The organism is Priestia sp. Y58, assembly GCF_029522095.1.
GTDB classification, from domain to species: Bacteria; Bacillota; Bacilli; order Bacillales; family Bacillaceae_H; genus Priestia; species Priestia megaterium_E.
Genome location: NZ_JAKWFL010000003.1, coordinates 115344 through 171434, shown reverse-complemented (window position 1 = coordinate 171434; position 56091 = coordinate 115344). Strand labels below are relative to the sequence as shown.

The 56091-nt window shown below is 38.1% G+C and carries 68 protein-coding genes and 1 riboswitch (2 of these 69 running past the window's edge); of the genes, 19 read left to right on the top strand and 49 right to left on the bottom strand.

From position 1 onward, the window contains the following. Both MMB68_RS10920 and MMB68_RS10915 read left to right on the top strand, forming a co-directional pair. Positions 1-156, top strand: the 3' portion of a protein-coding gene (locus MMB68_RS10920; RefSeq protein ID WP_277447892.1) for a M28 family peptidase. 1221 nt of this gene lie to the left of the window's left edge; 156 of the gene's 1377 nt are visible here — the last part of the coding sequence; the start codon falls outside the window, past its left edge; its stop codon occupies positions 154-156. Between the two features lie 165 nt (positions 157-321). Then, complete coding sequence (locus MMB68_RS10915) at positions 322-1800, top strand: potassium/proton antiporter (protein ID WP_277447893.1); 1479 nt, start codon at positions 322-324, stop codon at positions 1798-1800. A 39-nt stretch (positions 1801-1839) separates the two neighbouring features. Here MMB68_RS10915 and MMB68_RS10910 read toward each other — a convergent pair whose 3' ends face one another. Together MMB68_RS10910 and MMB68_RS10905 are read right to left on the bottom strand one after the other, a co-directional pair. Continuing rightward, positions 1840-2607 (bottom strand): polysaccharide deacetylase family protein, encoded by a 768-nt coding sequence (locus tag MMB68_RS10910; RefSeq protein ID WP_269872075.1) that lies wholly within the window; start codon positions 2605-2607, stop codon positions 1840-1842. Further along, on the bottom strand, positions 2608-2751 hold the full coding sequence (locus MMB68_RS10905) for a hypothetical protein (protein WP_013056734.1): 144 nt from the start codon (positions 2749-2751) through the stop codon (positions 2608-2610). A gap of 139 nt (positions 2752-2890) precedes the next feature. On the opposite strand from MMB68_RS10905, the gene MMB68_RS10900 reads away from it, so the two are divergent. Next, on the top strand, positions 2891-3400 hold the full coding sequence (locus tag MMB68_RS10900) for a hypothetical protein (protein ID WP_269872076.1): 510 nt from the start codon (positions 2891-2893) through the stop codon (positions 3398-3400). A 21-nt stretch (positions 3401-3421) separates the two neighbouring features. Beyond that, a complete protein-coding gene (locus MMB68_RS10895; protein ID WP_216890068.1) occupies positions 3422-3997 on the top strand; it encodes a hypothetical protein in 576 nt (191 codons plus the stop codon). Positions 3998-4043: 46 nt separating this feature from the next. Here the strand turns inward: MMB68_RS10895 and MMB68_RS10890 are convergent, their stop codons facing one another. The 3 genes from MMB68_RS10890 to ltaS form a co-directional block, all read right to left on the bottom strand. Next, entirely contained in the window at positions 4044-5189 is a 1146-nt protein-coding gene (locus MMB68_RS10890) for a toxic anion resistance protein (RefSeq protein ID WP_221782789.1), read from the bottom strand. A 24-nt stretch (positions 5190-5213) separates the two neighbouring features. Next, positions 5214-5858, bottom strand: a complete 645-nt coding sequence (locus MMB68_RS10885; RefSeq protein ID WP_221782787.1) for a 5-bromo-4-chloroindolyl phosphate hydrolysis family protein — start codon at positions 5856-5858, stop codon at positions 5214-5216. A 166-nt stretch (positions 5859-6024) separates the two neighbouring features. Further along, complete coding sequence (gene ltaS, locus MMB68_RS10880) at positions 6025-7962, bottom strand: lipoteichoic acid synthase (protein WP_277548846.1); 1938 nt, start codon at positions 7960-7962, stop codon at positions 6025-6027. Between the two features lie 669 nt (positions 7963-8631). Here ltaS and MMB68_RS10875 point away from each other — a divergent pair. After that, positions 8632-9084: a hypothetical protein gene (locus tag MMB68_RS10875; RefSeq protein ID WP_013082868.1), complete on the top strand. Its 453-nt coding sequence runs from the start codon at positions 8632-8634 to the stop codon at positions 9082-9084. On the opposite strand, the gene MMB68_RS10870 is transcribed toward MMB68_RS10875, so the two are convergent. Next, entirely contained in the window at positions 9081-9599 is a 519-nt protein-coding gene (locus MMB68_RS10870; RefSeq protein ID WP_277447894.1) for a glycosyl-4,4'-diaponeurosporenoate acyltransferase CrtO family protein, read from the bottom strand. The two genes, MMB68_RS10875 and MMB68_RS10870, sit on opposite strands and share 4 nt — an antisense overlap. Further along, entirely contained in the window at positions 9542-10645 is a 1104-nt protein-coding gene (locus MMB68_RS10865; RefSeq protein WP_277447895.1) for a glycosyltransferase family 2 protein, read from the bottom strand. The genes MMB68_RS10870 and MMB68_RS10865 overlap by 58 nt, the downstream gene beginning before the upstream one ends. A 136-nt stretch (positions 10646-10781) precedes the next feature. On the opposite strand from MMB68_RS10865, the gene MMB68_RS10860 reads away from it, so the two are divergent. Beyond that, positions 10782-12293 (top strand): phytoene desaturase family protein, encoded by a 1512-nt coding sequence (locus MMB68_RS10860; protein WP_277447896.1) that lies wholly within the window; start codon positions 10782-10784, stop codon positions 12291-12293. 31 nt (positions 12294-12324) lie between these two features. Here the strand turns inward: MMB68_RS10860 and MMB68_RS10855 are convergent, their stop codons facing one another. Next, the gene (locus MMB68_RS10855; protein WP_221782779.1) at positions 12325-13077 is read right to left on the bottom strand and encodes an SDR family NAD(P)-dependent oxidoreductase; all 753 of its coding nucleotides are present in this window, start codon (positions 13075-13077) and stop codon (positions 12325-12327) included. A 220-nt stretch (positions 13078-13297) separates the two neighbouring features. Between MMB68_RS10855 and MMB68_RS10850 the strand changes: the two genes are divergently transcribed. Beyond that, positions 13298-14671 carry an MATE family efflux transporter gene (locus MMB68_RS10850; protein WP_016763847.1) on the top strand — a complete coding sequence of 458 codons (1374 nt, stop codon included), beginning with the start codon at positions 13298-13300 and terminating at the stop codon, positions 14669-14671. An 86-nt stretch (positions 14672-14757) separates the two neighbouring features. Here the strand turns inward: MMB68_RS10850 and MMB68_RS10845 are convergent, their stop codons facing one another. Together MMB68_RS10845 and MMB68_RS10840 are read right to left on the bottom strand one after the other, a co-directional pair. Continuing rightward, positions 14758-15036 (bottom strand): AbrB/MazE/SpoVT family DNA-binding domain-containing protein, encoded by a 279-nt coding sequence (locus MMB68_RS10845; protein ID WP_025752053.1) that lies wholly within the window; start codon positions 15034-15036, stop codon positions 14758-14760. 374 nt (positions 15037-15410) lie between these two features. Continuing rightward, positions 15411-15791 carry a replication termination protein gene (locus MMB68_RS10840; RefSeq protein WP_013056721.1) on the bottom strand — a complete coding sequence of 127 codons (381 nt, stop codon included), beginning with the start codon at positions 15789-15791 and terminating at the stop codon, positions 15411-15413. Positions 15792-16020: 229 nt separating this feature from the next. On the opposite strand from MMB68_RS10840, the gene MMB68_RS10835 reads away from it, so the two are divergent. Then, entirely contained in the window at positions 16021-16455 is a 435-nt protein-coding gene (locus MMB68_RS10835; RefSeq protein ID WP_221782777.1) for an Hsp20/alpha crystallin family protein, read from the top strand. An 85-nt stretch (positions 16456-16540) separates the two neighbouring features. Here the strand turns inward: MMB68_RS10835 and MMB68_RS10830 are convergent, their stop codons facing one another. Continuing rightward, a complete protein-coding gene (locus MMB68_RS10830; protein WP_277447897.1) occupies positions 16541-17062 on the bottom strand; it encodes an anti-sigma factor in 522 nt (173 codons plus the stop codon). Positions 17063-17103: 41 nt separating this feature from the next. Between MMB68_RS10830 and MMB68_RS10825 the strand changes: the two genes are divergently transcribed. Then, positions 17104-17502 carry a thiol-disulfide oxidoreductase DCC family protein gene (locus tag MMB68_RS10825; protein WP_221782775.1) on the top strand — a complete coding sequence of 133 codons (399 nt, stop codon included), beginning with the start codon at positions 17104-17106 and terminating at the stop codon, positions 17500-17502. Between the two features lie 158 nt (positions 17503-17660). Here the strand turns inward: MMB68_RS10825 and proC are convergent, their stop codons facing one another. From proC to MMB68_RS10805, 4 genes are read right to left on the bottom strand one after another with little or no spacing between them, the layout of a single operon-like run. Further along, positions 17661-18464, bottom strand: a complete 804-nt coding sequence (proC, locus tag MMB68_RS10820; RefSeq protein WP_277447898.1) for a pyrroline-5-carboxylate reductase — start codon at positions 18462-18464, stop codon at positions 17661-17663. 3 nt (positions 18465-18467) lie between these two features. Next, on the bottom strand, positions 18468-19130 hold the full coding sequence (bshB2, locus tag MMB68_RS10815; RefSeq protein WP_013056715.1) for a bacillithiol biosynthesis deacetylase BshB2: 663 nt from the start codon (positions 19128-19130) through the stop codon (positions 18468-18470). Between the two features lie 23 nt (positions 19131-19153). Then, positions 19154-19501 (bottom strand): YojF family protein, encoded by a 348-nt coding sequence (locus tag MMB68_RS10810; protein ID WP_013056714.1) that lies wholly within the window; start codon positions 19499-19501, stop codon positions 19154-19156. A gap of 46 nt (positions 19502-19547) precedes the next feature. Beyond that, the gene (locus tag MMB68_RS10805) at positions 19548-20435 is read right to left on the bottom strand and encodes a 5'-3' exonuclease (protein WP_277447900.1); all 888 of its coding nucleotides are present in this window, start codon (positions 20433-20435) and stop codon (positions 19548-19550) included. 243 nt (positions 20436-20678) lie between these two features. Here MMB68_RS10805 and MMB68_RS10800 point away from each other — a divergent pair, with 243 nt between their 5' ends. Next, positions 20679-20990, top strand: coding sequence for a hypothetical protein (locus tag MMB68_RS10800; protein ID WP_016763842.1), 312 nt, complete (start codon positions 20679-20681; stop codon positions 20988-20990). Positions 20991-21040: 50 nt separating this feature from the next. Here MMB68_RS10800 and MMB68_RS10795 read toward each other — a convergent pair whose 3' ends face one another. Both MMB68_RS10795 and panE read right to left on the bottom strand, forming a co-directional pair. After that, positions 21041-21841 (bottom strand): GIY-YIG nuclease family protein, encoded by an 801-nt coding sequence (locus MMB68_RS10795; RefSeq protein WP_277447901.1) that lies wholly within the window; start codon positions 21839-21841, stop codon positions 21041-21043. After that, positions 21841-22770 (bottom strand): 2-dehydropantoate 2-reductase, encoded by a 930-nt coding sequence (gene panE / locus MMB68_RS10790; protein WP_221782765.1) that lies wholly within the window; start codon positions 22768-22770, stop codon positions 21841-21843. The genes MMB68_RS10795 and panE overlap by 1 nt, the downstream gene beginning before the upstream one ends. Positions 22771-23023: 253 nt before the next feature. On the opposite strand from panE, the gene MMB68_RS10785 reads away from it, so the two are divergent. Beyond that, positions 23024-23944 carry a CobW family GTP-binding protein gene (locus MMB68_RS10785; RefSeq protein ID WP_269871579.1) on the top strand — a complete coding sequence of 307 codons (921 nt, stop codon included), beginning with the start codon at positions 23024-23026 and terminating at the stop codon, positions 23942-23944. A 32-nt stretch (positions 23945-23976) separates the two neighbouring features. Here MMB68_RS10785 and MMB68_RS10780 read toward each other — a convergent pair whose 3' ends face one another. Then, a complete protein-coding gene (locus MMB68_RS10780; RefSeq protein ID WP_013056708.1) occupies positions 23977-24135 on the bottom strand; it encodes a hypothetical protein in 159 nt (52 codons plus the stop codon). 294 nt (positions 24136-24429) lie between these two features. Here MMB68_RS10780 and MMB68_RS10775 point away from each other — a divergent pair, with 294 nt between their 5' ends. After that, a complete protein-coding gene (locus tag MMB68_RS10775) occupies positions 24430-24756 on the top strand; it encodes a MerR family transcriptional regulator (protein WP_013082852.1) in 327 nt (108 codons plus the stop codon). Between the two features lie 91 nt (positions 24757-24847). Here MMB68_RS10775 and rarD read toward each other — a convergent pair whose 3' ends face one another. From rarD to MMB68_RS10700, 15 genes are all read right to left on the bottom strand, one after another. Continuing rightward, positions 24848-25774 (bottom strand): EamA family transporter RarD, encoded by a 927-nt coding sequence (gene rarD / locus MMB68_RS10770; RefSeq protein ID WP_277447904.1) that lies wholly within the window; start codon positions 25772-25774, stop codon positions 24848-24850. A 135-nt stretch (positions 25775-25909) separates the two neighbouring features. Then, positions 25910-26479, bottom strand: coding sequence for a cob(I)yrinic acid a,c-diamide adenosyltransferase (locus MMB68_RS10765; protein ID WP_029714471.1), 570 nt, complete (start codon positions 26477-26479; stop codon positions 25910-25912). Beyond that, positions 26476-26901, bottom strand: coding sequence for a bifunctional adenosylcobinamide kinase/adenosylcobinamide-phosphate guanylyltransferase (locus MMB68_RS10760; protein WP_153252470.1), 426 nt, complete (start codon positions 26899-26901; stop codon positions 26476-26478). The genes MMB68_RS10765 and MMB68_RS10760 overlap by 4 nt, the downstream gene beginning before the upstream one ends. Beyond that, the gene (locus MMB68_RS10755; protein ID WP_221782758.1) at positions 26853-27467 is read right to left on the bottom strand and encodes a histidine phosphatase family protein; all 615 of its coding nucleotides are present in this window, start codon (positions 27465-27467) and stop codon (positions 26853-26855) included. Before MMB68_RS10755 ends, MMB68_RS10760 begins: the two co-directional genes overlap by 49 nt. Then, the gene (gene cobS / locus MMB68_RS10750) at positions 27425-28198 is read right to left on the bottom strand and encodes an adenosylcobinamide-GDP ribazoletransferase (protein WP_277447906.1); all 774 of its coding nucleotides are present in this window, start codon (positions 28196-28198) and stop codon (positions 27425-27427) included. The genes MMB68_RS10755 and cobS overlap by 43 nt, the downstream gene beginning before the upstream one ends. Next, entirely contained in the window at positions 28195-28755 is a 561-nt protein-coding gene (locus MMB68_RS10745; RefSeq protein ID WP_277447907.1) for a bifunctional adenosylcobinamide kinase/adenosylcobinamide-phosphate guanylyltransferase, read from the bottom strand. The genes cobS and MMB68_RS10745 overlap by 4 nt, the downstream gene beginning before the upstream one ends. Next, on the bottom strand, positions 28752-29831 hold the full coding sequence (cobD, locus tag MMB68_RS10740; RefSeq protein ID WP_277447908.1) for a threonine-phosphate decarboxylase CobD: 1080 nt from the start codon (positions 29829-29831) through the stop codon (positions 28752-28754). Before cobD ends, MMB68_RS10745 begins: the two co-directional genes overlap by 4 nt. Then, positions 29806-30792, bottom strand: coding sequence for an adenosylcobinamide-phosphate synthase CbiB (gene cbiB, locus MMB68_RS10735; RefSeq protein ID WP_277447909.1), 987 nt, complete (start codon positions 30790-30792; stop codon positions 29806-29808). The genes cobD and cbiB overlap by 26 nt, the downstream gene beginning before the upstream one ends. Positions 30793-30796: 4 nt before the next feature. Continuing rightward, positions 30797-31405, bottom strand: coding sequence for an adenosylcobinamide amidohydrolase (locus MMB68_RS10730; protein WP_153252464.1), 609 nt, complete (start codon positions 31403-31405; stop codon positions 30797-30799). Between the two features lie 88 nt (positions 31406-31493). Continuing rightward, positions 31494-32453, bottom strand: a complete 960-nt coding sequence (locus MMB68_RS10725; RefSeq protein WP_277447910.1) for an ABC transporter substrate-binding protein — start codon at positions 32451-32453, stop codon at positions 31494-31496. A 258-nt stretch (positions 32454-32711) separates the two neighbouring features. After that, positions 32712-32844, bottom strand: a riboswitch (cobalamin riboswitch). Positions 32845-32979: 135 nt separating this feature from the next. After that, a complete protein-coding gene (locus tag MMB68_RS10720; RefSeq protein WP_277447911.1) occupies positions 32980-33114 on the bottom strand; it encodes a hypothetical protein in 135 nt (44 codons plus the stop codon). A gap of 146 nt (positions 33115-33260) precedes the next feature. Then, on the bottom strand, positions 33261-33575 hold the full coding sequence (locus tag MMB68_RS10715; RefSeq protein WP_050690020.1) for a thioredoxin family protein: 315 nt from the start codon (positions 33573-33575) through the stop codon (positions 33261-33263). A gap of 188 nt (positions 33576-33763) precedes the next feature. Beyond that, positions 33764-34366, bottom strand: coding sequence for a YpjP family protein (locus tag MMB68_RS10710; protein ID WP_194273252.1), 603 nt, complete (start codon positions 34364-34366; stop codon positions 33764-33766). A gap of 380 nt (positions 34367-34746) precedes the next feature. Further along, positions 34747-35526, bottom strand: a complete 780-nt coding sequence (locus tag MMB68_RS10705; RefSeq protein WP_277548969.1) for a class I SAM-dependent methyltransferase — start codon at positions 35524-35526, stop codon at positions 34747-34749. A gap of 134 nt (positions 35527-35660) precedes the next feature. Further along, complete coding sequence (locus MMB68_RS10700; RefSeq protein ID WP_057243854.1) at positions 35661-36098, bottom strand: BrxA/BrxB family bacilliredoxin; 438 nt, start codon at positions 36096-36098, stop codon at positions 35661-35663. A 241-nt stretch (positions 36099-36339) separates the two neighbouring features. Between MMB68_RS10700 and MMB68_RS10695 the strand changes: the two genes are divergently transcribed. Further along, complete coding sequence (locus MMB68_RS10695) at positions 36340-37224, top strand: polysaccharide deacetylase family protein (protein ID WP_269871581.1); 885 nt, start codon at positions 36340-36342, stop codon at positions 37222-37224. Between the two features lie 32 nt (positions 37225-37256). Here the strand turns inward: MMB68_RS10695 and MMB68_RS10690 are convergent, their stop codons facing one another. The 6 genes from MMB68_RS10690 to MMB68_RS10665 all read right to left on the bottom strand — a co-directional run bounded on the left by MMB68_RS10690 (position 37257) and on the right by MMB68_RS10665 (position 44125). Beyond that, on the bottom strand, positions 37257-38381 hold the full coding sequence (locus MMB68_RS10690) for a conserved virulence factor C family protein (RefSeq protein ID WP_277548845.1): 1125 nt from the start codon (positions 38379-38381) through the stop codon (positions 37257-37259). Between the two features lie 63 nt (positions 38382-38444). Then, the gene (locus tag MMB68_RS10685; RefSeq protein WP_277447913.1) at positions 38445-40343 is read right to left on the bottom strand and encodes an ABC-F family ATP-binding cassette domain-containing protein; all 1899 of its coding nucleotides are present in this window, start codon (positions 40341-40343) and stop codon (positions 38445-38447) included. Continuing rightward, a complete protein-coding gene (locus tag MMB68_RS10680) occupies positions 40324-40977 on the bottom strand; it encodes an HD domain-containing protein (protein ID WP_277447914.1) in 654 nt (217 codons plus the stop codon). The genes MMB68_RS10685 and MMB68_RS10680 overlap by 20 nt, the downstream gene beginning before the upstream one ends. Before the next feature lie 124 nt (positions 40978-41101). Further along, the gene (locus MMB68_RS10675) at positions 41102-41578 is read right to left on the bottom strand and encodes a glutathione peroxidase (protein WP_221782742.1); all 477 of its coding nucleotides are present in this window, start codon (positions 41576-41578) and stop codon (positions 41102-41104) included. A gap of 61 nt (positions 41579-41639) precedes the next feature. Beyond that, positions 41640-42158: a hypothetical protein gene (locus tag MMB68_RS10670; protein ID WP_028408806.1), complete on the bottom strand. Its 519-nt coding sequence runs from the start codon at positions 42156-42158 to the stop codon at positions 41640-41642. Between the two features lie 278 nt (positions 42159-42436). After that, positions 42437-44125: a formate--tetrahydrofolate ligase gene (locus tag MMB68_RS10665; RefSeq protein ID WP_221782740.1), complete on the bottom strand. Its 1689-nt coding sequence runs from the start codon at positions 44123-44125 to the stop codon at positions 42437-42439. Between the two features lie 351 nt (positions 44126-44476). Between MMB68_RS10665 and metA the strand changes: the two genes are divergently transcribed. Next, complete coding sequence (gene metA / locus MMB68_RS10660; protein ID WP_013056685.1) at positions 44477-45388, top strand: homoserine O-acetyltransferase MetA; 912 nt, start codon at positions 44477-44479, stop codon at positions 45386-45388. 261 nt (positions 45389-45649) lie between these two features. Here the strand turns inward: metA and MMB68_RS10655 are convergent, their stop codons facing one another. Both MMB68_RS10655 and MMB68_RS10650 read right to left on the bottom strand, forming a co-directional pair. Then, complete coding sequence (locus MMB68_RS10655) at positions 45650-45838, bottom strand: hypothetical protein (RefSeq protein ID WP_014460480.1); 189 nt, start codon at positions 45836-45838, stop codon at positions 45650-45652. 84 nt (positions 45839-45922) lie between these two features. Then, positions 45923-46333 carry a hypothetical protein gene (locus MMB68_RS10650; protein ID WP_221782738.1) on the bottom strand — a complete coding sequence of 137 codons (411 nt, stop codon included), beginning with the start codon at positions 46331-46333 and terminating at the stop codon, positions 45923-45925. Positions 46334-46493: 160 nt separating this feature from the next. Between MMB68_RS10650 and MMB68_RS10645 the strand changes: the two genes are divergently transcribed. Continuing rightward, positions 46494-47225, top strand: a complete 732-nt coding sequence (locus MMB68_RS10645) for a polysaccharide deacetylase family protein (RefSeq protein ID WP_221782736.1) — start codon at positions 46494-46496, stop codon at positions 47223-47225. 463 nt (positions 47226-47688) lie between these two features. Then, complete coding sequence (locus MMB68_RS10640) at positions 47689-47853, top strand: hypothetical protein (protein WP_013056680.1); 165 nt, start codon at positions 47689-47691, stop codon at positions 47851-47853. 123 nt (positions 47854-47976) lie between these two features. On the opposite strand, the gene MMB68_RS10635 is transcribed toward MMB68_RS10640, so the two are convergent. Then, the gene (locus tag MMB68_RS10635; RefSeq protein ID WP_221782734.1) at positions 47977-48672 is read right to left on the bottom strand and encodes a peptidoglycan-binding protein; all 696 of its coding nucleotides are present in this window, start codon (positions 48670-48672) and stop codon (positions 47977-47979) included. Positions 48673-48794: 122 nt separating this feature from the next. Further along, positions 48795-49544, bottom strand: a complete 750-nt coding sequence (locus tag MMB68_RS10630; RefSeq protein WP_221782732.1) for a Cof-type HAD-IIB family hydrolase — start codon at positions 49542-49544, stop codon at positions 48795-48797. Between the two features lie 245 nt (positions 49545-49789). On the opposite strand from MMB68_RS10630, the gene MMB68_RS10625 reads away from it, so the two are divergent. After that, the gene (locus MMB68_RS10625) at positions 49790-50632 is read left to right on the top strand and encodes a sulfurtransferase (RefSeq protein ID WP_221782731.1); all 843 of its coding nucleotides are present in this window, start codon (positions 49790-49792) and stop codon (positions 50630-50632) included. 75 nt (positions 50633-50707) lie between these two features. Here MMB68_RS10625 and MMB68_RS10620 read toward each other — a convergent pair whose 3' ends face one another. From MMB68_RS10620 to MMB68_RS10605, 4 genes are all read right to left on the bottom strand, one after another. Next, positions 50708-51352, bottom strand: a complete 645-nt coding sequence (locus tag MMB68_RS10620) for a FusB/FusC family EF-G-binding protein (RefSeq protein WP_221782729.1) — start codon at positions 51350-51352, stop codon at positions 50708-50710. 135 nt (positions 51353-51487) lie between these two features. Continuing rightward, a complete protein-coding gene (locus tag MMB68_RS10615; RefSeq protein ID WP_308123221.1) occupies positions 51488-51766 on the bottom strand; it encodes a CD3324 family protein in 279 nt (92 codons plus the stop codon). Between the two features lie 366 nt (positions 51767-52132). Next, complete coding sequence (locus MMB68_RS10610) at positions 52133-52261, bottom strand: YuzL family protein (RefSeq protein ID WP_013056674.1); 129 nt, start codon at positions 52259-52261, stop codon at positions 52133-52135. 65 nt (positions 52262-52326) lie between these two features. After that, positions 52327-53007: a class I SAM-dependent methyltransferase gene (locus MMB68_RS10605; protein WP_221782727.1), complete on the bottom strand. Its 681-nt coding sequence runs from the start codon at positions 53005-53007 to the stop codon at positions 52327-52329. Positions 53008-53111: 104 nt separating this feature from the next. Here MMB68_RS10605 and MMB68_RS10600 point away from each other — a divergent pair, with 104 nt between their 5' ends. Both MMB68_RS10600 and MMB68_RS10595 read left to right on the top strand, forming a co-directional pair. Beyond that, positions 53112-53336, top strand: coding sequence for a DUF3892 domain-containing protein (locus MMB68_RS10600; protein ID WP_221782725.1), 225 nt, complete (start codon positions 53112-53114; stop codon positions 53334-53336). A 12-nt stretch (positions 53337-53348) separates the two neighbouring features. Next, positions 53349-53495 carry a hypothetical protein gene (locus MMB68_RS10595; RefSeq protein WP_013056671.1) on the top strand — a complete coding sequence of 49 codons (147 nt, stop codon included), beginning with the start codon at positions 53349-53351 and terminating at the stop codon, positions 53493-53495. A gap of 305 nt (positions 53496-53800) precedes the next feature. Here the strand turns inward: MMB68_RS10595 and MMB68_RS10590 are convergent, their stop codons facing one another. After that, positions 53801-54676, bottom strand: a complete 876-nt coding sequence (locus tag MMB68_RS10590; protein WP_014460489.1) for a helix-turn-helix domain-containing protein — start codon at positions 54674-54676, stop codon at positions 53801-53803. A gap of 427 nt (positions 54677-55103) precedes the next feature. Further along, positions 55104-56091, bottom strand: partial view of a bifunctional diaminohydroxyphosphoribosylaminopyrimidine deaminase/5-amino-6-(5-phosphoribosylamino)uracil reductase RibD gene (gene ribD / locus MMB68_RS10585; protein ID WP_277548843.1) — the 3' portion only. The gene runs 104 nt beyond the window's last position; 988 of the gene's 1092 nt are visible here — the last part of the coding sequence; its start codon lies off the right edge, out of view; the stop codon is at positions 55104-55106.

The following is a 56091-nucleotide window of genomic DNA, read 5'->3' as shown; positions in this document are numbered from 1 at the left end:
CTTGATAAAATAAGCAAAGAAAAACTTCAAGATGTGGCTGAGATTGTTGGAACAGCTATTTACGATCGTTCCCGTCCCGACCAACAAGGTTCTTCAGTTAAAAAGAAAGCAACATTTAAAGCTCCTCATCTTTATCACGAGCAAGATGTTAAATAAGAATCTGTCCCTGTTATTCATACATGATCAAAAAAAGAGATGTTTATGCATCTCTTTTTTTGATAAGCAGATTTCTCAAGGTTTTAAATCCATTATGCTACAATTGTTATAGAGGAGCCTCACTTATTGCTTGCATAAAAATTTTGAACAAAAGAGGTGTATTTTTTGGATTTTACGGTAGACCATTCAATTCTTTTATTATCTATTCTCCTTGTCATAGGGGTACTTACTGCAAAGTTCTCTACTCGCCTTGGAGTCCCTTCGCTTGTACTCTTTATTATTGTAGGAATGGTTGTTAGCCACTACATCTACTTTGACAATGCTCTTTTAACACAAGGATTCGGAATATTAGCGCTTATCATTATTCTTTTTGATGGAGGCGTGCAGACCAAATGGAAAGATGTTAAACGCGTTGTTCGCCCTTCCGTTTCATTAGCTACTTTCGGAGTCCTCATTACGACAGTTTTAACGGGTGTACTTGCCAAATATATTTTAGGTGTTACTTGGCTTGAAGGCTTTTTATTTGGGGCAATCGTTGGCTCTACAGATGCTGCAGCCGTGTTTTCTGTACTAGGGACACAGAATATCCGCCAAAAATTAAACTCCACGCTAGAAGCAGAATCTGGTTCCAATGATCCGATGGCCATCTTCTTAACCGTTTCTATTATTGAATTAATTCAACATCCGGACTCTCCTATTCTCTCATTAATCCTTAATTTCTTTTGGCAAATGGGAATCGGCCTGGTACTTGGTTTAATACTTGGAAAAGCATCCGTTTGGATTATTAATCGAATTAATTTGGATTCTTCAGGTCTTTACCCTGTGCTTACATTGTCATTGGCCGCCTTAACCTATGGAATTTCCACATTTGTAGAAGCAAGCGGTCTACTTGCTGTATATGTAATGGCAGTGGTAGTAGGAAATGCAGATCTGACTTATCGTCACACAATTGTCCGCTTTAACGAAGGTTTTGCATGGATGATGCAAATTTTAATGTTTATTTTACTCGGCCTTCTTGTCTTTCCTAATCAACTGCTAGATATCATTTGGCAGGGTATACTGTTATCTCTTTTACTTATGTTTGTCGCTCGTCCACTCGGCGTATTTCTTTCGATGATGTTTGCTAAATACTCATCCAAAGAAAAACTGTTTATTTCTTGGGCCGGTTTAAAAGGAGCTGTTCCAATTGTATTAGCTACTTACCCTATGATGGCAGGTTTGGAGAACAGCACGCTCATTTTTAACGTCGTTTTCTTTGTTGTCTTAACTTCCGCTCTTCTTCAAGGAGCAACAATCGCTCCTTTAGCCAAATTTCTAAACCTTTCTCAAGGTGAAAAAGAGACGGTTCCTCACAGTCTCGAGCTTGTTTCGATGGGCAAAACCAAAAATGAAATGATTGAGTTGAAGCTCGTGGAACATGCAGATATATCAGGAAAATCGCTTGAAGAACTTCACCTCCCTGAAGACATTTTAGTGACTGCTGTTATTCGAGATGACAAACTACTTACCCCTAGAGGAAATACACAAATTTTTGCAGGTGATACATTATATATTCTTATTTCGAAGAAAAAACGTGATAAAGTAAAAGCATTTTTCCAAAAAAATACGTCTGATGGGGACGAAAGAGAAGGAAAAACCAGTTAAAAAATTGGTTAAAGCCTTTACGAGAAAAACAGCACCCGATTATTGAACGGAGTGCTGTTTTTGCTGTTGCATCAAATAAAGAGATTTATAATTGGGGTGATGTTTTAAAAGTTCTGAGACCGTTACAAATTTATACCCCTCTTCCTTTAACTTCGGTAAAATTTGTTTTAATGCTTCAATGGTTTGGGTCCGATCTCCTCCCGTATCATGAAACAATACAATATCTCCTGACCTGGCATGGTTAAGCACTTGACTTACAATTTTACCTACGCCTGGATTTCTCCAATCAAATGTATCTTGATGCCAAGACCAAAGAATAATGGTATACTGCTGATTTTTAGCAGCTTTTACTACCCGATCGTCATAATAGCCAGTAGGTGGACGAAACAGGTAAGGTTTTATTCCTGTAATAGCTTGTATACGTTCATCCGCTTTTTCAATTTCTTGTTCAATTCTCTCTACTTCCTGGCCCCTTACTTTCAAATGGCTATATGTATGATTAGCAAGTTCATGCCCTTCACGAACTTCTCTTTGAGCAAGCTTGGGAAACGACGTTACTCGATCGCCGACTACAAAAAAAGTTGCTTTGGCACCGTACTCTTGCAATAAACTCAAAATGGTCGGCGTATATTTAGGATCTGGTCCATCATCAAATGTAAGCGCAATCAACTTCTCGTCTTTCATGGGAACTTCCCACACGATATCTCCTTTTTTTTCATAATAAAATCTGCTCTTCTTTGCAGCATCCGCCTGAATACCATAGAAATTAATGGAAACAATAATGATAATTGACAAGCACCATTTCACTCAATGACCTCCTTTTTTGTCTAGGTGTGATTCATGCGTATTGTCAATAAACGCTTTAATACCAACTGCAAATAATCGTTCATCCCCCAAACACACGCGCTGTTGACGGCGATTAGCTGCAGAAGTTGATTTACGGTTTTTCATAGTCTTCTCTCCATTACTAATTGATTGTGTTTTTAGCTTTACCAAAAAGTCAAAAATAAACCTACGGGTTCTAACATGGCGAAAACATTTTTTTATAGTAACTACACGCTGTCTAGCGTTTTGAATAGGAGATATATACATGCGAAAATTTTATTTAGCTTTTCTGTTAATGATAAGCGCAACCATGGTTATACTGCCTTCTGTTAAAGCAGTCAGTGAAAGCAATACGAAACATCAGCAGCTCACCGTAAGCGAACAAGGATATTCTCTTTCATTGCCCGGTGAATATACGCTTCAAAAAGAAGAGGATGGAAAAGATATTCTTTTTTCAACCAAGACTCCCTATACGTGGATGCGAATTGAAGTCCTTTCCGGGAAAGAAAGTGCAAGCAAATCATATCTAGATCGTTCAAAAGAATTGTTTGATGACCAGTTTGGAAAATCGTTAAAAATTTCTTCTACATCCCTATTTATTCAACCTGTTGTGTTTGCATCTACATCCCGGAGTAAAAAAGAAACGGCAAAGCTATATGTACTGAGAGAAACAAAGGGGCACCCTGCTTTAAAAATCACGATGGTTACAGCTAAAAATTCTGATGATGAAAAAAAATTAATTTCAATTGTTAACTCAGTAAAAACGCATGAATGAAAATAGATAAGGAAGCCAGCTATGAAAAAAAAGATATTTCTTGTTTGCTTTATATGTTTGATGAGTGGCTGCTCAACTGCTTTTCGTGAAGAGCTTATTAACACACAAGAAGAAATTCCAAAAGAACGCTTGCCACAGCAAAAGTTCACCTATCCTTACAAAGGAAGCAGTAGAACAGATGTAGGTTATCTTAAAAGAAGCACCAATCAAAACTATACGCTTTACGTACTAGAAGGATACGAGTTTACAGAAGAAGAGCCACGAAAAGATGTCATTTACAACAAAAAAAATGATGCTTTGTGGATGCGGATTGAAGTGTTTCCACCAAATAAAAGTGTAGAGGAGCTCAATAAAGAAACAAAAGAAATTTTAAGAGCTGGCTTTTCGGAAGTGGCTTCTCTTGATACACACCTCATTCATCATAACTTAGAGATAGAAGCTGCGTACAAAGCATCAGATGATAAAAGTAACGCATACGGTTTTCTCGTTCGAAAGCAAAATCAACACCCTACTTTCCGGTTAACGATCTTTGCTCCTAAATCCGAAAGAGATTTAACTCCTTTTTTAGAAATGGCGAGAACGCTTCAAAATGCATAAAACAAAGAAAAAGTCGGTTTACAAAGGGTGTAAACCGACTTTTTCTTTATTTCATATCTAATAGTTTAGTTTTTAAATCTTTTTCCATTTGATACAGCTCTGATTCTGCCTCGGTACGCTTCGTACGTCCTTCTTCTTGTATCTTTAGTACTTCTTCTAACGTGGTAATCAAATCGGACTGCGTTTTTTTCAATGTTTCGATATCGACAATCCCCGCCTCGTTTTCACGAGCTACTTCAATCGTATTCTGCTTGAGCAGCTCTGAATTTTTAGTAAGCAAGTCGTTTGTTGTCTTAGATACTTGCTTCTGGGCTTCCATTGCTTTCTTTTGGCGTAATAAAGTGGTTGCGATTACTACTTGATTTTTCCAAAGTGGAATAGCTGTTAAAATAGAGCTTTGAATTTTTTCCACAAGGGTCTGATTGACTTCTTGAATTAATCGAATCTGCGGTGCACTTTGAATGGCAATTTGACGGCTCAGTTTTAAATCATGCACTCGTTTTTCTAGCCTATTGATAAATTGATTTAAATCATTGACCTCCTGAGCCATCAAGTAGTCATTTTTTTGAGATGCTGTTTGCTGAAGCTGGGGCAGCGTTTCATTCTGCAGCGCCACTAACTTGTATTCTGCCGCTGCAATGTAGACGTTAAGCGCCTCGTAAAACTGTTTATTTTTATCATATAAGCTATCTAGCATCGTAATGTCTCGATACAGCATTTGTTTTGAACGCTCTAACTTATCTGCAATTTTATCAATTTCAACATTAATGCTTTGATATTTTGTTAATAAATTTTGAATAGGCCTAGAGACTCCTGAAAACAATCGACCGATGACTCCTTTTTTCTTTGCAGAAAAATCATCGGGATTCACTTGGCGAATCTTACTCATTAAATCTCCTATAACGTCTCCTACTGGTCCCGTATCTTTCGTTTGAACATGCTGTAGTACAGATTGAGAAAACTGAGATAGTTCTGACTGAGCTGCTACCCCGTACTGTAAGATAGCCTGCTGATTTTTATAATCAATTTGATTTGCGATTTTCTGCGCTTTTTCCTGATATTCCGGTGTCAAATCATCGTATGTGTTTCTTTTTGCAGCGCGAGAGTCCGATTGTATCTGCGGGGTAGGCGACGCAAAAGGATCATCAAGGAGCGCATCTAACGATTGATTTTGATCATATTCTTTCATCATAAAATCCCATCCTTTGCATTTACATTACTTTGTGCGATTAGTAGCTGTCGGTATATACGGCTGCTCCTCTTCAAATGCTTGTTTTAGCACTTTAAGCTCTACATCTAATGTCAGCTTATCTTGTGAAAGGGCATTTGTTAATAAATGCTCATACTTCCCTGATAACCCGCGCAGCATGTCTTCCGCTTCATGAAGACTTTCTTTTACTTCTATGCTTTTCGTTGGTTTTGATAATAAAAACATATACCTTTCAATGACGGTAACCGTTGATTGTAAGTAGTTCGTAAAAAAGGGCTGAACATCTTTATATCGTGCGGGCTCTTTTTCTACCATTTCAATGATGCTTTTACCTACTTTGTATAGTTTAGAAAGTTCTGTCCACATATGAACAGACCGAATTTTAAAACGATAGCTTCCAATGGTTCTTAATTGCTTTCTTGCCTCTTTTACTTGATGACGAACGTATGCAATTTCTTCTCTATACGGATTTTGATAATGACGTCGAACACTGCTCATAATAAAAAACAGGCTCATCACGACCATTACTCCTATACTAATGCCAAAGGACTGAATCATCGTGGTACTAAATCCAAAATAGCTGACCGGAACGGCTACTGCTCCTGTTACCCAAATGGCAAGAATCTTTTTTATGATTCGAACGACTTTCATCGCTTTCACTCCTATCTCAAATGTGACCGAACTTTTAAACGTATACATATTATACCATTGTCTTCCCGTCTCTTAAAACGATTACTGTTATAATTTATATACGGATAAAACCTTTAAAGGTTTCACAAAACAAAAAAACAGGCAGCTATTAAAAGCTGCCTGTTTTTTATTGATCTTCGCGCTTGTTGTAATCATACTTCGAGCGTTCAATTGGTTTGAACCCTTCTGGTGTATGAAAGCGGAGTAAATCTCCGTAAACAAGTTTATCTGATAGTTCTAGCTTTTTCTTAACTAGTTCATCATACTTATCATACTGTTTCGCTTCCTTATCTGAAAGCTGCTTGCCCGTTGCGTTGTCATACACTTTCTGATCAACTTTTGTTACCTTAGGTGTAACAAAGTCACCGTTACGGAAAGGTACAACTTGCTGATGTTCTTTTGATAATAAGTCTGTACCAAAGTCAATATAGTCTTTTGTATCAAGACCTAATAAATGCATCACTGTTGGACGAACATCTACATCTCCACCATACGTATGATTTACGCCGCCTTTAAGGCCTGGTGAAGTAATAAATAATGGTACGCGCTGCAGCTGAGCTTGTTCAAAATCATTGATGTTTTTACCCATTACTTTGCCCATTGCACGCTTATGGTTTTCAGAAATACCGTAGTGGTCACCGTACATCACGACCATCGTATTATCTGCTAAGCCAGAGGCCTGTAAATCCTCAAAGAATTGCTTGATTGATTCGTCTAAATAACGAGCCGTTTGGAAGTATTGGTCAACTGACTTATCTCCCGTATTGTGAGGTCCAATCGTTTGGTCTTCCTTATCTAGCGGATAAGGGAAGTGGTTTGATAACGTAATGAACTTCGCGCTAAATGGCTGCTTTAAGCCTTTTAGATACGGCATTGATTCTTTAAAGAATGGTTTATCTTTTAAACCATAGTTCAGCGTATCTTCGTCCGACATATTGTAATAAGCTGAATCAAAGAATTTTTCTACACCCATTGATTTATACATTTCGTCACGGTTCCAGAACGATTTTCCATTTCCGTGGAACACAGATGTTGTATAGCCTTGCTGATCTAGAATACCAGACAGCGACTGATAGGTGTTATTTGCTTTTGTTGTAAATACAGAACCTTGAGGTAAGCCGAATAATGAGTTCTCCATCATGAATTCAGCATCTGACGTTTTACCTTGCCCTGTTTGATGGAAGAAGTTATCGAAATACATTGTGTTCTGATCTTTTAATAGTGAATTTAAGAATGGCGTTACTTCTTCACCATTTAACTTATAACCAATCATAAATGACTGAAGTGACTCTAATGAAATATAGATAACGTTTTTGCCTTTTGCCTGACCGAAATATTCTTTGTTCGGCTCAGCATATGTTGCTTTTGCATAGTTCTCTACCTCAGCCACATCACTGCTATCTGCTAGCGCGCGCTGTGCTGAAGATTTCGAGCTCTGGATGATGTCATAGATCGTATAGTTATACGTTCCTAAATATTTTACTAAATAGTTGCGGTCAAATGTTCTCGTTAATAGTTGAGGACGATCCATTTCCGCTAGTGCGATGTTGGCACTTAAGAATAAAATCCCTGATAAAAATACACCTGTCACAGTACGTCGACTAATTGTTGCTGGTAAGTCAACTTTTTTCCATAGTACTAAAACTAAAAGAATAAAGAAATCTGTGAAGTATAAAATATCACTTGGGCTAATTAAAGCCATGGCACTGCCGCCTAATTGACCAAAGTTGTTTGACTGAGTCAATACAGGAACAGTAATAAAATCATTAAAGAAGCGATAGTATACTACATTTGCGTACAGGATGAATGAAAGTAAAAAATTCATTCCAAGCAGTGCTCGTACTTTTCCGCGCCCTTTAAATAGTAATGCAATGGCAAAAAAGAAAATTGCCGAACCAATTGGGTTTATGAAAAGTAAGAACTTTTGCATAAAATTATCTAGCCCTAAGTTAAATTCGATACGATAAACGGTATACGTTTTAATCCAAAACAACAAAACTGCAATTAGAAATAACGGCAGCTGTTTCGAAAAAATATTTTTACCGTTTGTCATGAGCTGTTTCATATTCCCACCTCTGTCTCTATTGAAATTTAAGCTCACTTTTATTTTTATAGTAAATGTAAAAAGAAATCTCTCTTACAAAAAATGTAAGAGAGCTAATCTGTTCTTTCACATTTTAACTCTTTAAAAAAAATTGTCAACACCGCTACGTATAATTTTCACCAAACGTGAGAAAATAACTACTTTCTTATTCCCAGCTCTATCGGCTTTTAAACACAAATGTATCCTGTGCTTTTTTCTTCTCACTATTTAATACGGACAGCTTCTCTTTAAGTTTCACTATTTTATATTTATTTTTTATTTTGTCCACTATACATATAAATTTAACACTTGCCTTAGTTTTCCTTCTACTTTACAAGAGAATGCATAAAAGCACTTGTGAATATTTGTTATATCAATACCTCTTATTTTCTTTTCTTTCTACAGTAAACCACATATTTTGAGTTATTTCTTTCTTTAAATATGAAAAAAATGTGTCAGTTTGCATCGAAAATTTTTATTTTTTTATCTTTTTGTTTATAATATAAATTATAAATATTATTTGAAATTTCAGATCTCTTTAACGTCTGATCTAGAAAGTGCATTTTTTATATAAAATTGGAATGAGTACGGGCTATGCATGCTTGTATGCCTGGCAGTTTAAACGTCTTACATTTTTATAAAGGAGAAAAAATGAAAGAATGTATTGTTTTCATTACAAATATTATTAATGTATTGCACGACGGATTAATTTATATTTTTTATTTACTAGGATTTTCTCTTTCAGATAAAGAACTTCACTTTTGGATTATTGGCATTATTGGACTGCTCACGTTTTTAAGCGTTTATATGATCTTTAAATTATTGTCAAAATGGAAATTTAGTATTACAGCTATTTCCTTTATCTATACCCTTACCGTTATGCTTGTCTTAGTTTTTGCCATTGAAATTCAGCAAGGAATTACTACCCGGGGCAATATGGAATTTGATGATGCCATAGCAGGTTTATGGGGGTTTTTAGTCTTTTTTAGTATTTATATCGCCTTTGCTTCTTTTTTTCTTTTATCCAAGAGGTTATTGTCTTCGAATAAAGAGAAAAAAATAAAAACCGAGGCCCCTACTCGGAGCCAAAGACACGTTAATTAATTTCGTTTGAGTTTCAAAACGACTTGATGAATCCGTATTCGATTATATCGTTGAACCAAAATAAACGGTACGTTTGCAACAATCGCATAAATAACCATCCAAACACCTATAGAAGGAGAGTTCCATATAAAAAAAAGAATAGAAGGAAGTATGCTGATCCAGTGAGTTAACTCTGCTCGATTTGTTTCAATTAAAAAAAGCTGTGCATATTCCTTCGTTCTACTCTCCCATTTCTTTTTATAAAATCCTCGTTTAAATAGCTTTCCTGCATCAGGAAGCCACATTTTCCATCGGTGCACCCCGAATTTTTTATATATCCCAACTGTTTCCCAGCTTTGAACCTTAAACAGCGCAAGTTCCTTTTTTAAATAAAAAGCAGAAATTTTTGTGCATCTGTAGGCGATGAACATGTGAATCACAAACCATGCCATGATATTAATTAAGAGCTGAGCACCTGTCATTTTATCACTTTCTTCTTTTTTTCTTCTTCTATAGATATGCTGCGTTCTTTCCATTTAACTTGCTTTCTCACCGCTGTTTGGATGAAAGACCATACGAATAGCCCCAGAAAAAATAGCACATGAATAGGAAATAAGCACAAAGAAAAAAAATTAAACGAACCTATTTTTCTTAAGCTATTAAATAAAAGACTTACATAGCAAACATAGCTGCTAATTGCCAAGCCTGCATGTTGATTCCATAGAGTAGGTAAAAAAAGGACATAATTAATCATGCTAGTAAGCCACAAGCTTACTAGAAATAAATAAATGGCTTCCGTTTTCCCCGCACCTGAAGCAAAACTTTTACTCCACCCTCTTATAAGGCTTTTCATACCATTTGGATACATGCGCATGGAAAGAGCTCCCTGTCCACTCATACACGTGATAAATTCACCTTGTTTGTTCATTTTTTCAACCAGCGCCATATTTTCCACCACTTCTTTTTTTATCCCTTCGTGGCCTCCGCTTTGAAAGTAGGAGGCTGCGCTGCAAAGCAAGCACTGCCCGAAACCGACAGAAGGACTTTTCCAATTTTTAAAGGGATGAAACGCGCCAATTGATGCAAACGTAACATAGTGAAATAAAGCAGAAAACATTTCATAAGGCCTCTTAACAAGGTGATAAGGATGAACTGACAGCACCCCCCCTTGCTGTTGATAGTAGAAAAAGACTTTTTCAATTCCGTCTTTCTCTACTGTAATATCAGCATCTAAAAACAAAAGCACCGAGCCTTTTGCTTCTCGTGCTCCATTCCAGCATGCCCATGACTTTCCTAGCCACCCAGCTGGAAGTGTTCCTGGGTGCACTACTTTTACGCCAAATGCTTTGGCTACCCTCTCAGTATTATCTGTTGAGTTGTCATCTACAACAATCACTTCAAAGTCAGCGTTCCCTAACTGGAGTGACTGCAATAAAAAGGTAAGGTTTCTTTCTTCATTTCTAGCTGGAATAATAATGGACAAACATGACATATCGTTTCTTACTATTTTTACACGTTTAAATGTAGGTATAGTGCTGACAAGCGTACCTGTCAAAACAAGAGCAACCAGTAAAAAAGACATCTCTTTCTCCTTTCCTTCACGTATGAAAATTAGCGAACTGGACAAAATAAAAAGTTGTAGACCTATTTTTATTTTGCGTGAAGTCATTTTATACACATTGTTGACAACTCGCTTTTGTTTTATAAGGAGGAAAAAGATGAAAAAGAAAGTAATTGTTGTAGGCGCAGGTTTAGGTGGTCTGTCAGCTGCTATTCGTCTGTCAGCTGATGGATATGATGTAACAGTCGTTGAAAAAAGCGAGCGAATTGGCGGTAAGTTAAATATTCGCAGCGGCAAAGGATTTTCTTTCGATACGGGACCTTCTATTTTAACAATGCCGTGGGTGCTAGAGCAGCTGTTTGAAAGTGCAGGCCGCAAGATCCACGACTACTTAACAATAGAACGAATTGAGCCTCAGTGGAGAACTTTTTTCCAAGATGGAACACAAATTGATTTGACCAGTGACCTTCCTCGCATGCTTCAGCAGCTTCAAGAACTTGCTCCAGAAGACGTTGAAGGTTTTTTTGACTATTTATCTTATGCAAATAAAATGTATGAATCGAACTTAAAAAGTTTTTATAAAAAAAGTTTATCTGGACTGCACGATTTACGAACGATGCATACGGTAAAAGAACTGCTTCAAATGGATCCAATGAGATCTATGGATGCTACTACACGCAAATATTTTTCAAACAAACATTTGCGTCAATTGTTTAATTTTTTAATTATGTACATCGGTTCTTCTCCTTATCATGCACCAGCTGTATTAACACAGCTTGCTCACGTTCAGCTAGGATTAGGTATTTATTACGTAAAAGGCGGAATGTACAAAATCGCTGAAGCGATGGATAAGCTCCTTCAAGAACTTGGCGTCACTGTGCATCTAAATACGCAAGTAAAAGAAATCACAACAAGCGGAGCAAAGGCAACTGGAATTACACTAAAAAATGGCGAGAATCTATCAGCAGATATTGTGGTATCTAATCTAGAAGCAATTCCAACTTACCGCTATTTATTAAAAGATCATACGCAAGCAGCTAAGCAAACTCAGCAGCTTGCTAAATTCGAACCTACCGTTTCTGGCCTTGTTCTTTTATTAGGGGTTAACAAACAGTACAAGCAGCTTCAACATCATAATTTCTTCTTCTCAAAGGATCAGAAAGAAGAGTTTGATACAATCTTTAACAAAGGGAAAATAGCCATGGATCCGACAATTTACGTTGGCGTATCGTCTAAATCAGACCCTACGCAAGCTCCTGAAGGAAAAGAAAACCTGTTCGTTCTTACTCATGTACCTCCTTTAAAGGAAGGCGACGACTGGGCTGCATTAAAAGACCGCTACCGTGATGTCGTATTGAAAAAGCTTGAGGCAATGGGATTAGAAGACTTGCGTTCAAGCATTGAGTTTGAATATACGTTTACTCCCAATGATATCCAAGAGCTTTACGGTGCTAACGGCGGGTCCATTTATGGCGTAGCAACTGACCGTAAGAAAAATGGAGGTTTTAAAATTCCGGCAAGAAGTCAGCTTCTTTCTAACCTTTATTTTGTGGGCGGCTCTACACACCCTGGAGGCGGCGTGCCAATGGTGACATTATCAGGTCAGCTTACAGCGGACGCAATTAATGAAGATTTTCAGATTCCTCGTATGCAAAAAGATATTGGATAATGAAAAAGTGCAGGAAATTCCTGCACTTTTTTTAAAAGTTCATTTTTGACTGTCCACCGTCTACGTTTAACGTCGCACCCACTATCCATGAAGCTTGAGAAGATGCTAAAAAAACAACGGCGTTTGCCACTTCTTCCGGCTCTCCAAAGCGTCCTGCTGGTATTTCATTTTCAACAAACTGCTTAATCTTCTCCGGATTTTCATCCATTCTTTTTTTCCAATTACCCGTTTCATGCAAAATACTTCCCGGCGCTACTCCATTTACACGAATTCCTTTAGAAATCATTTCATCTGCAAACGACTTTGTAAAGCTGATAAGCGCTGCTTTTGCGTTATTGTACGTGACTTTCCCTCCACTTTCTCTCCCGAAAATAGACGTCACATTAACGATTGCCCCATCTTTTGTCATACGAGCTGCTGCTAGCTTGCTCAAGTGGACAGCTGAAAAATAGTTAAGCTCCATCGCTTCTTTGAAAAGGGATAAATCTGTTTCCATGGCCTTGCTTCCATTACTTCCTCCAGCGTTATTAATTAAAATATCAATGCTTCCGAAATCTTTAATGAATTTCTCGATTAATGCAACTCTGTCTGATTCGTTTGTTAGGTCTGCTGTATATGTACGTACGTTTTCTAATTCTGACTGTGCATCCTGTAACGCTTCCTCTCCTCTTGCCGCAATTCCAACGTTTGCTCCTTCTTGAATAAACGAGGCAGCAATAGCCTTCCCAATTCCTTTTGACCCACCGGTAATAAGTACATTTTTATTTTGCAACTGTAAATCCACACGTATCCCTCCACGTTAAATGATAATTGCTATACTTTCTATCATAGCTCACTGCATGCCAAAATTAAAATCATATACTGTTTTACCTTTTTACTCCTTTTAAATCGCTGCGTTTTATGGATACGTTCTTTGAATTTATTGTCAGAACTCTTAGCAAAAACAAGCCACGGCGTGATATAATGCTTTTTGGTGTAAATGTTTTCAAATTGGGGGTTTTTTAATGCAACAAACGTTTTCAACGTCTCAAAAAGTTAAGCAGTTCGTTTTTATTTTATTTCCGATATTGGTCACCCAGTTTGGAATGTTTTCAATGACTTTTTTTGATACGATGATGTCAGGAAGAGTTAGCGCAGACGACTTGGCAGGGGTAGCGATTGGTTCAAGCTTATGGGTACCTGTTTTTACAGGGCTAAGCGGAATTTTAATGTCTATTACGCCAATTGTTGCACAGCTTGTCGGAGCTAATCAAAAGAAAAAAGTTCCGTTCTCCGTCATTCAAGGGCTTTATGTCTCCATTTTAATGGCCGTTGTTATTATTTTAATCGGCTTTTTTGTTGTTGATCCTATTTTAAAAGGGATGAATTTAGAAGCAAACGTAATGCGCATTGCCAAACAGTATTTAATTGCTTTATCTTTTGGTATTATTCCGCTTTTTATTTATACGGTTTTACGAAACTTTATTGATGCTTTAGGGCAAACTCGTACGTCTATGCTTATCACCATTTTAGGGCTTCCGGTTAATGTAGCTTTAAACTATGTATTAATCTTCGGTAAGCTAGGCTTCCCCCACTTGGGTGGAGTAGGCTCCGGTTATGCAACTGCCGTTACGTATTGGTGCATACTCATTGTATCCATTGTAATTATTCATAAAAAAGAACCTTTTTCTAACTTCGATTTATTTAAAAGATTTCACCGTATCTCTTTTTCTACTTGGAAAGAAATATTAAAAATAGGTTTACCTATCGGTTTTTCCGTATTTTTTGAAACAAGTATTTTTTCAGCCGTCACGCTGTTTATGAGCTCGTATAATACCATTACAATCGCTTCTCACCAAGCAGCTATTAATTTTGCCTCATTTCTCTATATGATTCCGCTGAGTATTTCTATGGCTTTAACGATTGTTGTGGGATTTGAAGCGGGTGCTAAGCGTCATCAAGATGCACGAAGCTATAGCAGGATTGGTGTAACTATCGCTGTTGGCATGGCTTTTGTTTGCGCAGGTCTTTTATTTACTCTTCGAGAATCAGTAGCTTCTTTGTATACAAAAGATGCAGAGGTACTCGCATTAACTTCTCATTTTTTGATTTATGCAATTTTCTTTCAGCTTTCTGATGCTCTTCAAGCTCCTATTCAAGGCGCTCTGCGAGGATATAAGGATGTAAATGTTACCTTTTTAATGTCCTTGGTATCTTATTGGGTAATTGGTCTACCTTTAGGCATTGTTTTAGCAAAATACACCGATTTGCAGGCGTTTGGCTATTGGATTGGACTAATTGCGGGGCTTGCTGCAGGAGCAACAGGACTTGCGTATCGTTTGATAAAAATACAAAAAAAGCAGCTGCTAGAGGAGAATAAATCTTCTCGAACGGCTTAATCAAAAAAAGAACGTTCTCAAAAGAACGTTCTTTTTTGGTTTAAAGATGGATTGATATTCTTCCTTATACTAAGACTTAAAACTTCTTATTTATTTAAGGTACGCTCTAACTCTTGTAAAAGCTGTTCCGCACCTTTTTTACTTAACACAACGTTTCCATTCCCAAAGGTTAAGTTTTCACGCGTAATTTCCCCAGTTACTAAGCAAGCACCGTACGGGCTATACTTTTGTAAAATAATAATATCTTCATCAACATATATTTCTACTGGATCACCTGTGTTGATATTTAAAATGCGGCGCAATTCAATAGGAATTACTACGCGACCCAATTCATCTACTTTTCTTACAATTCCTGTAGACTTCATAAAATCCATTCCTTTCATAGTAAACAAATAATATCTTCTCGATACAAATCTAGTCAAATTCGTCAGAGTTGCTAAAACCAAAATGCTTCAATGATGGTCTGATAACGGTTTATAAGTTCTTAAAATATGGCAAATAACGCATTAAATAGATTTATATACACTTTGTATCATATCAATTCGTACACTATTTATGAATAGTGCATAATCTTTAAAATCGAATTCATCCATATATGTTAAAAGTGTGTATTTTATCCATAATATAACTATATATCCATCTTTTACACTACTTTGTACCCATTTTATAACTTTTATTCCGACATAAGACGACAAAATCAGCTATAGAAAAAACGTGTCTTTTCTAACTAAAGACACGTTCATTTGGACCCGAAGTTGTCACGAATAGCTTTTTGAATCATAGCTTCACACCGCTCCAGCTCTACTTTTAATTGTTTTTTATATAATTTAGCTTTCTCTTCTCCCTCATTTGTAAATGTATAATAAACCACTTCTTGAAGCTTCATTCCTTCTTTTTTACGCTTCACCTGTTTGAGGACACCATCTTCAATCAAGTCATGAAGAGCTTTGTATACTTCAGAGTGATTAGGTTTGAACCCAAAAGGGCGAAATTCATCTCTCAACACATCTAATAACCGAAGGCCATACAGACGCTCTTGTTCTGTCATTGTAATCATATATAATTTTAAGAAAGCACGTTGTTTTAATAGAAAACCACTGGATGTACGCTTTTCTCTCATCTCAACTTCCTCCTTCACATACTTGCTTTCATTCAGGATAATAGAAAGCTCTATACGTAATTATACTTTTTTTATTCTACATAATCCTTCTTTTTCACTCAAAATCTCTTTTTTTTCTCACATTTTTTCACTTATTTACGCGTTTTTCTCATTCTTTGTAAGCAGTCATTGAATTTTCTTTTTTTCATATATATAGAAGGAATTTACGTGAATATAAGGAGGGGTTCCTTTGAGTAAAAAATATGAAGAGATTGATTGGGGTTCGATTCAGCATAAGGTAGAAGATATGCTTGGAAATCACTTTTGGAGCGATTTAAATCACATCTTACCAAAGCGATTTCCAAACGTCGACTTATATGAAACCGATAAAGAAGGCATTATCGTCGTTGAGGTTCCTGGACTGCATTCAACTAACGACATTCAAATCAAGTTGGACGCAAATATATTAACAGTTGAAGGGAACGTTCCTTATGCTTATGAAGCATCTAAACAAAAGTTAAAGCTCAACGAACGCCATACAGGCGTATTTTCTCGCACGGTCAAACTTCCTTTTCACTACACAGACGAACCAGTTCGCGCTAAGTACAAAAATGGATTATTGGAAATTCGACTGAATAAGATAGAAAATGACCAAACCATTGCCATACAATTTGAAGAGGATTAACTGCACGTAACAAAAACCCTTCTGTTAGCAGAAGGGTTTTTGTTAGAGCGCTGAACTTAACACAATGTTTCCTTCTGGCGTCTTATTATTCGCATTCGTCTAAAGTAATCGCCATAACATCCCACTTTTCAGTCTGTTCTTTTTGGCTCATCGTATAGACCACTGTCCCGTTTCCATTTTTATCTGTTACAAAAGCACCTGCCGGATGAGGCGTATCACCTTTTATGCCCCACACCTGATAAACTTCATTTCCCTTTACGTTTTTCAAGTTATTCGCTTGAATGACCACATTTAAATTTCCACCTTTTTTCGTAAGAGATGCTGTTGCTTCACCAGAAACGTTCGGCTCTGCCTGCAACTTCATTGTTTTTTCAGATGTAAGAGGTTCATTTTGAGGAGCAACCGAAACATTTGGTTCTTGTTTGCCTTTGTCTTCATCTTTCAACAGAAAGTAGCTGTTTCCTGCAAAGGATAAAAGAAGTGCCGCAGCTAATCCAATAATGATGGATATAGTAACCAATGAGTCCTTATTATATAATCGAATTACCTTTGAATTTGGATCACTTTCACATCTTTTAAACGTACCTTTATTTTTCAAAAATGACAAGTAATTATACTTTTTTTATGGAATAGGAGCGAAATTGTCCAATGAAACATTTGATTCTTTTTGATGGCATATGTAATTTATGTAATAGCAGTATTCAATATATTATTAAACATGATGAACAAGCTTTGTTTTCTTTCGCTTCTCTTCAATCAGATTTCGGAAAGCAGCAGCTAGCCTCTCACGGCTTACTTCCTGAGCAATTAGACAGCATTGTATATATTCATGGAAACCAAAGATATGTAAAATCAACGGCTGCTTTAAAAATAGCCAAGCGCTTAGATGGACCCGTTAAATTTTTATATGCTTTCATTATCATTCCTGCGCCTATTCGAGATATAGTATACAACTGGATCGCTCGCAACCGATATAAGTGGTTTGGCAAACAACAACACTGCATGCTCCCAACTTCTGATACGAAAAAGCGGTTTGTTGATAACTAAAAAGGCTTGGGATATAGAAAAAAACAGTTCTAAAGAGGAATATATTTATGTTAAGAAAATCTATTCATTAAAAAATCCGAACTGATTCAACATTTTAATGAAAGAATGCTGAACTATAGTTCGGATTTTTCAGCTAACATATGGTTGTACGAGTTTTTTTAACTTTCACCCATTGCTTTTTTATTCGTTGCTTCAATTGCCTGTTTCATTATTAAAGAGAAGTCTTGTTCTTTCATCACTTTTAACCCTTCGGCAGTAGCGCCGCCTGGAGTTGTTACTTGCTCTCTTAAAGACGCAGGATCTTTGGTTTCATGCAGCATCTGTACAGAGCCATACATCATTTGAATAACTAAATCTTTGGCTGTTTTTTCGTCCACACCGTAAGCGGTAGTTGCATCAATTAACGATTCTGCAAAATAATATAGAAACGCCGGTGCACTGCCAGTTACAGCCGTTAGCTCATGTACTTCTTTCTCTGAACACTCATGCGCTTCACCAATTCCTTTTAAAATCATTTGAAGCACTTCCTTATGCTCTTTTGTGGCAAAAGTTCCAAGTGTATACAGAGACATCGATTGTCCAATCATAGCAGCTGTATTTGGCATAATCCAAGCGACAGGCGTATTCTGCGGAAGGTGATTTTCTAAGTAACTCGGACCAATTCCTGCCGCTAACGTTACGACAAATTGTTGATTTAAATGAGTCGAAAGTTCCTTGAGCACGGAAGGATGGGCGTTGGGAGGCATCGCTAAAATAATAACATCCGAATTGTTAACTTCTTGACGCCAATTTTGCGTCGTTTGTACGGCGTACGTTTTTTCAACACGCTGTAACCGCTCAATATCTCCGTTGTTTGACATCACCACTGCCTCAATACTGTCAGCGCTGCTCGTAACCAAACCAGCCGCTACAGCTTCAGCCATTCGTCCTGCTCCAATAAATAAAATTCGCTGTTTTTTCATCTGTTACTCCCAGTTATATGTCCAGAATTCTTCTCTAGTTAATAAACGTTCCATTTGCGGATAGTCAGATAAGCGGTCGAAGTCAATTGCGTTCATCATTCCTTCTGTTTGAGAACGATGGGCTTTTAACGCTTCAATTTTTTTATCTTTCATCGCTGTTACATCAAAAATAACATCTGGTTCTCCAATATGTTCAATACGATCTTTTGAAAACGCATGACACCAAACAACCGGACGCTTTTCTTTCGGCATACGTTTTACCGCTTGAATCGTAGCTGCACCCGTAGCATTATGATCAGGGTGTACCGCAAAGCCAGGATAATGCGTTAAAATGTGAGTCGGCTTTACATCGTTAATGATTTCTTCAATTTTATCTGCAAAAACATCAATATCAAGAAATTCCAGCGTTTTATCACGAAGCCCTAGCATACGCAAATCTTGAATATCTAAAACGTTCGCTAAATCTAAAAGTTCTTTTTTTCGGATTTGAGGTAAAGTTTCACGGTTAGCAAACAGCGGCCTACCCATATTTCGTCCCATTTCACCTAGCGTAACACAGGCATATGTAACGGGCGTTCCTTTTTGTCTAGCTTGCGTGATCATTCCTGCCGCTCCATATGCTTCATCGTCAGGATGCGGAAATACAATTAATAATCTTTCTTCCATGTTCTATTCTCCTCTCTTTTCTGTTATGAAAACGGATGTTCACTTAATTGAAGGGCAACTGCTAAACGACCTTCAAAGTCATGCCCAGCTAGAAGAAGTCGGCCTTCTTCATCAATTTCCCAATCTGTTAATCCCTCTGCATAAATCCATCCTAAATCAATTTGAAGACCTACACGATAAGGACCTTCTCCAGTTATCTTTCCGTTTGAAATAGTGACTTTACCATTGCGAATAAAAGCCCCAACTGTCATTACTTTTTCATTTACGTGTGAAGCATATGCACCGTTTGTCGTTTCAAGGTGTACATATACGTCTTTATTTAAAAATGTTTGTATTTTTTTTTGGACTGTTTCTTTATGAATTGGTTGCACGCTTGTTACTCCTTTCTCATGTTCATAAATTGTATTGTACTAAAAATCATGAGCGAATCCTAATGTTTAGTTCTAGACTTTGAATTTCTTTATTCCATCTTTCATAATCATACATAAATGTTAATTCTCCCCAAGTTAACATACTGATTTCTTGAATGTCTATAATAATCTCAGCAAGTTCACGACTAAGCATACCTAGTTCTTTTCCTTCGACCAGCTTTTTTTTGTAACGATTAAAAGCTGGATCTAATTGTTCAATTTGTGCATAAATTTCATGGATAGAGCCATATTGTTGAATAAGAGGCAGTGCGGCTTTTTCTCCTACACCAGGAACGCCCGGAATATTGTCAGATTTGTCACCAAGCAATGCTTTTACGTCCACCCATTGACGAGGATGAATATTGTATTCTTCTTGAAAGTGCTTAAAGCCATAAACAAGATCGCCAACCTGCTTTTTGGCAATAATTTGCGAAATATGTTGATCTAGGAGCTGAAGCAAGTCTCGGTCATTGCTATAGATGTACCCTGGACTTTGCTTTTCCTTACTCCACTTGCTTACAAGTGCTCCAATTAAATCATCTGCTTCATAAGAAGACAATGACATTTGATAAATGCCTACTGTGTCAAAAAATTGTTTTAACGTTTCATACTGCTGAATCAGCGGCTCAGGAAGCTCTGCTCTTGTTTGCTTATATAGGGCGTATGTATCTTTACGTTTTGTATCCTCGCGCTTAACATCCCAAGCGACGAAAATATGGCTTGGCTCATATTGATGAATCAATGCATGCATTTTTTGAATCGTTACTCTCAGGGCATTCGTAAATTGGCCCTTACTGTTTCTTGTCAACGCTGCTTCATCTCTGCCATAAGAAGTAGCAAAATAACAGCGGCTTAATAAATTAAATCCATCAATTACTAATAGTGTTTCGTTCACATAGTCACGTCCTTTGAAAACTTTGCTCCTTTAGCTTTTAGAGCAAACATACTATAGCACTTGTTCTTTGCACGCGTCAATGAAGGGTACAAAGCTCAAAACACGCCCATTTTTTTCTCTCAATGTAAATGTAGTATAAAGATGTTAAATTGTTGTTATGATTTATTCGTTTGACTTTTAGAACTTTTGACTATCCTATAAAATGAGGATGAAAGATCAATCCTACAAATGAAGGTGAAAAAAGTGAATAAAAACACGATGATTAAAACATTAAAAGTTATATCTGTTGTGTCGCTTCTCGCTTTGTTATTTATCATTGCTTATGATCGTTCCATGTCTACATCCATGATTATTTTGTTCAGTTCGCTCATTTTCTTTGTATTTGTACTTAGCGACTTTTTTTTCGATCGCAAGCCGTGGGGATTAAAAGGCCTTCAATTATATATATCACTGATGTTATTCATCATTGCCATTTTTGAAATGCATCAAGTTGTCAGTTCACTTTGCGTTATTTCCATTATGGCTCTACCAAAAGTTATTGACGAATTAGCTTAAGTGTGAATGATAAATGATAAAATCCATGATCATTGTGATCATGGATTTTATTACGTTTTGAGTAATTTTTCAGAGATGCGAAGAGCTTCTTCTATGCCAAATTTACGCACTAAACTGATGGCTTCCTTTATTTCTCTCTTTTTCAAGTCATGAGTCGGATTTAAATTTAACAACACTTGAATAACAACTAAATCCCGCATCGTAAACATCATATTCTTTTTCATATCTCGCTGAAATGTATACTGCTCTTTTAAGAGCCGGTCGCTTATTGCTAACACTTTCGACTCCGGAAGATGTAGCTGCGCCCCTGCTTCTTGACAAGACCACAATTTTTTCACTCGATCTTCAGCATTCATATTTGCGACTCGTGCATATGTAATATCGCTGTTTTCTTGACAAATCTCTATCTCTTTTAACGTTGGCTTTAGCACCGTTTTTCGCTTGGAGACTTTTTTCTTATCAACTCTTGTATCCCTGAGGCTTCTGCCGTGAACGGTGTAAATGTCGTATTCATTTTCTCTTTTTACATCTTGTTTATTGTATTTTGGAAAATAACCATTTACAAGCATCGTTCTCAGCATATCCAATTCTTTTTTTAATCCATGAACTTCAATATATCCAACAGCATAAATTTCTTTGTGAAATTTTTTTGTGTTGCTAACGCCTTTTCCTGCAACGTGAGCTCTTACTCTTTCTGATAGAGAGCCCGTCGTTGTTCCGATATATAAAAGCCTGCCGGGTTTATCAAAGAAAAAATAAATGCCGGGAGCGGAAGGCAATTGTCCTATTTCTGCTGTACTTAGCAGCTTTTGCAATACTTGCATGACTGCTAAATCGATTTTTACTGTCATTATTTTTGATAACCTTTTAACATTTCTTCATACACTTTTAGATGCGTATACACAGTTTGAAGAAGCGGTACGTGTATAGACGATTTTTCAGCTAATGTCAGCAAATATCCTTGAAGGTGGTCTCCTTCAATTTGAGAACTTTTTTCCATATCACGCTGCATCGATGACTTCATGTCATACGTCATTTTATCCATCGTATTCATATGCTGTTCAATAATCCCTTCAGCTAATGGGGCATCGTATGCCATCATAATATTTTCAACTTCTTTAAAAAGCTCTTGTACAAACTGACGACCTCCTTTTGCTGCTAAGACTGGGCCAACAGGTGCGCGCATAAGAGTGGTCATGCCTGACATAACCGTAATAAATAAATACTTATGCCACATATCCTGTTCAATATATGAACTTTTTACAAACGAAGCCTTTGTACCACTGAACGCTTGCTCAATCAGTTGTGATCTTTCTGTTTCCTTCTGCTTAAATTCACCAAATACAAGTCTGTGAGCAGGACTCGTCTGGACGACATCTCCATCTTTGTTTAAAGTCGTCTCAATAAAGCACAGTCCCCCAATGACTTTTTCTTCCCCAAAAGCTTCTTGTAAAGGACCCACGTGAGCCATACCGTTTAACAAAGGTACGACAACTGTCTGATTCCCTACAAAAGGACGCACATCATCAATTGCTTGTTTAAGATGATAAGCCTTAGTTGTGAACAAAATAACATCATAAGGTTCTTTCACCTCAGATTTTGTAATAGCTTGTACAGGTGAAGTGAAGTCACCGTGTATGCTCTTAATAACAAGTCCATTTTGTTCCAGCTCTTTTTTTCTTCGTTCTCTGACAAGAAAAGTAACATCCTCTCCTTTTTCCACAAGCCTGCCTCCAAAGTAACCTCCAACGCCGCCTGCGCCTAAAACTAATATTCGCATAACTTTTGCTCCCCTTTTTCTTTTTCTTTTATTGTAGCACAGCTAGTTTGAAATTTTATAATATTCTTATTTCATTGTATTTTGAGTTTTTTACAAAAGATAGCCATAGCGCTTTTAAAGTTGTTATAATGAATACAAAAAAAGCATAAAAATTTATGCTTAGACATTTATCCCCTCTTGGATATACTATTTACCAATCCGTAATCGGAAAAATTTCGATTTAAACAATGTTATTTACATAGGAGAGACTGAAATGAAAACAGAAATCTACATTTTATCTGGATTTTTAGGCAGCGGAAAAACAACGTTGCTTAAACAGCTGCTTCAGCAAGAAAAAGATCGTAATCGCAATATTGCTGTTGTGATGAATGAGCTTGGCCAAGTTTCGATTGACTCAAATGAAGTAGAAGAAGACACGCCGTTAAAAGAATTGCTAAATGGCTGCGTGTGCTGTACTATTCAAGGTCAATTTGAAACGCAGCTTCATTCACTTTTACAGGAGAACACATTGGATGCTATCTATATAGAAACAACGGGAGTTGCCCATCCCATTGAAGTATTAGATGCTTGTATGTCTCCTCTTTTTGCGCATCAAGTTACGATTAAAAGTATTATCACCACACTGGATGCAACAAGGTGGAAAGAACGTGGTTCCTTAAGCATTCAACTTCAAAAACTTCTTCAAGAACAAGTAAGACATGGGGATGTAATTTTATTAAATAAAACGGACATGCTGTCTGAGTCAGAAAAGTCTTCCCTGCTTTTTGAGATTCAATCCATTAACGCTCGTGCAATAACATTATTAACGACATTTTCCCGCGTGAAGCTTGATGTGATTCAAAAAGCTCAGCTGTCTCAAAAACAGCCGCACCATAAGGCTCATGTTGAAGATCATCTTCATTTGAAAACATTTGTATATGAGTTTACAAAAAAAGTGGATCTTGAATTATTTGAAAATTGGCTGCGCCAAATGCCAGATACCATTTATCGCATTAAAGGCTATATGCGCTTCACTCATTCGAATGATACGTATTCGTTTCAATATTCATACGGCATGCCTCTATATATGAAAGAAATGATGAAGCTGCCCACCACTCTTGTCTTTATAGGGGAAAACCTCGATCACGCTATGATGAAACAAGAATTATTTAATCTTGAACAGCAATCTCATTAAAAATCCCGCTCTAGGCGGGATTTTTTTATTACTTATAAACAGGCATTTTGTACTCTGCGCAAAATTTCATATGCACGATTTCCGGCTAACTCTGTCAATTCTTCAAATTTTTCATCTCTTTTCAAATCGAGTTCAATAATTTCTTTTGCCAGCTCAATAATCTCTTCTTTTTTCAATTGTTGCACAGCCATGTAAAACGCCCTTCCCTTTTAGAATTTATGTATATTCTCACATTTATTTTCTATTCATCATTTTGAAAGCAAGTGATTAACCACAAGGCTTTATCCTGTATGGTTAACCACTTAGGATCGAGTTAATCATTAGTTTATAGGACTCTTTTCCCTATTTCATTATTTATGTTACTTTTTCTCACATAGTAATTCAAAAATATAACATATATATGTTAGAATGTATTACATGTTATAATTTTTTGTATTTTTTTCCTTTATAATAACATACTACTACGTACTCAGGGGTGAGGGAGATTGTCTACGAATGAAGCGTCATATCGAGATAAAAAAGTCATGTCTATTGGGATTGTAAAAGAATTAACCGGTTTATCAGAAAGGCAAATTCGCTACTATGAGAAAAGAAGCCTGCTCTTTCCGGACCGAACCAATACGGGTATCCGGAAATATTCGTTTTCAGACGTCGAACGATTAATGGATATTGCTGATCGTATAGAAGAAGGAGTTCAAACGAGTGAAATACGCACAGAACTGGCTAAAAAAGATGAAGCGAGAAAAATGAAAGAAGTAAAAAACCAAATGCTTCAAGGTCAGTTGAACGCTCATTTCAAGCGGAAGCTATAAAGTATACATACGGTGACTTTTCCGTCTCCGTTTTTATTTCTTTACGGCAGACAAAAAAGCGCATATCTAAAGATATCCGCTTTTTTGTCCGTTAAGCTGAACGCCCTTTAAAGAATTTCGGCTGATGAGAGCTCATGAACTTAGTTTTAGATAAAATGAACATAACCGATCCGCCCCAAATGAACAAAAAGGCAATCATCTCCACGCTAGAAAACGGTTCGTGATACACGAATACCCCTAATAAAAGCGTCATGGTAGGAGCAATGTACTGTAAAAAACCGACCATCGATAGCGGAATAAGCGGGGCCCCTTTAGCGAAATACAATAGTGGCATAGCTGTAGCAACACCGCCTCCAATTAAAAGAGCACTCACATCAAGCGACTGAAGGGAAAAACTTGAAGATCCTTTCACTAAAAGAAAAATAAAATAAATAACTGCAATAGGTGCAACCATCATCGTTTCAATCGTTAATCCTACTTTTGCTTCTAATTGAATAGTCTTTTTTACAAGACCGTACAAACCAAAGCTAAACGCTAAGCTTAATGATACCCATGGGATATGTCCGTATGTAACTGTCATAACGATAACACCTATAGCAGCCAATCCAACAGAAGCACCCTGCCAAAAATTAAGCTTCTCTTTTAAAACGACTATACCAAGCAAAATACTAACGAGCGGATTGATGTAGTAACCTAAACTTGTTTCAATAATATGATTATGGTTAACCGCCCAAATGTAAACGAACCAGTTGATACTGATCAGCACTGAAGCCACAAATAAAATGACCGCTTGTTTCGTATTACGAAATAATAAACCAAGCGTCTTCTTTAAAGAACTCATTTGCTTGGTCACAAGCAAAAGTAAAAGCATAAAAACAAATGACCATATAACGCGGTGAGCGAGTATTTCATTCGCATGCACTTCGCCAAGAAGCTTCCAGTAAAGCGGAAAAAGCCCCCACATAACGTAAGCGCTGGCTGTATAAACAATACCTGCTCGTTTAGAATCTTGATTCATTTCTCAACCTCTTTTCTTTATCTCTCTGTCTCTTATCATTATAGATGCATTTACCTCTTTTTTATAGCTTTATTTTGCCTATCGAAATAGCTCATAAAAAAAACGATCGCTTTTAGCTCGACCGTTTTTTATACGTTATTTTTTAGGCTGTTTAAATACTTTGGCACTGCGAATATACTCTACGTCTTGTACATTTTCTCGCGCGTTAGCGATTCGAGCCGCAGCAAAGAAATAATCGGATAAACGATTTAAATACTGAAGCACCGCCACATTAATTTTATGCTCACGCTGCACGCCAACAACAAGCCGTTCTGCGCGGCGTGTAATCGTCCGGCAAATATGAAGCGTTGTCGCTGCAGGTGTGCCTCCAGGTAAAATAAAACGCTCAATGGCCGGCGCTTCTGACATATAGACATCAATGCGTTTTTCAAGTACAGATATCATGTCGTTTGTTACTTTGTACGGATGATCATCTTTTGCAAATGCTAAATCACTTCCACAGTCAAAAAGCTCATGTTGAATCGTAATTAGCTCTTCTTTTACATCTTTTAATGTTGTTTCATCCAGCTGATAAATCGCTTGACCTACAAAGCCATTTAGCTCATCAATCGTACCGTATGCTTCCACTCGAATATCATCTTTATTTACTCTTCCTCCAATTAAGCTTGTCTGCCCTTTGTCCCCTGTTTTTGTGTAAATGTTCATTGTATTTCCTCCTTCAATCGATTAGCAATTCCGTACCAAATGTGATCTACTTTCCGGGCATGTGCTGCTAAATACTGATACGAATACCCGCATTCATCTCTCCACTGCCGCTCTGTTGCATCTAAAGGAACAATCCCTTTGCCGACTTCAGTTCCAATCACTATTAACTGTTCCCATACACCGCTGTCTCTCCACTTCTGTATTAACTTTTTAATAACAAGGTGCGGAGACTCCAGCTCGCTATGTATTAATTCCTTAACATAGTGCTCAAATCCTTCTAGCACAATGTAACTTTCTTCGAACTCAAACGCTGGTAAAACAGGGTCTTCATACAAACAATGCCATTTTATCGACTCACTGGCATAATGCTGCTTCACCCATTTTCTTTTGCCGGTAAATGCACCGCCGAATACGAAATGCATGCTCTTCTCTCCTTTGCCTGTTTGTATGTACACGCTACTGAAAAACCTTCTCCGTAAGAAAAAGAAACATCCCAAAGCGACGCTGTCTGTTTAAAATGGGATGCAAGTAAACGCAGTGGTCCGCCGTGTGAAACAATAGCAATGTGATGCAATTGCTGACTGGCCGCCAAATCCACCGCTTCTTCCCACGCTTCCCAAACTCGGTTTGAAAAGCCTGAGAAGCTTTCACCATTCGGAGGCGTATGTTCTGTCCAGTGGTTAATCCAATCTCTATACGCCCGTATGTTTTTTAAATCTTCATACGTCTTCTCTTCCCAATCTCCAAAATGCAGCTCACGCCAATTTTTACTTCTAACCACCTGAGATTTAGGAAAAACAACTGAACTTGTTTCTAGCGCTCTTTTTAAGTCACTGGAAATAACGAGCTGAGGTTCTAGAAAAAGCTCTTTTAATTCATTTTTCCCTTCTGTACTTAAAGGCGGATCACTCCACCCTATATATTTTTTTTGTTGATTTTCAAGCGTCATGCCGTGACGAATACATGTGATAACCAAAGAATTATCCATAAAAACGTTTCTCCTCCTTCAATGGTTGCCCCTATAACATCTCCTGTTACCCCACCAAACTGCGAACGATAAAACCGTATCCAAAGCCATAAAAAACCGGCAAAGAAAAGAATAATGAATTTATTGTCCATAAAAACAGCGAAAATAGCAACTAAGAATAGGCTCATGATGATAAATCCATAAATAGACCGTTTGGTGACTCCTTTTTGAAAATAAGCAGCCAGACCCGTATCTTTAGCGGGCTTATCTCTCATCAACAAAAAGGCTGTTCCAATTCTTGGAAGTGTAAAGACAACTAAGCATGCCCAAATTGATAAAGAAGAAAGAGACGCTAATTCATAGATCGCACTAAAACGCAGCAGCAGCAGAACCATAAGAGAAAGAATAGCAAAAGACCCAACGTGCGGATCACTTAAAATCTGCAGTTTTTTTTCCTTTGACTGATGAGAAAAATACGCATCGCTTACGTCCATCCAGCCGTCTAAATGAAGACCACCCGTTAAGATAAGCGGTAAAAGCAAAACTAAAATACTATCAACAATCGTAGTGATAGGTGAAGATTGAAGCAGCTGTAAAAAGCTATAAAACATCAAGCCTAGTAACATACCAATCCACGGCAGCACAAAAAGCGAGCGTGCCGTCCTTTTTTCAGTCCATTGAACGGTTTTAGCTAGCGGTAAAATTGTAAAAAACTGGAGAGAAATTCGTAGTATGGCTATCCATTCTTTCATTTATCTACACATTCCTTTCCTTTTTTAAAACGATAAATTCCCGCTTCTACACAAATAGCCACATCTGCTTTTTCTACAATATACTGATGTAATTTTCCTAACATCTTCATATAGCTATATGTGGGCTCCTCTAATACGCCCGCTTCAAACAGTTCATTAGATACTAGCACAACCGTCTGAGACCGCATAAACAGCTTATCGAGCGCTTTTATCATATGACGAAAAACCTCTTGTTTGCCCTCTTTTGTTTGCCACCTTTTTTCTGTTAAAAAAAGCTCATTGGCAAGCCAGTTCGTGACACAATCCAAAAGTATAGCATCATCACTTTGAAGATTTGGCAGAATTTGTTGTAAATCTACAGACTGTTCGATCGTTACCCAAGGCGTGTTCGCTGCTTGGCGTTCTGTTTGATGAAGCTGGATGCGTTTTTTCATTTCACTATCTGTTTGCCGGCTTGTGGCAATATAAACAGCGCGCTTTGTACAAAAGGTTTGAACCATGTTCTCCGCTGCACCTGATTTGCCGCTTCGAACGCCTCCGCTAATAAAGATGATCATATTTCATCGAGTCCTTGTTTGATTACGTTAAGTAAATAGTCATTTTCTTCTTTCGTTTTCACAGCCAAACGGATATAGCGTCCATTTAAAAATGGGAAGTTTTCAGTATGACGAGCTACCACGCCATGGCTTGCTAAATAGACCAGCCATTCGCGCGTTTTAATAGAAGACGGAACGCTGCAAAGATAATAGTTTGTTTGAGAAGGAGAAACCAAAAGCCCCCATTCCTTTAGTTGACTCAAGATCCGTTCCCGTTCTTGTTTAATATAATGTACGGTTTTTTTCACAAAATCTTTTTCATCCACACATATCATTCCTACTTGCTGCGACAATCCATTTACACTCCAAGGAGGCTGCTTTTTAGACATCTTGCTAATGATTTTTTCATTTGCCAAAATATAGCCAAGACGAAGCCCGGCAATATTAAACATCTTTGTCATGGAACGCACAACAATAATATGCTCATAATCCAGAACAAGAGAATCAAATGAAGGCTGATGTTCGACAAAATCAATAAATGCCTCATCAATCATTAAGTATGTACCATGATGAGCAGCAGCTTTTACTACTTTCATCCATTCCTCATGACTATACATAACGCCCGTTGGATTATTTGGATGGCAAATCCACAGTACTTTTATGTCCGGAAGAATGCTCATAATCAACTCTATATCCCAGCTCCAGCCATTTTCTTCAGCTAAAGGAACGTATGTCACTTCACATCCATAAGCTTTACTTGCCTGTTCATATTCAACGAAAGTCGGCTGTACAATCCCTGCTTTCTCTCCTGAAAATAACGAAGCAATAAGGAAAAACGCTTCAGCGGCGCCATTTGTAGGCAGCACTTGAGCAGCTGAAACATGATGATGAGCTGCAAGTTTATTTTTCAGGTCTGTTACTTGGGGATCAGGATAACTAAACGCTGCATCCTTGAATTTGTTCCACTTTTCGTGAAGCACAAGGGGAGCCCCTAAAGGATTTGTGTTCACGCTAAAGTCTTTTAGATGCGATAAATTCTTGGCCCCTATTGCTTTTAAAAAGACAGTAGGATTAGCTCCATGTGTAGGTAATAGCACTAATAACTCCTCCTAACAAAAGATATAATAACCACGTAGCATAGACCGTCCTTTTCATAATGAAAACAGCTTGTTCAATATGACCGGCTTGCAGGGGAATGAGTGGTTCACCCATTTTTGCACGATTAGATTCTATGCCTTTATATGTATTAAGCCCGCCTAGTTGAATACCTAAAAGAGCAGCCACTGCGCTTTCCCCGTATCCGCTATTTGGACTTGGATGCTTCTTAGCATCGCGCTTAATCAAACTCGTTACATGCCAAAGAGAATACTGGCTTTTTGCTACATTAACAGCGGTCATCACCACTGCAGTTAACCGACTTGGAATATAGTTTAATACGTCATCGGTTTTTGCACTAAAATAGCCGAACAGAAAGTAGCGTTCATTTTTATACCCAACCATTGAATCGCATGTGTTAATAGCTCGGTAAAAAAAGGCTAGGGCTCCTCCTCCTATAAATGCATAAAAAAGCGGAGCTGTAATACCATCACTTGTATTTTCAGCCACGGTCTCTACCGTCGCTCTGGCAATTTCTCCTTCTGACAAACGATCTGTATCTCGTCCCACAATCATGCTTACTTCATATCTAGCTTTCTCCATATCTCCTAGCTGAAGCGGCTTTTGTACCTTATAAGCAGCTTCGCTTAAAGAACGAGTGGATATAGTAGTCGCAATCATTACGCCCTCTACTAAAACACCTAGTATAAAATGAACTTCGTATAAAGCATGGAGGAACAAAAAGGGAACAACTCCTGCGAGCACAGCCATACTTATCACAAGAAGAAATCCTTTGAATCGTTTTCCTGCACCTTTATTTAATCTGGAATCCATCCAATAAATCCACTTGCCAAACCAACGAACGGGATGCGGCCAATTTTCAGGGTCGCCTATAATTCGGTCAATTACTAAAGCAATCGTCATGGCCGTCATGTGTGCAATTATCGCTTGTGTAATACTCACTTCTTCACCTCTTTCCCTTAAGTCCCTGCTCTAAGCTTATTTTCACCAGCTTGGCTACCGCTTGACCTAAAGCGGTCATAGAGCCTGCATATTCATATAATGTTCCTTGCTGAGACGCTGCAACTGAGATGCTGTCCGTAGATGTTCCTGTAGCAATCGTCTTTGTAGCTGGATCTATGATACCCAGCTGTGACAGCGTTTTTGTTTTGGCTTCTGTGGCCGCAATAAAAAGCTGTAAAAACGCAGCATCCGTAAGCGTACCTTCAACGAAAAAAAACATATTAATTGTACCGGGAGAGGAATAGAACGGCACAGCTTCGTCAGCTGTAATATCTACTGCGTTTCCTACTCCAGCCGTTATCACGGAAGCTACTCTTACTCCGTAGCCTTCATAACAGTAAACTGCTCTTTCTTTTAACCAAACAGCTGTCATCAACCCTACGATTTGCTCATGGCGCACATTTTCTTTCATCAAATATTGCTCATACTCCAAAGAAGGAGTATCTGAATAATAGTCTTTGTGAACAAATCGATTGTAAAAGGTGTCCGTTTCCGTAATGCCTGTTCCTAAAACCCCTGAGCTGTATGTTTTATAAGAAGTCTCGGTTTTCATAATTAAAAGCTCAGGCCGTTCTTCAATTTTAAGATGTGAAAAGGGACCAATCCCCTTTTCAATTCGAACTGGAATATGGTCCCTCTTCTTATTTATTGTACACCTCAGGGTATACTGCTTTTGCTAAGTCCTCTAAGCCATCTACAATACGAGGTCCTAAGCGGTTGATTTTGTTTTGGTCAACCTTCTCGATGTTACCCTCTTTTACAGCAGTCATGCTGCTCCAAGCGGGACGCTTCATAATCTCATTTTTGTCTGCATCATACGTTGCGATAATAACGTCAGGGTTTAACTTAACAACTTGCTCTTCAGAAAACTTAACCCAACCCTTTTCACTAGCCGCTACGTTATCAGCACCGATCATAGTAAGCATTTCGTTCATGAACGTACCTTTTCCTGTTGTATAAATCTCAGGAGCTCCTGATACCTCTATCCATACTTTTTTACGATCTTCTTTTGAAATCGTTTTTGCTTTTTTCTCAATTGAAGCTACTTTTTCTTTCATGTCTTTAATTGTTTGATTAGCTTCTTTTGTTTTGCCCGTTAATTTACCGATTTGCGTAATAGAATCATAAACCGTATCAAACGTTGTTGAATCTTTTACAACAAATACCGGAATCCCCGCACTTTCAATTTGTTTAAATACTTCATCCGAAACGCCCATACTTGAAGCGTGTGCCAGCACTAAATCAGGATTTAAAGCAATAACTTTTTCTGCATTAACGTTCATATCTCCTACCTGCGCTTTTTTCTTTACGCTTTTAGGATAATCATCGTTGCTTGTGACACCGACTAATTCTTTTTCAAGGCCAAGGGCATATACAATCTCCGTATTACTTGGCATTAGTGAAACAATTTTCTTAGGCTGTTTTTTTAACGTAATTTCTTTATCACGCGCGTCTTTTACCTTCACAGGAAATGCAGCTTGTGACGTTTGTCCTGTATCTTGCTTCGTTTTTTTATCACTGTTGCTTTGGCTGCCTGCACCGCATGCAGCAAGTACGATGACTAACAGTGCAATAATAGAATACGAAAGCCATTTTTTCATCTAAATACTCCCCCTATATATTGTTCATTGTGAATACGAAACCTCCACGTTAAAGAAAAAGCAAATGATCATGCAAAAAGCAGCGCTATCCTGTTTTTCCGCTTTGACTATGTATACTGCTCGCAGGCAGCTTCAAAATAAAAAAGCTTTACTTTCAATTGAAAGCAAAGCAGGTAACGTCAAGATAAGCAGGAAAAGAATCCATTCACTATACTTGATATGTATGTTCATTACCCTGCTTCACCCTTCCTCGAAGGTTTCACAGCTAACAATAAGGCAGGTCTCCTGACTTACGCACAAAGCGCTTACAGTGGCGGGACCGCGCTGGTTTTTCACCAGACTTCCCTTTTCACTCAATCTTTAAATTGAGACCTTATTGCTTTACGATTATTCACTTGTCCTAGTATACCCCACTCATCGAAAAATGGAAATAGCAATTCTCACAAAAAAAGAGGTTGAGCCATAACTAAATCACTCCAATTTAAAGATGAACAAATGGGATAAAGAAGCTAATATGAATCGCTTGTTACAGCGCTGTTGATTTCCGTGCCAGGCTTCGCTTTCCGCGGGCGGCCGGTGAGCCTCCTCGTCGCTGACGCTCCTGCGGGGTCTCCCCTGTTCCGCTTTTCCCGCAGGAGTCTTCTCCTTGCTCTCCAATCAACCGCTAGAAGCAACTAAACACATAAAACCTACGTTCACTCTACCAATGAAAAAATCCGGACGAGTTAGATTCTCCATTAAGAATCTTAATTCATCGTTCGGATTTCCCTTCAACTAAAATACGTTTGTCCTAGTCTCCTTAGGTAATTAAAGAGTTGCTAAAAATTCACGGACCGCTTCAGGCGTTTTAGCATTTGCACTGTGCAAGTGTGCAATTTTTTCACCGTTTTTATATACAAGAAGAGAAGGAATACCCATTACATTGTTTTCAGCAGAAAGTTCTTCAAACTCATCCTTGTCAATTTTAAACCATGCTTTATCTGTATTTTCGTCAACGATTTCATTAATGAACATATCCAAACGTTTGCAATCAGGACACCACGTTGTCGTAAAAATCCCAACGCTTAGTGTTTCGTTCTTAATTTGTTCGCGAAATTGTTTTTCTTCCGTAAATTGTTTCATTGTGTTACCTCCAGCATCTATTCGTTCCTTCTCCCTATTCTATGGTAAGAAGTCTGACTTCATTATAAACGATTTTTTTATCGTTGTGCTAATGTTTCAGCTTATTTAGACCATAACGGTTTTAGACGTAAAAAAATGCTAGCTTAAAAAAGCTAACATTTCGAAATCGTAGAATGTTGTGTCTATTATCAGCTAAACCATTTAGGGGGCATATTTCGGTTCCAATAAATTTTCCCTAAATCATAATGCTTTTGAAAATTATCTGCAGCCGCATGATAGTGAAAATTAAACCAGTATCCATCTTTTGGAGGATTTTCACGTCGTACATGAAACCGTATTAAGTCCTGACCGGTCTCCCGGTCATATACATGGAAAATCTTTTCACCGTAGCCAGCAGCAGGGTGCTCGCTTATCTCGAGATTCTGAATCGACTGTTCACGTTCAGTGCCAATGTCAGTCAGCACTTCTTCAATTTTAGGTAACACTGCTTGACGAAATTCATCTTCAATGACAGGTCCAATTTTTGTTCCGAATTTTTCCACTGACTGTTTTTCAGCTGATTCCATTGCATACGTAACAAATGATGAAACGTCTTCATATTTTGGTTCTTCATATGGCAAATGAATATCTTCTATAACAGCTGTGATAGGAGTTGTTTCTCTTACATACCCTGCTTTATGTTGCTTGTCCGCTTTTGCATCATCAACGTATAAATATTCTGGTGGAGTGACAAGCCCAAATGTAAATACTGTAATAAATACAACTAGCATTCTTTTTATCCATCTAGGCATTCGTATCTTTCCTTTCTCATCTTTTCCCATATGGTCTTTTCATATCGTAAAATTCATTATCATAACTCACTAGGTATTGTAACATACTTATTAATTTTTTACCTATATTTGCTTATTCATTTATGCTGTCTACGGGCATTCGACTACTTTTTAGTTAGCACCTTCCTTCTTCTGTTTGTGGTTATCACACCGAGCGGAAACCTATACAAGATATTCCTTTTTTGCTGGATGCTTAAACGCAAAAGTATTTTTATGTTCAAAAATATATCATACTTTTATGAACTTTAGATGAAATTCATAAAAAAAACTTCCAAAACTTTTTAATTCCTAAAAGGTTTTGGAAGTCTTTTCAATGAGCGTTATTCATTTTACTTTTTTGTTTATTTTTGTATATCAATTGTCCCGTAATGAAATTTTGATGTTTTTCGTTTTTGCACGGTAAATCCATGTTCTTCAAAACGAGTGCTTTTCCAATGATCTTTGAGCACGATCTTTTGTTTGGCTACTCTTTTTGCTTCTTGTATAGCCATTGGCGTTAGCGTGGTATACAGTGCTATTGCTTTAATACCGTTAATTCCATTCGATTCATCAATTTGCTCTTGAAACATAGGATCAAAGTAGACAACATCAAAAGAATTATCTTCACAACACGCCAAAAACGATTCAAAATTTTGATGAACCACGTTTATACGCTTCATTGCATCGTTCAACTCTTGTACGTCACTTTCCCAATTTAAAAGCCCTTGTTTGACTAAATAAGCTACATAGCGGTTGCCTTCTAGTCCGACAACTTTCCCGCTTTCTCCTACCGCTGCGCTCGCCATCATACTATCCGATGCAAGGCCAAGTGTACAGTCAAGCACGCTCATTCCTTTTTCTAAACCAGCCGCTTCAATAAACGGATCACGTTCTCCCCGCAGCCATCTCTTCACTCTAAACATAGCGGAGTTTGGATGAAAAAAAATAGGTTCCTCTTCGTTTTGAACGTGCAACTCTACTCTATTCTTACCGACAACCAGCACATCTGCAGCTTGAAGATTCTGAAGATCTGCAACGGATTTCTTCTCTCTTACTACAAAAGGTATACTTAAATCAGCGGCTACTTGTTTGGCTTTTACAATCATCTGTTCATTTGTTCGACCAGCAGTCGTAACAATCACTTTCATAACTCCCCCTACACTGTTTGGCTATTTACATAAAGAAAAAGGATGCCGATAGACATCCTTTTTCTTATAAAGTATATGCGATTTTTCTCTAAAAATCTATATACTAGATGTGACAAAAGCAGGACATTTTATGAACAGTGCTGCTTAAAGCCATTTAAAATGTTTTCAAAAATAACTTCTAACGGCTGACCTTCAATTTCATGTCGAGGAATAAAATGAACGACTTCTTTTCCTTTTAAAAGTGCCATAGACGGTGATGAAGGCTCAATGTCCCCAAAATATTCACGCATTTTAGCTGTTGCTTCCTTATCTTGACCGGCAAAAACAGTTACCACTTGATCTGGTTTTTGCTCAGACTGTAAGTACGCTTGTGTCGCTGCAGGACGTGCTAAACCAGCAGCGCATCCACAAACTGAATTAACGACAACAAAAGTTGTTCCTTCTGCGTTTTCCATAAAATCAACTACGGCTTCCTCTGTTGTTAATTCTTCATAACCAGCTTGAGTTAATTCTTGACGCATTGGTTTAACTAACTGACGCATATATTCTTCATATGCCATTGACATATTAACATTCCTCCTAACAATCATTCACGCTAAAAGCATACTATAAAAACCAGGAAAAATCTAGCTACTCACTCTTTAAATCCTTATCGCTGTCCCGTTCTCCTTTTCCATTTGACAAAAAAAGATTAAAACCGGGTCATATCATCTAATTTTTTTCCATAAAAATGTCGATTTTTACTATTAATATTCCATTTTTTGTACTATAGTAGTAAATAGTAGTTTAGTAGAAAGGATTTTCAAATTGAACCAGCGATTTAAACCGAACAAACGATTTAAGCCAAACAAACGATTTTATGCATTTTTGTCTTTAGTGTTAGTGATCGTCGCTTCTTTGTTTTTTATTACAGAAGCCAAAGGAAGTGAACCCGCTGCATCTCAGCAAGTCTTAGCATCTACTGCATTGCCGCTGAAAGAAGCTGCATCTTCAGCACAACCTGAGAAGCTGCTTAATACACTTCACCATAATATGTATGTAGGAAATACGGTGAACGATCAAAATCAAGCTCTTACACAGCCTGTTTACCTTACGTTTGACGATGGCCCAACGCCTGATACCCTTCACATTTTAGATGCTTTGCGTCAATATAACGTAAAAGCAACTTTCTTTATGTTAAAGTATCAAATTGACGCTCACCCTGAAATTGCTAAAAAAGTAGCACAGGAAGGACATGCCATCGGCTGTCACGGCGTCTCTCATGATATTCATGTCATGTATAGTGAAGACGGCGCCGCGTTAAAAGAAATGCAGGAGTGTCAAGCGACAGTTAAGAAAGTAACCGGTGTTGACAGTAAGTTAATCCGCGTTCCTTACGGCAGCGTTCCTTATTTAAAAGAGCCGCACCGTACAGAGTTGCTAAGCCACTTTAAATTATGGGACTGGAATGTAGACAGTGAAGACTGGGCACTTCGTTCTGCACCTAGAATTATTCAGGGCCTTGAACCTCATATTCAAGGGGTTAACTCCAATGGAAGAACACCAGTCATTTTATTTCATGATAAATCCTTTACGGCACAATCCCTTCCTGCTATTTTGACTTACTTAAAGCAGTCGGGCTATCAGCCTATTAAAATTGATAACACCATGCAGCCTATGCAGTTTCCAACTCCCGCTGCAAAACAGTCGTAAAAAAAAGATCATTCAAGTGAATGATCTTTTTTTTATGCTTTTCTGCTTTCCGTCATTTGTTTCCAAACAGAACCTTTTGCTTCTTCTCCGCCTTCGATACGTTCAATTGCTAGCTTGATTTGTAAATCTACCTCAAATTCTTTATCATTCTCTGCTGCTTTTAATGCAGAAAGAGCCGTCTCGTCCCCTACCTCGTATAAATACATAGCTGCACGCCAGCGAACAAGCTTGTTTTTATCGCTAAGAGCTTCACACATTGCCGGAATACCTTCTTCAAAACCTAAATCTGACATGCAGTCTCCAGCAGTACGGCGCACAGTGACTGATTTATCTTTTAATGCTTTGTATAAATAAGGCAGTACCGCTTTTGATTCAATCATTCCTAAATAGACCGTAGCTAAGCGGCGAATAGATGCTTTTTCATCATCAAGCGCTTTATTTAAAACGTCTAAATCAGCTTCTGTTGGATCCATTTGTTCTAAATGGGCATAGCGCACTGACCAATCGTTGTCTTCTAGCATTTCTTCTGTAACTTTATAGGTTTTACGCGGCTGTACAACTTTTCCGCCTTCTTTTTCTTCTTGTGCATTAGCCACAAGGCGAGTTAATCTTTCTTGCGGATATGCTGCTGCTAACTCTTCCACTACTTCGTCTCCGATAGCCGATAACTCTCCGTAACGAACGCCTTGTTCTTTCCATTTCCGTTCTAATACCACATTATCTGAAAAACGTTGAAGTTCTGCTACCGCTTTTGCGAATCGTTCGGGCAGACCAAAGCGCTTTTCTTCATTTCCGTCCGTTAGCTTGACTTGCATCGGTACATTTTTGAACATTTGAACTGACACATTGACCTCACCAAAATGCTCATTCATTTTGTGCTGTTCACTGCTGCTTTGCAAATCTTCACCAAACGCTGCACGAACTTGCGGCAAAATTTGCTTCCAGTCATATTTGGCATTTCGCTCTACTGCTAAGAAGTCTGCTACGTGGTAGACTCCATTTACCCCTTCTACTTTCAAGATGTCTTGAACAACTTCAGGGGCTGCTTCAGCATTTTTTTCCGTATAGTTATTGCTTTTTCCGCCTGATAGCACTTCGTCTAAATTAATTTTCATTGTATTCGGACTTGGCGTTGGCTCAATTGATTTAATGTTCATATCGTATCGTACTCCTCTCATTAAAATTGTAGCATGTGCTTTATACTCAGTCTAACGACTTGTTTACGCGTTTTCAATTTCTTCAATCAGCTCTGAAAGCTCTGCCCAGCGATCAAGCAGTGCACTTAATTCTTCATTTACTTTTTCTTGTTCTAACGATAGGTTATGCGCTTTTGTATAATCGCTGCCCACCTGTTCAATTTCACTTGTTAAGCGTTCAATTTCTTCTTCTTTTGCTGCAATATTATCTTCGATTTCTTCCCATTCTTTTTGTTCTTTATACGTTAAGCGACGCTTTTTTGTTTTCTCCGGCTGTTTTGGCTTTTCTTCTTTCACTTTAGCCTGCTGAACCATTGCCTGCTTCTTCTTCATCGCTTCTTCCAATTGATCTGTATAAGCGCCAAAATAAATCGAAATGTTCCCTTCTCCTTCAAAAACTAGTAAGTAATCTGCTACTTTATCCAAGAAATAGCGATCATGTGATACCGTGATAACAACACCTGGAAATTCTTCGAGGTAGTCTTCAAGCACCGTTAGCGTTTGAGTATCCAAATCATTAGTCGGCTCATCTAGAAGCAAAACATTTGGCGATGTCATTAATAATTTCAATAAGTATAAACGACGGCGCTCTCCTCCGGACAACTTTTGAATCGGTGTTCCGTGCGTATGTGAAGGAAATAGAAATCTCTCAAGCATTTGCGACGCAGAGATCATTTTCCCATCCGTCGTATGCACCACTTCTGCCGATTCTTTAATATAATCAAGCATACGTTGATTCAAGTCCATATCATCGCTTTCTTGGGTATAGTAAGCAACTTTAACCGTTTGTCCTCTGTCAATTTCACCGCTGTCCGGCTCAATGCGTCCTGCAATCATATTCAACAGGGTAGACTTTCCGCTTCCATTTTTTCCGACAATTCCAATTCGATCTTGTTTTTTCACGATGTGAGTAAAATCTGAAAGAATGATTTTATTTTCATACGTCTTAGACACATCTTTTAATTCAAACACTTTTTTCCCAAGGCGACTGCCTGCTAAACTTAAATCCAGTGATTCTTTTTCAGAGGAATCGATTTTCCCTTCTAATTCATCAAATCGCTGAATACGCGCTTTTTGCTTAGTCGTACGCGCTTTTGCTCCTCTGCGAATCCAAGCCAATTCATTGCGGTATAAGTTGCTTAATTTTGCTTGAGTTGCTTTTTCCTGCTCTTCTCGAATCGCTTTTCCTTCTAGAAAAGCAGCATAGTTTCCTTTATAGCTATATAAATTTCCACCGTCTAATTCAAAAATCCGGTTTGTAACAGCATCCAAGAAATAGCGATCATGAGTAACAAGCAGCACGGCTCCTTGATATTTAGATAAATATTCTTCAAGCCATTTAACGGTCTCATAATCTAAGTGGTTAGTCGGCTCATCTAAGATCAGTAAATCAGGTGTTTGAATTAGGCTTTGCGCAATGGACACGCGCTTTTTCTGTCCACCTGAAAGCTCACCAATTTTTGCACTCATATTTGAAATTCCAAGCTTCGTTAAAATCGACTGTGCGTTAGAATTGGCTTCCCATGCGTTCATCGCATCCATTTTCTGCTGTAAATCATACAATGTTTGCTGATTTTTTTCGTTTGCAGAGTCTTGCTCTAACGCATACAGAGCTAGCTCATAGTTTTTTAATAAGTTAAGAAGAGGCGTATCTCCACTGAAAACTTGCTCCAAAACCGTTAAGTCTTCATCAAAATCCGGATGCTGCGGTAAATATGTTACGCTGTAGTCTTTAGCATGAACAATATCTCCTTCGTCTCCGAGCTCTAAACCTGCGATAATTTTAAGAAGCGTTGATTTCCCTGTTCCGTTTACACCGATTAAGCCGATTCGCTCATTTTCCGTAATGGTAAATGTTAGTTGATGAAACAGCTCTTTTTCTCCATACGTTTTTGTTAAGTTTTCAACAGTCAGCATTTTCATAATGATAATTCCACTCTTTCTTAAATTGAACTAAAAATTCTTTCATATATGTATGTCGCTCTTGCGCTAGAGACCGTGCTGTTTGAGTATTCATTAACGCAGTGAGCTTTAATAACTTTTCATAAAAATGTGCAATAGCCGTTGATTTCCCGTGTCTGTATTCTTCTTCCGTCATCTCACTTCGTACAGCAATATTTTCATCATACAAAGCCGTGCCTTTAGCACCTGCATACATAAACGTACGTGCGATACCAATTGCACCAATCGCATCTAAACGATCTGCATCTTGAACAATTTGACCTTCAAGCGTAGCCATAGCCGGACGGTTTCCGCCTTTAAATGACATCGTTTGTAAAATGTGAACGATATGCTTGCAGTTCTCTTCTTCTACGCGCTGACTCTTCAGCCACTCCCCCACTTCTTCGTACGCCTTTTCAACATCTTCCACTAGCTTATCATCTACAACATCGTGTAAAAGTGCGGCTAGTTCGATAACTTCCCGATTGCCGCCTTCTTTTTTATATAAAAGCACTGCATTTCGACGCACGCGATCGATATGCTGCCAGTCATGACCCGTTGTGTCATGCGCAAGCTTTGCTTGAACCCACTTTTCCGTTTCCACTATTTTATTCATTTGCTCACCTCAATTATATCCACCATTATTTTAGCACAAAGTGAGGCGCTCGTCTCACTGACAGCGGATCACCGTTTGAAAACCCTGGCTAAAAAACAAAAAACAGATGGAGATCCACCTGCTTTTAAAGCAATTCTTTTATATCTTTTTGAATATCTTTTGGTGCAGTTTGAGGTGCGTATCGCTTCACGACTTCACCTTGACGATTCACTAAAAACTTCGTGAAATTCCACTTTATCCCTTTGGAACCTAGTAGACCCGGTGCTTGTTCTGTTAAGTATGTAAATAATGGGTGTGCATGCTCCCCCTTTACATCCACCTTTGCAAACATCGGAAACGAAACGCCATAGTTTAACTCGCAAAATTGTTCAATATCATTTGAATTTCCTGGCTCTTGACCACCGAACTGATTGCAAGGAAAACCTAGAACTGTTAGACCGTTTTCTTTTTCTTCTTCGTACAGCGCCTGCAAATCTTTATATTGAGGGGTGAAGCCGCACTTGCTAGCTGTATTCACAATCAACAGCACGTCACCTTGATAGTTAGATATCGATACGTCTTCGTCTTTAATTGTTTTTGCCGAGTATTCATACACGCTCATCAAAACGCCTCCTTTTCCCTATTGTAATTCACTTTATTTCGGAAGTACAACTGAAACGCTCTTATGATTTGTCGTAAAGAACCTTTAGCTGATCAGTCGTTTGCAGCATGTAATCAATCATCTCGATTAAATCTCCTACTTGGTCTTCGTAAATAAATCGGTTAAAGGTTACCTCAATATTGTTTTCATATTCGCTTCCTCCGATTTCATGAGTAATACGCTGCTTCACAACTCTTGTTGTTCCCCAAATCCGCTCACACATTTCCTGTATGTTTTGAAACTCGGCTTCTTCAAACGGTTTTTGTTTTTTTAGCTGAAAGTGAATATAAACTGTACACCCTGGTTTTTCTACACGGGAAGGCGTTAATTCGGCATGAATGTTGTCTAAGTCGGTTGATAAAGTTAGCGACGCGGTACAGCAAAAATGCTGTTGAAAAGAAATGCGGTACGTTCGAGTAAACTGAGCTAAGTCTACAAAATCTTCGCGATTCGTAACAGATACTTGCCCAGACAAGTCAAGATCATAGATCTCTCCTTCTACAACAACTTTTAAATTATCAAATACAATTGGATCAAACATTTCAACTACTTCCTTTTTTATAAAATACGAACAGTCAGCTCTTCTTCTTTCTTGCCAAATTAATTCATAACATACCTGTTATTTTGTTTTATATTGCAAGAAAGAGATTGAGATACAACTAAGTCCACCCAATCTACATCTAGAAGCCGCTACACCTATGAAACTTCTTTTTACCATAACTATGAAAAAATCCGAACGAGTTTGATTCTTCATCAAGAATCTTGCTTCATCGTTCGGATTTCCCTTCAAATAGAATACTCTTACCCTAGCCTCTTCTCTTAAAAAATCCCTAGTGCATGTCCATTCTCGTCAATATCCATATTAAGCGCAGCAGGTTTTTTTGGCAGGCCAGGCATTGTCATAATTGAACCTGTTAGCGCCACAAGAAACCCAGCTCCGAGTGAAGGACGGAATTCCCTTACCGTAATCTTAAAATCAGTTGGTCGCCCAAGCTTCGTCTGATCATCACTTAACGAATACTGCGTTTTGGCCATACAGATTGGCAGGTGATCCCAACCGTTTGCTTCAAATTGCTGTATTTGTTTTAACGCTTTTGGAGCAAAATCTACGCCTTGTGCTCCGTATACAGTTTTAGCAATAGCTTCTACTTTTTCTGGAATTGAAGCTGACACATCGTAAAGAGGAGAAAATTGACTTTCTGTCTCGTTCATGACTTCAAGAATTTTTTCAGCAAGCATGACGCCGCCTTCTCCACCTTTTTCCCATACTTCTGTTAAAGCAACTGGAACATTCTTTGAATCACACCAATTCATAAGCGCTTCTACTTCACCTTCTGAGTCCGTCACAAAACGGTTCACGGCTACAACGTAAGGAACGCCGAATGCCTGAATCGTTTCAATATGTTTTTCCAGATTTTCAATTCCCGCTTCTAAAGCCTCAATGTTTTCTTCATTTAAACGCTCTTTAGGAACTCCCCCATGCATTTTTAAAGCGCGAATTGTTGCAACGATTACCACCGTTTCTGGTTTAATATCTGCCATACGAGCTTTAATATTCAGGAATTTTTCCGCGCCCAAATCTGCCCCAAATCCCGCTTCTGTTACTACATAGTCGCCTAGTTTTGCAGCCATTTTTGTTGCAATGACGCTATTGCAGCCGTGGGCAATATTAGCAAAAGGACCTCCGTGAATGAGGGCTGGAGTGTGTTCCAACGTCTGTACAAGGTTTGGTTTAATCGCATCTTTTAAAAGAAGAGTAAGCGCTCCTTGTGCACCTAAGTCTGCAACCGTTACAGGCTCATTGTCCATGTTATAAGCTACCACAATAGACGCTAAGCGACGCTTCAAGTCTTGTAAATCTGACGCTAAGCAGAAAATAGCCATAATTTCTGATGCCACCGTAATATCAAATCCATCTTCTCGAGGAACACCCTGCATCGGACCACCTAATCCAATGACGACCTGACGCAACGCGCGGTCGTTTAAATCCACCACTCGTTTCCACGTGATTTTACGTGTATCAATACGCAATTCATTACCTTGATGTATATGGTTATCTAAAATAGCCGCCAGCGCATTGTTAGCTGTTGTGATGGCATGCAGGTCTCCAGTAAAGTGTAAGTTAATATCCTCCATTGGAAGCACTTGAGCATAACCGCCGCCAGCGGCACCTCCTTTAATTCCCATTACCGGACCAAGAGATGGTTCACGCATGGCGACAATCGCTTTTTTACCTAATCTATGTAATGCCTGAGCTAAGCCAACTGTCACTGTCGACTTCCCTTCTCCTGCTGGAGTTGGATTAATAGCTGTAACTAAAATAACTTTTCCATCTTGTTTTGTGTGTAAACGTTCCATAACGGACAAAGAAAGCTTAGCTTTATAATGTCCGTACGGCTCTAGCTCGGCCTCTAAAATATCCAGCTGCTCGGCAATCTCTTTAATCGGTTTAATGATTGCCTCTTGTGCAATTTGCAAATCACTTTTTATTTGCTTCTTAGTTGTCATATAAAAACCCCTTTTCTGCTGAGAATTCTTTTTAAACACTTCATCAAAAAAGGATAAAATCCATTTTCTGGGGGAGATATGAAGTTTAATAAATACAGGAACGACTGCGCTGTAAATTTCACTGAGTTTCAGTCAAGTAAAAAAAGCATAGCAACGCTCCAGTTTAACCTTATTGTACCATTTCATTTTAGCCATTACGCATATTAATGCTCTTTTTTTTCAAAATTCAATTGCTTAATATTCTGTATATTCCTATAATAGTATATTGTACATAAATGTTGAACCTCATCTTCACGTGAGAAAGAACATTTATACGCGTCATTACTTCGAAATCGAATAGGAGGAATTTTATTGCCTATTAATATTCCACGTGATCTTCCGGCAAAAGAAATTTTAGAAAAAGAGAGAATTTTCATTATGGACGACGTGCGCGCGGTTAACCAGGAAATTCGCCCGCTTAATATTGTTATCCTAAACTTAATGCCGGAAAAAGAAAAAGCTGAAACACAATTATTACGTTTACTCGGGAACTCACCGCTTCAAGTGCATATTACACTTCTTTATACGGCAAGCCATAAAGCAAAAACAACGAGTAAAAATCACCTAGATCAGTTTTATAAAACGTTTGAACAAATTAAAGAACGAAAATATGACGGAATGATTATTACAGGAGCACCTGTAGAACATATACCATTTGAAGAAGTAAACTACTGGAAAGAACTTCAAGAAATTATGGATTGGTGTAAAACAAATGTGACTTCTACCCTTCATATCTGTTGGGGAGCTCAAGCCGGACTTTATCATCACTTTGGCATTGACAAGCGGCCTCTTTCTGATAAATGCACGGGTGTATTTACGCATGTTGTATCGAGTGAAGAACCGATTAAGCTGCTGCGAGGATTTGATGATGTCTTTTATTCTCCTCATTCTCGTCACACCGACGTCGACATGAATGAAGTAAAAAACCACCCTGACCTTGAGCTTCTTTCCTACTCTGAGGAAGCTGGTGTTTATATGGCGATGTCTAAAGACGAAAAGTTTGTTTTCGTTACAGGACACCCAGAATACGACGTTCAAACACTGCAGGAAGAATTTCTTCGAGATACAGAGAAAGGGCTAGAGCCGAAGCTTCCGGAACACTATTTCCCAAACAATGATCCCGACAAAAACCCTTTAAAAACATGGCGCTCTCATGCCAACCTGCTGTTTATGAATTGGTTGAACTACTATGTTTACCAAGAGACTCCATATCTGTGGGAATGAAAGAACCGAGCGGCCGTATTTCAAACATAAAAAACGACAAGTCCTTATATGGATTTGTCGTTTTTGCATGTGCTGCTGTTCTCTTTTTAACGTGGATAATATATGTATGTTCTTCTCGCAAACTGTTATAAAAAAGGATTTTCCTGCTCCAGATTCAACATTTCTTTTTTTGTAAGTAGCTATGTTTTTCTTTTTAATTCGCATTTAGAACATAGTTTTATCAAATAAATAAAACACAATCTTCTTCTAACAGATTGTGTTTTATAGTTCTTTAATATATTCAATGACTGAATCTGGAAATTCGTTTCGAATTCCGCAATTCCCACAATAAAATCCGCTATATTCGTCTGTCGCAACGTACTGCCTTAAAAGAAACAATGTTAACCTGTTTGGGAGACCGCATTCTGTGCAAAACGCCAGGTATTTGCTGCGCTGTCTGTTTGCTGACATACGTTTCATCCTTTCGATTAACCATAGAAAGCGTTTTCTTATTTATATGGCGCTTTCTTATTAGTTTATGACAGCAATTACGGTCTACCTCCAATTATTATCGCGACGAGAAGGGCGGAATAAACGCAAAATTAAATTAATTATAAGCACAATAGCTAAAATGTTAATTAACAACCCAAAAATCCCGCCCAGTGCACCCATATGACCAAGCAAACCGCCAAATAACATCCCTGCCAGACCGCCATACAGCAGTCCACGGGCGAATCCTCCTCGTTTTGAACGGGTAACGCCTCGATTTACAGTTCCATTTCTGCGGTTTGAAAAATTAGATCTCGGCTCATTTTGTCTAACGCTTGGCTGTCTATTAAACGAACGCTTTCCCGAACGATACGACCTTGCACTTACTTTATAGTCGTCGTGATAGGAAATATATTCAGCTAAGGGAGATAAACTTAGCGAAAAAATCAATGCTACAGCGATCAGTATTTTTTTCATCTGCTTTTTCCTTTCTTCACCTAATAGTAACTGTTTATTATAGTGCGCTGTTTCATGCATATCATACGTTTTGATACAAAAGGGAAATTCAGCTTCATACAAAATTTTTAATCGGGTATCATAACGTTATACTTTGCCCTAGAAAGGAGCGTGCATGTACATGATACGAAGAATTAGTATACTGCTTTTCACACTGTGCTTCTTATTTAATGGAGCCCTTCCTGCACTATGTAAAGCGGAACAAGTAAAAAATGTAGCTGTGCGTGACCGTTTGCTTTATCAAGGTAATAACCACCTAAAGCAGACCGCCCTAACATTTGATGATGGACCGGATCCGCGCTTTACTCCACATGTATTGGATCAATTGAAAAAGCATGGTATTAAAGCAACCTTTTTTCTTATTGGGGCAAAAGCTCACGAACATCCTGAGCTGGTGAAGAGAATGGTAGCTGAAGGTCATGCTGTTGGGATTCATACCTATTGGCACCCCAATTTACTAAAAGAATCTACTGAAAAGTTTCACTGGGAAATTGCCAAAACCCAGGCTATTATTAAAAACATTACCGGTTTTGAAACGCAGCTGTTTCGTCCTCCATATGGAAATTTAACGCAAGAAATGATCAACGAGCTGCCAAATGAAAATGTCTATGCGATTAACTGGTCTTCTGATTCATTAGACTGGAAGCAAATCCCAGAAGCAGAAATCACCAAAAATGTATTTAAGAACATGCACGCCGGAACAATTGTTTTGATGCACGACGGAGGCCATTGGACCATGGACCTTTCCAACACCTCAAAGTCGCTGGATACCATCATTCCTAGACTTAAACAAGAAGGATATCATTTTGTGACCGTCCCAGAACTTTTGCACATCCCTTATCCAAAAAATTAAGCTCCAACGAGTTTCTGATTTAGAAACTCGTTGGAGCTTTACGATTTCCCTTAATAGAAAGTAAATATGCCTCTCCTACAAAAAGAGCGTGTCAAAGGTTCTAATTCAAATCCATCTTAAAACTCAAAAGCATGCCTTATTTCTTCAAAACGTTATCATACTAAAGGTACAAAATGAAGCATTCTTTTTTGTTCCATCGCTCTACAATAGAGGGAATTTACGGATAACCTCTAAAATAGGTTTTAAGTTGCATGATTAGGAGTAAATATTACTATAACTACTCTCATATTTTTAGACAAGCTGCATATAGATAAAATGAGAGAGTCGAACGCATTCCACATATCCCTAAATTTCTTCTTCTCACAAAAAAATTGACGAACTTTTTTTGTCAACAGGTGCGTATAGATATGATAGAATTCCTATATAATGACCTGGATTCATTTCTAAACAAGGAGTTTTGACTATGATTAATGAACAAGAGACGTTGTTATTTATTAAAGAACTTGGCCGCTTGTTAAAAGACTATCAAAACTGTTCAAACGCCTCTGTAAAAAGTGAAATATATAAAGATATCGTGTTGTTGAGCAATGTTATCCAGTTAGATCACGTGAACGTTTCTTACGCTTAGAAAATCCTTTTTATTTCTTTATACATTTCAGTTTTTCTACTATAACTACAGAAAAGGAAGAAAGGAGACGATTTCCATCCATCTCTTTTCTTCCTTTTCTCTTTATCAGTTTTTTATGGTTATTTAGAACATAGTTTTATTAAAATTATTGTAGAGTTTTTCGAGTGTCTTCGGTCCAACTATTCCATCTACCTGCAGATAAAGTGCTTGTTGAAAAGCTTTTACCGCTTTGAAAGTGGAAGACCCGAATATACCGTCTGCGCCTCCAAAAAGAGAATAACCTAAGTGAATAAGCATACGCTGAATTAACTGTACGTGATTTCCTCGATCTCCGTATTTAATTAACATGCTTGAAGCCTTTGGCGTCTGTTTTTTAGGTACTTTTCCACTTCGAAGCTCCGACAAAGATAAACCGAATGTATATTGAAAATGAGGGTAATCTTTTAAGCTTGTCCAATCTCCTCCCCATTCCAACCCAATCCTTTTTCCTATCTCTCCCGCTTTGTTCCATCTTCGATCAATGGTCCAGTCAACTTTTCCGTCGTTATCAAGCAGCGCAATATCAAAAGCTAGTCCATAATTATGATAAGAATAGCCGCCTTTAGCATTAGTCACGATACTTCCTGGTGTTGTTCGGCCTTGTGAATATAGTTTATGCTGCTGCTCTATCGATCTAAACCCTTCAGTGATACTAACAAATATGCTTTCTTTATATGCTTGCCCAATGAGATCGTACGATTTTTCTTGCACTATTTCATGTACATTCTGCAACTTATTTTCTGCTTTTTGTAACAGCTTATCTAATGATAAATCACTCATACTCCCCACTCCTTAACTAGATGGCTTCTCCTTATATATACGTATAAGACAAACTCTAAGGGAGGCATCCAGTATCAGTTTATGCGGGAAGCAGTTAAGTTGTGCAACATGTAGAGCTGCTGTTATTTCAGTACCCAGTGGCTGATAGCCTTCGCTACTCCGTTATTGACATTTGTATCCGTCACCCAGTCCGCTGCTTCTTTTACAGCTTCCTGAGCATTTCCCATGGCGATTCCACAACCTGCCGCTTCAATCATAGCCATATCATTTAAGCTGTCTCCCAGTGCAATAACTTCATCCATTGAAATGCCCAAACGTTCACATACAGTCATGATCCCTTTTGCTTTGTTAATACCAAGTGCATTAATTTCTAGATTCGTTAAACTAGAGTTGCTGATTTCAAAATCTGAAATGCCTGCTATTTGTTTCAGCACTTCTTCTCGTAAAGCATCATCTGGAATATCGTAGCCAAACTTCAGCCATTCCTGTGAAGCAATATCTTCTGGAAATTCATCTCTCCATACTTTATCCGTAGTCACAGCCCAAAAGTTAAGCTTATTCTCTTGCGTTAAATTCCACATTTTCTCAATGTGTGAAGCATCAATTAACTTTCGTTCTACAAGCTGTCCAGATTCATCCCAAATTTCACTTCCGTTTACTGTAATAAGGTAAGAAGACAGCTGAAGAGACTGCGCGTATTCACGGCATGTTAAAAGAGATCGCCCCGTGCTTAATACCACATGAACACCTTGTTCTTGAGCTTTAGCAATGGCCGCACGATTTTCTTCAGAAATTTCTTGCTGATTGTTCAGCAGGGTCCCATCCATATCTAGTGCAATCAGTTTAAATTCTTTCTTTTCATTTGTTTGCATCTTTCTCTCTCCTTCTCATCAATAGTAAGTATGACATTACGCTGAGCATTTGGCTTATACTATGTAACTCTTACTATAACTGTAGCACAGGAGCATTTCACTCTGCATCAGATAAGCGCTAAAATGGTCAATTATTCTACGGGGAATAATTGAAGGAAGACAAAATGGCTTTGCCGTAATTTACATATAACGCTTTTCATTTTTAGTTATTTCAACTAGAATTTTGGTAAAAGGATGTGAATGTTATGAATACTATTATTTCACCAGCTGACTTACATACTGCATTACAGCAACCCCAACACTCCATTGTTTTGCTCGACTGCCGATTTACTCTTGGAAAGCCTGAGGCAGGCGCAGATGCTTATCAAAATGAGCACCTCCCAGATGCTCATTATTTGGATTTAGAAAAAGATTTGTCCTCTGTGGCTACTTCCCACGGAGGCAGACACCCGCTGCCCGATGTTCAAAAGCTAGCTCAGAAGCTCGGCAGCTTAGGAATTAATGCTGATTCCAGAGTCGTCGTTTATGATGAACAAAACGGAATGATGGCTTCAAGAGCATGGTGGCTACTGCGATATATAGGAATTGAATACGTACAAATTTTAAATGGAGGTTTTACTAACTGGAAACAATCGGGATATGAAACAACGAAGAACGTACCAGAAGGTTCTCCTCAAACGTTTGTACCTTTCGTGCAACAAGATTGGGGACTTGCAGGAGTTGAATACGTAAAAGAGAATCTTCATAACCCTAATGTTGTTCTTGTCGACTCTCGCGAAAAAAAGAGGTATCTCGGCTTAGAAGAACCCATTGACTTTGTAGCAGGACATATTCCAGGCGCCATTCATTCTTTTTGGCAAGATGTGTTAACTTCAGAAGGTTTATGGAAAACAGATAAAGAGTGGAAGGAGATGTTCTCTGCTATTGATTCTCCCGCTGAAATCATTGTATACTGCGGATCGGGTGTATCTGCTTGCCCTAACGTTTTGGCTTTAAAATCAGCAGGTTTTCCAAATGTAAAATTATATGCCGGCAGCTGGAGCGATTGGATTAGCTATCGTGACAATCCAATCGAGAAAAACAGATAGACAAAGAAGGCTCAGTCTCACCAAAAGTATAGGGACTGAACCTTCTTTTTTTGTATTCTTCTTATTAGCCGCATGTTATTTGCTGAGCCTTAACATAAAATCATGAAGCCGCTCTAAGGTAAGCAAATTTTGATTACATGCTTCGCTATCTTGACAAATATAATTTCCTCGTTGTGTAAATGTCCCTTGAACAGTTCCTTTGATTTCAGCAGTGAACATACCGACTTCCTCGTAGCTGTGGCAAAGTGTGCATATTCCCTTCTGGTTGATAGGTTTAAACGTTCCTTGAATACCTTTTAACTTCTGGGTATCCGGATCCTGCGCTACGATAAACTTTTTGTTTGAGCCTTTATCGATCCAGCTGACATAGGAAATGCTCGTTAGATCAATGTTATCAGCAGAAGGAATCTTTAACTTTTTCACTTTTGGAAACAGCTTTTTCACGCCAGCTTCTGTAAAAGATTTAAATGGAATCACGTAAGGCTTTATCGTTTCTAAAAACACCTCTGCTTGTTCTTTATTTCTAACTTCAGCAACTGACAGCAGTAATTCTTCTTGTTCCTCGCTAAGAACATCAAACACATTTAATACTTTTTCTTTTGCAAGAGCTTTTAAAGCCTGCAGCACATCTGAATTGTTTACTGTTCCATGCCCATTGATAAGGATTTGCGTTTGGCTTTTGATAAAGTTATATTGATCATTTCTTATAAACGCTTCCACGTTCTTCACTCCTTCTTCATTTAATCAGCTACTTTTTACTTTACCGTACGGATTCCTTTTACGAAATGTAAAAAATAAATCAGAAATAAACTATACCTAAAAAAGCGCGGGCATTCAGTTGCCAGCGCTTGATTTCTACCGTTGCTTTTTATATACAATTTTTTTGATGGTTTCGGTTGATAAAAAGTATTCACGAGCTAGTTCCTCAATTGAAGTTCCTTTTTTAAACAAATTCTTAATCCGTTCGTTTCGCTCGTCAATCAACTTTCTTCCACCAGAGCAAGTTCCCCATTTTCTTTTTGCCTTCTGCGGCTTTGGAATATAAATGGTTTCTCCTTGAATATATTTTTGAATTTCACTAATCAGCTCTTCAGGTAAAATATTTGTTGCTTTTACATACGTCATTTCTGCCAGCTCCTTATGTGTTTTTACTTATACAATAAGGGGCAAAGCCGTATATATTAGAAATGAGATATGCGCGGTTAGGCGATGTCTATTACTAAATCGTCCACCCCATGCAAAGTATCGCCTTTCTAATATCAGGCTTTGCATGAGACGCTGCAGTATCCGGTAAACATCTTTTATTTACCATTTATTACACCTCCACTTTACATCGAATGTAAACCAAACTTGTAGAAAATTACAATTATTGGCTCAGATTTTATTATAAGCTATCTATAATCTTGCACACAACACCTTCTTACTTATAAAGATGACACCATAAATAAAACGAACTTGCAGGGAGCTCGTTGTTCTCCCTGCAAGTTCGTTTTATTTTTGTTATGAACGCTTCTGCTTTTTGTTAGCTGAACTGCTTTGAACACCTTGTTCAGAAGTGGTCGTCCCTTGTCCTTCTACATTTGGTGAACCTAGCTCTGATTTTGAGCGGTCTTTTTTAATTTTACTCATGTCACTCACCTCCAGTTTGTAGTGTACCCTTTGTACAGCTACATATAAGGAGAGGTGTGCTGTTTTTATTGTTTCTTGAGCATAAATAGCCATAGAAACGTTAAGGCTTGCTTTAATTCATTTGGGAGGTGTCCAATCAGCTTATCAGTAACATTTCGCTTATATACACCTTCGCCATCGATTACTTCCCATCCATTTTCTTTTGCAAGCTGTTCAAACTCCCAGGGCATCATCGTATTGCAAATAACGTCTTCACCGTATAATCGTCGAAAGCTATTGGTACGAGGCTGAGCAGTTGGCCCAAGAATACCTACACATGCATATCCTTCTGGCTTTACAATTCGGTGCAATTCCTTCAAAGCTAATCGCGGGTGCTCCGTCCATTCTAGGGCGTTGATTACCATAACCCCTTCTACTGATTCAGAAGACAGCGGAAGCTTCATAATATCAGCTTGAGCGAACGACAAATTTTCACTTTTATGCAGCTGGGATGCTTTTTGAATCATTTCTTCCGATAAATCAAGACCGATTGCTTTATATCCAGAAGCAGCTAGAAGAGACGTTCCAAACCCATCACCGCAGCCCACGTCTGCCACCATACCACCTGATTTAAGATGTTTTTGAATAAATGGAATCACTGTTTTGCGGCTTCCGTTTTTCCACATTTCTTCACTTCGGCTATTCCAAAATGATACTTTTTGGTTCCACTCGTCTTGAGCTTGAACATGCCAATTAAATGTTGTCATTTTTTATCCCCTTTGCACTCTTTTCTTTACCTTATCACTTTTTATAATGAATAAAAACGACTATTTCAGCAACCATATAGATGTAAAGGAAGGTGTTTATTTGTATGAAAGAACGTTTCGTTGCAGTACGTAAAAATGCAAACGGGGACCTCTTAGAATTCCAAACGGCTTCAGGAGACGTTTTAACCTATGAAGAAGCGTTAAAGAAAGTAGAAGCCGGGGACGTTGAGCATGTGAGTACCTTTGTAGGGAAAGACGGCGGTACGTATATTCGCAGCATTCCTGATCATGACAAAACAAATAACCTCGATGCATTGCCATCGTTTTAAAGGAGAATGAAGATGACTAAAAAGAATAACAAAGGAAGCGCTAATCAAAGTAATCCAAAAACGCAGCACCACCTTGTAGAAATGGGTGAAGAAATTTCAAGCGGGGATAATTCAAAAGGAAACAAACGCAACAAGGATCAGTCAAGTAAAACACAATAAGAAAAAGCCGTGCTTCTTAGCACGGCTTTTTCTTATTAATGTTGGCTAGGAAGACCTAATGTTGAAAAATCTCCTGTTGCTACGCTTGTTCCAACTGAAGCAACACCTGCTACTAATGTAAACGCTAATGCCATACCGACTAATACTTTTTTCATAATTATTTCCTCCTCTTTCTTTGATTTGACTCTAGTGTATCACAGGATAAAAGTAGATGAATTCCTTTCTATCAGCATTTATCGCCTTAAAACCATGGATTTCCTCCATTTTAATAGAAATTTCTCAAAAATTATAATGATAGGAATATTTTAAACAAATAGAGCTTCAAGTTCTTTTTCTACTAGCTTGACGAATCGCTCATTTCGTTGCAGGGTGAAAATGGTCATAGACTTTTCCATATATTCTTTACCTTGTTCAATTTTACCTAACTTGATTAAGCTCTCTCCTGCTTGGTAATGAAGTTCTCCAAATAAATACATTGATTCATTACTAATGCACAAATCGATTCCTCGATTGCTATATATTAGTGATTCATCATAGTTACTCATATCTCCAAGCGTTTTGGCAAGTGCATTTAAAATTCTAATTTTTATATTTTCATCTTTTGTTTGGGGCAGCTCATTTAAGCTTTTGAGTGCTGTTTGATATGTATCTAGAGCCTGTTCATACTCTTTCTCTTCATAAAGAATAATCCCAATGCTATTTAAAATTTCAATTTCTCTTTCCTTATAAAATGTTGCCGATTGTTTAGTAAGCTCGATCGCTTGGTACATTTTAGACAGCGCATCTTCTTTGTTGTGATGAATGTAATACACGCAAATACCTTCGTGCCACATTAAAAATTGCTTGTTCAGCGGGTTTTGAAACAGGGGACTTTCTTTTTCTTTTACAATGATATTATGAATAGCATCATAATCTCTCTGACGAATATATTGACGAATTAACGATTGAACCGCATCTACGTAATCAAGTCGAGGTGATTCTACACTATCAAAAAAGTAGTTAACATCTACGCCAAGGCGCTTAGAAATTTTATAGAGGGTAATGCTTGATGGATATTCTTCACCGTTTTCAATTTTGCTGATTTGCGCTTGTGTACAAATGTCTCTTGATAATTCTTGTTGTGTCAACCCTGCCATTTTGCGAAGGTCTCTCATAACACTCCCAATTCTATACTCTCTCATCTCTTTTCTCACCCTTACTTTCACATAATATATTCTCTCTATAAACATATAGTGCTTTTATTTAGATAGTCAACTGTAAACACGTTAAAAATTTATACAATGTTTCGAAATTGACCATTCCCTATAATAGCAAATTAATCTATAAGAGTAAAATAGTGTATTATTTCTCTTCTCTAAAAAATGAGATTGCGACATAGCTCCATCAATCCAATCTACAGACGAACAAATAGGATGAATAAGCTAATATAGATCACTTGCTACATCGCTGTCGATTTCCGTGCAAGGCTTCGCCTTGTCCTCCAATCAATCGCAAAAGCACCTGCATCCGTGAAACCTATGTTCACCATAACAGCAAAAGATCCGAACGATAAATCGTTCGGATCTTCCTTCAACTAGCATATTTTTGTTACAGTCTCATTCACATTTTTTATTTATAAACAGGATATCCAACAAATTTAAAGTCTTTGCCAATGGAGGTCACAGAAAGACGCTCGACGTCCACTGCATCCCACATTTTCTCTACGCCTTTTCCTTCTAGGAAAGTAGGAGCCTCTTTTCCTCCTGAAAGCTTTGGTGCCATGTACAGCACCAGTTTATCAATTAAACGATTTTCTAGGAATGCGGCATTCACTTCGCCCCCTCCTTCAATTAAAAGAGACGACACGAATTTCTCACCTAGTATAGAAAGCATATCTTCAAGATTTACTTTGTCCTCACCGCTTGTGACAAATACTTCGACGCCTTGCTTTTCGAGCTGTTCTTTTTTTTCTTTTGAATAGTTCTGACTTGTAAATACCCACGTTGGAGCTAAAGAAGCAGTTGCTAGCTTCGAATCAAGCGGCATGCGCAGCTTCGAATCCATCACAATGCGAATTGGACTTCGGCCGCCTTCAATGCGAGTTGTCAGCTCGGGGTTGTCCTTAATGACCGTGTTCACCCCTACTAAGATACCCGCTGTTTCATGACGCAGCTGATGTACATCCAAACGAGCTTCCTCAGACGTAATCCACTTGCTGTGAGAAGAAGCAGTTGCTATTTTACCGTCTAACGTAATCGCTGACTTTAATGAAACAAACGGCTTCTTCGTTACAATATACTTATTGAAGACCTCATTCATTTGACGTGACTCTTCTTCACATACACCTGTTATGACCTCAATGCCTGCGTTTTCTAAAATTTTAACTCCATTACCTGCTACTAAAGGATTGGGGTCTAAAGTTGCTATGACCACTTTTTTTACACCGGCTTCAACTAGCGCTTCAGCACAAGGACCTGTACGTCCGTGGTGTGAACAAGGCTCTAGCGTTACGTAAGCAGTCGCTCCTTTTGCTTGTTCACCAGCCATTCGCAGCGCGTGAATTTCAGCGTGCGGTTCGCCAGCTTTTAAATGCGTACCAATTCCAACGATTCGATTA

Bases quoted from the DNA above. Each gene is read 5' to 3' on its own strand.
- MMB68_RS10905 (WP_013056734.1), bottom strand. From the start codon at position 2,751: ATGAAAAACCGTAAATCAACTTCTGCAGCTAATCGCCGTCAACAGCGC.
- MMB68_RS10900 (WP_269872076.1), top strand. From the start codon at position 2,891: ATGCGAAAATTTTATTTAGCTTTTCTGTTAATGATAAGCGCAACCATG.
- MMB68_RS10895 (WP_216890068.1), top strand. From the start codon at position 3,422: ATGAAAAAAAAGATATTTCTTGTTTGCTTTATATGTTTGATGAGTGGC.
- MMB68_RS10890 (WP_221782789.1), bottom strand. From the start codon at position 5,189: ATGATGAAAGAATATGATCAAAATCAATCGTTAGATGCGCTCCTTGAT.
- MMB68_RS10885 (WP_221782787.1), bottom strand. From the start codon at position 5,858: ATGAAAGTCGTTCGAATCATAAAAAAGATTCTTGCCATTTGGGTAACA.
- ltaS (WP_277548846.1), bottom strand. From the start codon at position 7,962: ATGAAACAGCTCATGACAAACGGTAAAAATATTTTTTCGAAACAGCTG.
- MMB68_RS10875 (WP_013082868.1), top strand. From the start codon at position 8,632: ATGAAAGAATGTATTGTTTTCATTACAAATATTATTAATGTATTGCAC.
- MMB68_RS10870 (WP_277447894.1), bottom strand. From the start codon at position 9,599: ATGGAAAGAACGCAGCATATCTATAGAAGAAGAAAAAAAGAAGAAAGT.
- MMB68_RS10865 (WP_277447895.1), bottom strand. From the start codon at position 10,645: ATGTCTTTTTTACTGGTTGCTCTTGTTTTGACAGGTACGCTTGTCAGC.
- MMB68_RS10860 (WP_277447896.1), top strand. From the start codon at position 10,782: ATGAAAAAGAAAGTAATTGTTGTAGGCGCAGGTTTAGGTGGTCTGTCA.
- MMB68_RS10850 (WP_016763847.1), top strand. From the start codon at position 13,298: ATGCAACAAACGTTTTCAACGTCTCAAAAAGTTAAGCAGTTCGTTTTT.
- MMB68_RS10845 (WP_025752053.1), bottom strand. From the start codon at position 15,036: ATGAAGTCTACAGGAATTGTAAGAAAAGTAGATGAATTGGGTCGCGTA.
- MMB68_RS10840 (WP_013056721.1), bottom strand. From the start codon at position 15,791: ATGAGAGAAAAGCGTACATCCAGTGGTTTTCTATTAAAACAACGTGCT.
- MMB68_RS10825 (WP_221782775.1), top strand. From the start codon at position 17,104: ATGAAACATTTGATTCTTTTTGATGGCATATGTAATTTATGTAATAGC.
- proC (WP_277447898.1), bottom strand. From the start codon at position 18,464: ATGAAAAAACAGCGAATTTTATTTATTGGAGCAGGACGAATGGCTGAA.
- bshB2 (WP_013056715.1), bottom strand. From the start codon at position 19,130: ATGGAAGAAAGATTATTAATTGTATTTCCGCATCCTGACGATGAAGCA.
- MMB68_RS10795 (WP_277447901.1), bottom strand. From the start codon at position 21,841: ATGACAGTAAAAATCGATTTAGCAGTCATGCAAGTATTGCAAAAGCTG.
- panE (WP_221782765.1), bottom strand. From the start codon at position 22,770: ATGCGAATATTAGTTTTAGGCGCAGGCGGCGTTGGAGGTTACTTTGGA.
- MMB68_RS10785 (WP_269871579.1), top strand. From the start codon at position 23,024: ATGAAAACAGAAATCTACATTTTATCTGGATTTTTAGGCAGCGGAAAA.
- MMB68_RS10780 (WP_013056708.1), bottom strand. From the start codon at position 24,135: ATGGCTGTGCAACAATTGAAAAAAGAAGAGATTATTGAGCTGGCAAAA.
- rarD (WP_277447904.1), bottom strand. From the start codon at position 25,774: ATGAATCAAGATTCTAAACGAGCAGGTATTGTTTATACAGCCAGCGCT.
- MMB68_RS10765 (WP_029714471.1), bottom strand. From the start codon at position 26,479: ATGAACATTTACACAAAAACAGGGGACAAAGGGCAGACAAGCTTAATT.
- MMB68_RS10760 (WP_153252470.1), bottom strand. From the start codon at position 26,901: ATGCATTTCGTATTCGGCGGTGCATTTACCGGCAAAAGAAAATGGGTG.
- MMB68_RS10755 (WP_221782758.1), bottom strand. From the start codon at position 27,467: ATGGATAATTCTTTGGTTATCACATGTATTCGTCACGGCATGACGCTT.
- cobS (WP_277447906.1), bottom strand. From the start codon at position 28,198: ATGAAAGAATGGATAGCCATACTACGAATTTCTCTCCAGTTTTTTACA.
- MMB68_RS10745 (WP_277447907.1), bottom strand. From the start codon at position 28,755: ATGATCATCTTTATTAGCGGAGGCGTTCGAAGCGGCAAATCAGGTGCA.
- MMB68_RS10730 (WP_153252464.1), bottom strand. From the start codon at position 31,405: ATGAAAACCGAGACTTCTTATAAAACATACAGCTCAGGGGTTTTAGGA.
- MMB68_RS10725 (WP_277447910.1), bottom strand. From the start codon at position 32,453: ATGAAAAAATGGCTTTCGTATTCTATTATTGCACTGTTAGTCATCGTA.
- MMB68_RS10715 (WP_050690020.1), bottom strand. From the start codon at position 33,575: ATGAAACAATTTACGGAAGAAAAACAATTTCGCGAACAAATTAAGAAC.
- MMB68_RS10710 (WP_194273252.1), bottom strand. From the start codon at position 34,366: ATGCCTAGATGGATAAAAAGAATGCTAGTTGTATTTATTACAGTATTT.
- MMB68_RS10700 (WP_057243854.1), bottom strand. From the start codon at position 36,098: ATGTCAATGGCATATGAAGAATATATGCGTCAGTTAGTTAAACCAATG.
- MMB68_RS10690 (WP_277548845.1), bottom strand. From the start codon at position 38,381: ATGAACATTAAATCAATTGAGCCAACGCCAAGTCCGAATACAATGAAA.
- MMB68_RS10685 (WP_277447913.1), bottom strand. From the start codon at position 40,343: ATGAAAATGCTGACTGTTGAAAACTTAACAAAAACGTATGGAGAAAAA.
- MMB68_RS10680 (WP_277447914.1), bottom strand. From the start codon at position 40,977: ATGAATAAAATAGTGGAAACGGAAAAGTGGGTTCAAGCAAAGCTTGCG.
- MMB68_RS10675 (WP_221782742.1), bottom strand. From the start codon at position 41,578: ATGAGCGTGTATGAATACTCGGCAAAAACAATTAAAGACGAAGACGTA.
- MMB68_RS10670 (WP_028408806.1), bottom strand. From the start codon at position 42,158: ATGTTTGATCCAATTGTATTTGATAATTTAAAAGTTGTTGTAGAAGGA.
- MMB68_RS10665 (WP_221782740.1), bottom strand. From the start codon at position 44,125: ATGACAACTAAGAAGCAAATAAAAAGTGATTTGCAAATTGCACAAGAG.
- MMB68_RS10655 (WP_014460480.1), bottom strand. From the start codon at position 45,838: ATGTCAGCAAACAGACAGCGCAGCAAATACCTGGCGTTTTGCACAGAA.
- MMB68_RS10650 (WP_221782738.1), bottom strand. From the start codon at position 46,333: ATGAAAAAAATACTGATCGCTGTAGCATTGATTTTTTCGCTAAGTTTA.
- MMB68_RS10645 (WP_221782736.1), top strand. From the start codon at position 46,494: ATGATACGAAGAATTAGTATACTGCTTTTCACACTGTGCTTCTTATTT.
- MMB68_RS10640 (WP_013056680.1), top strand. From the start codon at position 47,689: ATGATTAATGAACAAGAGACGTTGTTATTTATTAAAGAACTTGGCCGC.
- MMB68_RS10635 (WP_221782734.1), bottom strand. From the start codon at position 48,672: ATGAGTGATTTATCATTAGATAAGCTGTTACAAAAAGCAGAAAATAAG.
- MMB68_RS10630 (WP_221782732.1), bottom strand. From the start codon at position 49,544: ATGCAAACAAATGAAAAGAAAGAATTTAAACTGATTGCACTAGATATG.
- MMB68_RS10625 (WP_221782731.1), top strand. From the start codon at position 49,790: ATGAATACTATTATTTCACCAGCTGACTTACATACTGCATTACAGCAA.
- MMB68_RS10610 (WP_013056674.1), bottom strand. From the start codon at position 52,261: ATGAGTAAAATTAAAAAAGACCGCTCAAAATCAGAGCTAGGTTCACCA.
- MMB68_RS10605 (WP_221782727.1), bottom strand. From the start codon at position 53,007: ATGACAACATTTAATTGGCATGTTCAAGCTCAAGACGAGTGGAACCAA.
- MMB68_RS10600 (WP_221782725.1), top strand. From the start codon at position 53,112: ATGAAAGAACGTTTCGTTGCAGTACGTAAAAATGCAAACGGGGACCTC.
- MMB68_RS10595 (WP_013056671.1), top strand. From the start codon at position 53,349: ATGACTAAAAAGAATAACAAAGGAAGCGCTAATCAAAGTAATCCAAAA.
- MMB68_RS10590 (WP_014460489.1), bottom strand. From the start codon at position 54,676: ATGAGAGAGTATAGAATTGGGAGTGTTATGAGAGACCTTCGCAAAATG.